The 56378-nt window shown below is 48.2% G+C and carries 62 protein-coding genes (2 of these 62 running past the window's edge); 12 read left to right on the forward strand and 50 right to left on the reverse strand.

All coding sequences use genetic code 11. The features are described 5' to 3' along the window. From treC to KNO95_RS14525, 6 genes are all read right to left on the reverse strand, one after another. Positions 1-1169 carry the 5' portion of an alpha,alpha-phosphotrehalase gene (treC, locus tag KNO95_RS07080; protein ID WP_214703383.1) on the reverse strand. 466 nt of this gene lie to the left of the window's left edge, so 1169 of the gene's 1635 nt are visible here — the first part of the coding sequence; it begins with the start codon at positions 1167-1169; its stop codon lies off the left edge, out of view. An 81-nt stretch (positions 1170-1250) separates the two neighbouring features. Continuing rightward, a complete protein-coding gene (treP, locus tag KNO95_RS07085; RefSeq protein ID WP_214703382.1) occupies positions 1251-2699 on the reverse strand; it encodes a PTS system trehalose-specific EIIBC component in 1449 nt (482 codons plus the stop codon). 201 nt (positions 2700-2900) lie between these two features. Next, the gene (treR, locus tag KNO95_RS07090) at positions 2901-3611 is read right to left on the reverse strand and encodes a trehalose operon repressor (RefSeq protein WP_026825377.1); all 711 of its coding nucleotides are present in this window, start codon (positions 3609-3611) and stop codon (positions 2901-2903) included. Between the two features lie 45 nt (positions 3612-3656). After that, a complete protein-coding gene (locus KNO95_RS07095; RefSeq protein ID WP_026825376.1) occupies positions 3657-4505 on the reverse strand; it encodes a DegV family protein in 849 nt (282 codons plus the stop codon). Between the two features lie 95 nt (positions 4506-4600). Then, positions 4601-5293 (reverse strand): response regulator transcription factor, encoded by a 693-nt coding sequence (locus KNO95_RS07100; protein WP_026825375.1) that lies wholly within the window; start codon positions 5291-5293, stop codon positions 4601-4603. Positions 5294-5315: 22 nt separating this feature from the next. Further along, positions 5316-6440: a sensor histidine kinase gene (locus tag KNO95_RS14525; protein ID WP_214699597.1), complete on the reverse strand. Its 1125-nt coding sequence runs from the start codon at positions 6438-6440 to the stop codon at positions 5316-5318. A 178-nt stretch (positions 6441-6618) separates the two neighbouring features. Between KNO95_RS14525 and KNO95_RS07110 the strand changes: the two genes are divergently transcribed. Both KNO95_RS07110 and KNO95_RS07115 read left to right on the forward strand, forming a co-directional pair. Beyond that, entirely contained in the window at positions 6619-7260 is a 642-nt protein-coding gene (locus KNO95_RS07110) for a YigZ family protein (protein ID WP_214878521.1), read from the forward strand. Positions 7261-7301: 41 nt separating this feature from the next. Beyond that, complete coding sequence (locus KNO95_RS07115) at positions 7302-8309, forward strand: LCP family protein (RefSeq protein ID WP_026825372.1); 1008 nt, start codon at positions 7302-7304, stop codon at positions 8307-8309. 41 nt (positions 8310-8350) lie between these two features. Here KNO95_RS07115 and KNO95_RS07120 read toward each other — a convergent pair whose 3' ends face one another. The 6 genes from KNO95_RS07120 to KNO95_RS07145 all read right to left on the reverse strand — a co-directional run bounded on the left by KNO95_RS07120 (position 8351) and on the right by KNO95_RS07145 (position 13057). Beyond that, positions 8351-9403, reverse strand: coding sequence for a glycosyltransferase family 4 protein (locus KNO95_RS07120; RefSeq protein WP_026825371.1), 1053 nt, complete (start codon positions 9401-9403; stop codon positions 8351-8353). A 123-nt stretch (positions 9404-9526) separates the two neighbouring features. After that, positions 9527-9934 carry a Rok-like winged helix domain-containing protein gene (locus KNO95_RS07125; protein ID WP_214703378.1) on the reverse strand — a complete coding sequence of 136 codons (408 nt, stop codon included), beginning with the start codon at positions 9932-9934 and terminating at the stop codon, positions 9527-9529. 217 nt (positions 9935-10151) lie between these two features. Continuing rightward, positions 10152-10817 carry a beta-phosphoglucomutase gene (gene pgmB / locus KNO95_RS07130; RefSeq protein ID WP_214703377.1) on the reverse strand — a complete coding sequence of 222 codons (666 nt, stop codon included), beginning with the start codon at positions 10815-10817 and terminating at the stop codon, positions 10152-10154. A gap of 200 nt (positions 10818-11017) precedes the next feature. Further along, a complete protein-coding gene (locus tag KNO95_RS07135; protein ID WP_026825368.1) occupies positions 11018-11353 on the reverse strand; it encodes an Asp23/Gls24 family envelope stress response protein in 336 nt (111 codons plus the stop codon). 75 nt (positions 11354-11428) lie between these two features. Beyond that, entirely contained in the window at positions 11429-12484 is a 1056-nt protein-coding gene (locus KNO95_RS07140) for an acyltransferase family protein (protein WP_214703376.1), read from the reverse strand. A gap of 18 nt (positions 12485-12502) precedes the next feature. Further along, positions 12503-13057 (reverse strand): hypothetical protein, encoded by a 555-nt coding sequence (locus KNO95_RS07145; RefSeq protein ID WP_214878524.1) that lies wholly within the window; start codon positions 13055-13057, stop codon positions 12503-12505. A 251-nt stretch (positions 13058-13308) separates the two neighbouring features. On the opposite strand from KNO95_RS07145, the gene KNO95_RS07150 reads away from it, so the two are divergent. Continuing rightward, positions 13309-13797 (forward strand): hypothetical protein, encoded by a 489-nt coding sequence (locus KNO95_RS07150; protein WP_214703374.1) that lies wholly within the window; start codon positions 13309-13311, stop codon positions 13795-13797. Between the two features lie 5 nt (positions 13798-13802). Here the strand turns inward: KNO95_RS07150 and KNO95_RS07155 are convergent, their stop codons facing one another. Together KNO95_RS07155 and KNO95_RS07160 are read right to left on the reverse strand one after the other, a co-directional pair. Then, positions 13803-14402: an alpha/beta hydrolase gene (locus tag KNO95_RS07155; RefSeq protein WP_214703373.1), complete on the reverse strand. Its 600-nt coding sequence runs from the start codon at positions 14400-14402 to the stop codon at positions 13803-13805. After that, on the reverse strand, positions 14399-15343 hold the full coding sequence (locus KNO95_RS07160) for a VOC family protein (RefSeq protein ID WP_214703372.1): 945 nt from the start codon (positions 15341-15343) through the stop codon (positions 14399-14401). Before KNO95_RS07160 ends, KNO95_RS07155 begins: the two co-directional genes overlap by 4 nt. A gap of 117 nt (positions 15344-15460) precedes the next feature. Between KNO95_RS07160 and KNO95_RS07165 the strand changes: the two genes are divergently transcribed. The 3 genes from KNO95_RS07165 to KNO95_RS07175 all read left to right on the forward strand — a co-directional run bounded on the left by KNO95_RS07165 (position 15461) and on the right by KNO95_RS07175 (position 18024). Further along, positions 15461-16351 carry an ABC transporter ATP-binding protein gene (locus KNO95_RS07165; protein ID WP_026825362.1) on the forward strand — a complete coding sequence of 297 codons (891 nt, stop codon included), beginning with the start codon at positions 15461-15463 and terminating at the stop codon, positions 16349-16351. Beyond that, complete coding sequence (locus KNO95_RS07170) at positions 16341-17534, forward strand: ABC transporter permease (protein ID WP_214699615.1); 1194 nt, start codon at positions 16341-16343, stop codon at positions 17532-17534. The genes KNO95_RS07165 and KNO95_RS07170 overlap by 11 nt, the downstream gene beginning before the upstream one ends. A gap of 64 nt (positions 17535-17598) precedes the next feature. Next, positions 17599-18024, forward strand: a complete 426-nt coding sequence (locus tag KNO95_RS07175; protein ID WP_026825360.1) for a hypothetical protein — start codon at positions 17599-17601, stop codon at positions 18022-18024. 69 nt (positions 18025-18093) lie between these two features. On the opposite strand, the gene KNO95_RS07180 is transcribed toward KNO95_RS07175, so the two are convergent. Together KNO95_RS07180 and KNO95_RS07185 are read right to left on the reverse strand one after the other, a co-directional pair. Further along, on the reverse strand, positions 18094-18693 hold the full coding sequence (locus tag KNO95_RS07180; protein ID WP_214878526.1) for a helix-turn-helix domain-containing protein: 600 nt from the start codon (positions 18691-18693) through the stop codon (positions 18094-18096). A gap of 91 nt (positions 18694-18784) precedes the next feature. Beyond that, positions 18785-19285 (reverse strand): PTS sugar transporter subunit IIA, encoded by a 501-nt coding sequence (locus KNO95_RS07185; protein ID WP_214703371.1) that lies wholly within the window; start codon positions 19283-19285, stop codon positions 18785-18787. A gap of 208 nt (positions 19286-19493) precedes the next feature. Between KNO95_RS07185 and KNO95_RS07190 the strand changes: the two genes are divergently transcribed. Next, complete coding sequence (locus KNO95_RS07190) at positions 19494-21188, forward strand: M3 family oligoendopeptidase (protein WP_214878528.1); 1695 nt, start codon at positions 19494-19496, stop codon at positions 21186-21188. Positions 21189-21221: 33 nt separating this feature from the next. On the opposite strand, the gene KNO95_RS07195 is transcribed toward KNO95_RS07190, so the two are convergent. The 3 genes from KNO95_RS07195 to KNO95_RS07205 all read right to left on the reverse strand — a co-directional run bounded on the left by KNO95_RS07195 (position 21222) and on the right by KNO95_RS07205 (position 23817). Next, positions 21222-22289: a DUF389 domain-containing protein gene (locus KNO95_RS07195; RefSeq protein WP_214878531.1), complete on the reverse strand. Its 1068-nt coding sequence runs from the start codon at positions 22287-22289 to the stop codon at positions 21222-21224. Between the two features lie 134 nt (positions 22290-22423). After that, positions 22424-23317 carry an aldo/keto reductase gene (locus KNO95_RS07200; protein WP_285801756.1) on the reverse strand — a complete coding sequence of 298 codons (894 nt, stop codon included), beginning with the start codon at positions 23315-23317 and terminating at the stop codon, positions 22424-22426. Further along, complete coding sequence (locus KNO95_RS07205; protein WP_214878533.1) at positions 23314-23817, reverse strand: cupin domain-containing protein; 504 nt, start codon at positions 23815-23817, stop codon at positions 23314-23316. The genes KNO95_RS07200 and KNO95_RS07205 overlap by 4 nt, the downstream gene beginning before the upstream one ends. A gap of 316 nt (positions 23818-24133) precedes the next feature. On the opposite strand from KNO95_RS07205, the gene KNO95_RS07210 reads away from it, so the two are divergent. Continuing rightward, positions 24134-25243 carry a low temperature requirement protein A gene (locus tag KNO95_RS07210; RefSeq protein WP_214878535.1) on the forward strand — a complete coding sequence of 370 codons (1110 nt, stop codon included), beginning with the start codon at positions 24134-24136 and terminating at the stop codon, positions 25241-25243. Positions 25244-25280: 37 nt separating this feature from the next. Here the strand turns inward: KNO95_RS07210 and KNO95_RS07215 are convergent, their stop codons facing one another. The 4 genes from KNO95_RS07215 to KNO95_RS07230 form a co-directional block, all read right to left on the reverse strand. Beyond that, entirely contained in the window at positions 25281-25709 is a 429-nt protein-coding gene (locus tag KNO95_RS07215) for a CBS domain-containing protein (RefSeq protein WP_012727014.1), read from the reverse strand. A 256-nt stretch (positions 25710-25965) separates the two neighbouring features. After that, entirely contained in the window at positions 25966-26769 is an 804-nt protein-coding gene (locus KNO95_RS07220; protein WP_214878537.1) for an alpha/beta fold hydrolase, read from the reverse strand. Between the two features lie 77 nt (positions 26770-26846). Then, positions 26847-27959: a M14 family metallopeptidase gene (locus KNO95_RS07225; RefSeq protein WP_214878539.1), complete on the reverse strand. Its 1113-nt coding sequence runs from the start codon at positions 27957-27959 to the stop codon at positions 26847-26849. Between the two features lie 86 nt (positions 27960-28045). Further along, the gene (locus KNO95_RS07230; protein ID WP_214878542.1) at positions 28046-28444 is read right to left on the reverse strand and encodes a hypothetical protein; all 399 of its coding nucleotides are present in this window, start codon (positions 28442-28444) and stop codon (positions 28046-28048) included. Positions 28445-28568: 124 nt separating this feature from the next. Here KNO95_RS07230 and KNO95_RS07235 point away from each other — a divergent pair, with 124 nt between their 5' ends. Then, the gene (locus tag KNO95_RS07235) at positions 28569-29666 is read left to right on the forward strand and encodes a type I restriction endonuclease (protein WP_214878545.1); all 1098 of its coding nucleotides are present in this window, start codon (positions 28569-28571) and stop codon (positions 29664-29666) included. 127 nt (positions 29667-29793) lie between these two features. Here the strand turns inward: KNO95_RS07235 and KNO95_RS07240 are convergent, their stop codons facing one another. From KNO95_RS07240 to KNO95_RS07270, 7 genes are all read right to left on the reverse strand, one after another. Continuing rightward, positions 29794-30261 carry a flavodoxin family protein gene (locus tag KNO95_RS07240; protein ID WP_026825350.1) on the reverse strand — a complete coding sequence of 156 codons (468 nt, stop codon included), beginning with the start codon at positions 30259-30261 and terminating at the stop codon, positions 29794-29796. Positions 30262-30317: 56 nt separating this feature from the next. Further along, entirely contained in the window at positions 30318-30758 is a 441-nt protein-coding gene (locus tag KNO95_RS07245) for a hypothetical protein (protein WP_214878547.1), read from the reverse strand. Then, positions 30755-31405 (reverse strand): SIMPL domain-containing protein, encoded by a 651-nt coding sequence (locus KNO95_RS07250; RefSeq protein ID WP_214878549.1) that lies wholly within the window; start codon positions 31403-31405, stop codon positions 30755-30757. The genes KNO95_RS07245 and KNO95_RS07250 overlap by 4 nt, the downstream gene beginning before the upstream one ends. Positions 31406-31478: 73 nt before the next feature. After that, on the reverse strand, positions 31479-31649 hold the full coding sequence (locus KNO95_RS07255; protein ID WP_161634147.1) for a hypothetical protein: 171 nt from the start codon (positions 31647-31649) through the stop codon (positions 31479-31481). Between the two features lie 225 nt (positions 31650-31874). Then, positions 31875-32510 (reverse strand): GNAT family N-acetyltransferase, encoded by a 636-nt coding sequence (locus tag KNO95_RS07260; protein ID WP_214878551.1) that lies wholly within the window; start codon positions 32508-32510, stop codon positions 31875-31877. A gap of 61 nt (positions 32511-32571) precedes the next feature. Further along, the gene (locus tag KNO95_RS07265) at positions 32572-33564 is read right to left on the reverse strand and encodes a tRNA dihydrouridine synthase (protein ID WP_483297734.1); all 993 of its coding nucleotides are present in this window, start codon (positions 33562-33564) and stop codon (positions 32572-32574) included. 84 nt (positions 33565-33648) lie between these two features. Next, positions 33649-34263, reverse strand: coding sequence for a TetR/AcrR family transcriptional regulator (locus tag KNO95_RS07270; RefSeq protein WP_026825345.1), 615 nt, complete (start codon positions 34261-34263; stop codon positions 33649-33651). Between the two features lie 201 nt (positions 34264-34464). Here KNO95_RS07270 and KNO95_RS07275 point away from each other — a divergent pair, with 201 nt between their 5' ends. Further along, positions 34465-35409 (forward strand): DUF5692 family protein, encoded by a 945-nt coding sequence (locus KNO95_RS07275; RefSeq protein ID WP_026825344.1) that lies wholly within the window; start codon positions 34465-34467, stop codon positions 35407-35409. 133 nt (positions 35410-35542) lie between these two features. On the opposite strand, the gene KNO95_RS07280 is transcribed toward KNO95_RS07275, so the two are convergent. The 12 genes from KNO95_RS07280 to gatC all read right to left on the reverse strand — a co-directional run bounded on the left by KNO95_RS07280 (position 35543) and on the right by gatC (position 46060). Then, a complete protein-coding gene (locus KNO95_RS07280) occupies positions 35543-35983 on the reverse strand; it encodes a hypothetical protein (protein ID WP_214878554.1) in 441 nt (146 codons plus the stop codon). Positions 35984-36022: 39 nt separating this feature from the next. Next, on the reverse strand, positions 36023-36835 hold the full coding sequence (locus KNO95_RS07285; protein WP_214878555.1) for a DUF4839 domain-containing protein: 813 nt from the start codon (positions 36833-36835) through the stop codon (positions 36023-36025). A gap of 100 nt (positions 36836-36935) precedes the next feature. Next, positions 36936-37547 carry a hypothetical protein gene (locus KNO95_RS07290; protein WP_214878556.1) on the reverse strand — a complete coding sequence of 204 codons (612 nt, stop codon included), beginning with the start codon at positions 37545-37547 and terminating at the stop codon, positions 36936-36938. 10 nt (positions 37548-37557) lie between these two features. Further along, a complete protein-coding gene (locus KNO95_RS07295; RefSeq protein ID WP_214878557.1) occupies positions 37558-38094 on the reverse strand; it encodes a GNAT family N-acetyltransferase in 537 nt (178 codons plus the stop codon). Between the two features lie 122 nt (positions 38095-38216). Further along, on the reverse strand, positions 38217-38624 hold the full coding sequence (locus KNO95_RS07300) for an ester cyclase (protein WP_214878558.1): 408 nt from the start codon (positions 38622-38624) through the stop codon (positions 38217-38219). 13 nt (positions 38625-38637) lie between these two features. Next, positions 38638-39531, reverse strand: coding sequence for an SDR family oxidoreductase (locus KNO95_RS07305; RefSeq protein ID WP_251129271.1), 894 nt, complete (start codon positions 39529-39531; stop codon positions 38638-38640). A 244-nt stretch (positions 39532-39775) separates the two neighbouring features. Beyond that, positions 39776-40195, reverse strand: a complete 420-nt coding sequence (locus KNO95_RS07310; protein ID WP_214703351.1) for a MarR family winged helix-turn-helix transcriptional regulator — start codon at positions 40193-40195, stop codon at positions 39776-39778. A gap of 198 nt (positions 40196-40393) precedes the next feature. Continuing rightward, positions 40394-41755: a 23S rRNA (uracil(1939)-C(5))-methyltransferase RlmD gene (gene rlmD / locus KNO95_RS07315; protein ID WP_214878561.1), complete on the reverse strand. Its 1362-nt coding sequence runs from the start codon at positions 41753-41755 to the stop codon at positions 40394-40396. A gap of 55 nt (positions 41756-41810) precedes the next feature. Then, a complete protein-coding gene (locus tag KNO95_RS07320) occupies positions 41811-42809 on the reverse strand; it encodes a diacylglycerol kinase (protein ID WP_026825339.1) in 999 nt (332 codons plus the stop codon). 63 nt (positions 42810-42872) lie between these two features. Continuing rightward, positions 42873-44303, reverse strand: a complete 1431-nt coding sequence (gene gatB, locus KNO95_RS07325) for an Asp-tRNA(Asn)/Glu-tRNA(Gln) amidotransferase subunit GatB (RefSeq protein WP_214703349.1) — start codon at positions 44301-44303, stop codon at positions 42873-42875. Positions 44304-44315: 12 nt separating this feature from the next. Next, positions 44316-45758 carry an Asp-tRNA(Asn)/Glu-tRNA(Gln) amidotransferase subunit GatA gene (gatA, locus tag KNO95_RS07330; RefSeq protein WP_214878563.1) on the reverse strand — a complete coding sequence of 481 codons (1443 nt, stop codon included), beginning with the start codon at positions 45756-45758 and terminating at the stop codon, positions 44316-44318. Between the two features lie 11 nt (positions 45759-45769). After that, positions 45770-46060, reverse strand: a complete 291-nt coding sequence (gene gatC / locus KNO95_RS07335; RefSeq protein WP_012727041.1) for an Asp-tRNA(Asn)/Glu-tRNA(Gln) amidotransferase subunit GatC — start codon at positions 46058-46060, stop codon at positions 45770-45772. 214 nt (positions 46061-46274) lie between these two features. On the opposite strand from gatC, the gene KNO95_RS07340 reads away from it, so the two are divergent. Further along, positions 46275-47978, forward strand: coding sequence for a methyl-accepting chemotaxis protein (locus tag KNO95_RS07340; RefSeq protein WP_214878565.1), 1704 nt, complete (start codon positions 46275-46277; stop codon positions 47976-47978). 37 nt (positions 47979-48015) lie between these two features. On the opposite strand, the gene KNO95_RS07345 is transcribed toward KNO95_RS07340, so the two are convergent. The 5 genes from KNO95_RS07345 to KNO95_RS07365 form a co-directional block, all read right to left on the reverse strand. Continuing rightward, complete coding sequence (locus tag KNO95_RS07345) at positions 48016-49377, reverse strand: alanine/glycine:cation symporter family protein (RefSeq protein WP_214878567.1); 1362 nt, start codon at positions 49375-49377, stop codon at positions 48016-48018. Positions 49378-49633: 256 nt separating this feature from the next. Continuing rightward, positions 49634-50215, reverse strand: coding sequence for a DUF2335 domain-containing protein (locus KNO95_RS07350; protein WP_214878569.1), 582 nt, complete (start codon positions 50213-50215; stop codon positions 49634-49636). Positions 50216-50246: 31 nt separating this feature from the next. Beyond that, a complete protein-coding gene (locus tag KNO95_RS07355) occupies positions 50247-50474 on the reverse strand; it encodes a hypothetical protein (protein ID WP_214703344.1) in 228 nt (75 codons plus the stop codon). A gap of 125 nt (positions 50475-50599) precedes the next feature. Then, the gene (gene bcp, locus KNO95_RS07360) at positions 50600-51034 is read right to left on the reverse strand and encodes a thioredoxin-dependent thiol peroxidase (protein ID WP_214703343.1); all 435 of its coding nucleotides are present in this window, start codon (positions 51032-51034) and stop codon (positions 50600-50602) included. 12 nt (positions 51035-51046) lie between these two features. After that, positions 51047-51850, reverse strand: coding sequence for a nuclear transport factor 2 family protein (locus KNO95_RS07365; RefSeq protein ID WP_214878571.1), 804 nt, complete (start codon positions 51848-51850; stop codon positions 51047-51049). Between the two features lie 171 nt (positions 51851-52021). Here KNO95_RS07365 and pruA point away from each other — a divergent pair, with 171 nt between their 5' ends. Beyond that, positions 52022-53566 (forward strand): L-glutamate gamma-semialdehyde dehydrogenase, encoded by a 1545-nt coding sequence (pruA, locus tag KNO95_RS07370; RefSeq protein ID WP_026825331.1) that lies wholly within the window; start codon positions 52022-52024, stop codon positions 53564-53566. A 39-nt stretch (positions 53567-53605) separates the two neighbouring features. Here pruA and KNO95_RS07375 read toward each other — a convergent pair whose 3' ends face one another. The 3 genes from KNO95_RS07375 to ribB form a co-directional block, all read right to left on the reverse strand. Then, positions 53606-54841, reverse strand: coding sequence for an HD domain-containing phosphohydrolase (locus tag KNO95_RS07375; RefSeq protein ID WP_214703341.1), 1236 nt, complete (start codon positions 54839-54841; stop codon positions 53606-53608). Between the two features lie 126 nt (positions 54842-54967). Continuing rightward, positions 54968-55432: a 6,7-dimethyl-8-ribityllumazine synthase gene (gene ribH / locus KNO95_RS07380; protein ID WP_214878573.1), complete on the reverse strand. Its 465-nt coding sequence runs from the start codon at positions 55430-55432 to the stop codon at positions 54968-54970. A gap of 5 nt (positions 55433-55437) precedes the next feature. After that, positions 55438-56378, reverse strand: the 3' portion of a protein-coding gene (ribB, locus tag KNO95_RS07385; protein WP_026825329.1) for a 3,4-dihydroxy-2-butanone-4-phosphate synthase. The gene runs 235 nt beyond the window's last position; 941 of the gene's 1176 nt are visible here — the last part of the coding sequence; its start codon lies beyond the right edge, outside the window; its stop codon occupies positions 55438-55440.

Here is a 56378-nt window from a genome sequence, read left to right on the forward strand (position 1 = left end):
TGTGACACGCCTTCCTCACGCTTCAATTTATAGTTATTGAGCGTCTCGATGTCCCGATACTCGTCAAGCGAGTCAAAGCCAGGATTCGTCATCCCGATTTCTTCTCCTTGATAGATGTATGGCGTCCCTTGGAGTCCGTGAAGTACCGTAGCGAGCATTTTGGCACTCTCGATACGGTGATTCGTGTCGTTCCCGAAACGGCTGACGACGCGTGGTTGGTCGTGGTTACACCAGAAGATGGCGTTCCACCCTTTTCCGTGCATCCCGCGTTGCCACGTCGACATGATGTCTTTCAACTGAATGAAATCAAACGGGGAGGCGACGAACTTCTCACCGTTCGGATAATCGACTTTCAAGTGGTGGAAGCTGAACGTCATGCTGAGCTCGTTCTCGTCCGGGTTTGAATACCGTACACAGTGATCGAGCGTCGTCGACGACATCTCCCCGACCGTGATGACGTCATGACCGTCAAACACTTCACGGTTCATCTCTTTCAAATATTCATGGATGCGTGGACCGTCCGTATAGAACTTCCGCCCATCCGACTCGTCTTCCGGGAAGTCCTGCTCTTTTGAAATCAGGTTGATGACGTCGAGACGGAATCCTTTGATTCCTTTTTCGCGCCAAAAACGCATCATCTCATAGACGTCCTCGCGCATCTGTTCGTTCTCCCAATTTAAGTCGGCTTGTGTCACATCGAACAAGTGGAGATAGTATTGTCCGCTCTTTTCATCATATTCCCACGCGTTCCCACCGAACTTCGACTCCCAGTTCGTCGGTTCATCGCGCCAAATATAATAGTCTCGGTACCGTTCGTCTCCCGACAATGATTTTTGGAACCAAACATGTTCGGTCGACGAGTGATTGACGACGATGTCCATCATGAGGCCGATGCCCCGCGCCTCCGCCTCACGGATCAGTTCGTCGAGGTCTTCCATCGTTCCGTACGACGGGTCAACGGCATAGTAATCACTTACGTCATAGCCGTTATCGTGTTGAGGTGACTGATAGACAGGCGTCATCCAAATGTATTCGATGCCGAGCTCTGCCAAGTAATCTAGCTTTGCCGTCACCCCTTTAATCGATCCGGTCGCATTCCCTTCCGGACTGTAAAAGCTTTTCGGGTAAATTTGATAGACGACTGATTTGCGCCAATTTTTCTGTGTCATAGACGACATCTCCTTTTGTAAGAGTTTTCATTTCAATAAGAAAGAGGGAAGAACTGCCGTCCCTCCCTCCCGAATCATTTCTTATGCGACTTTGTTTTCTTCGATTTCACCCTTCTTCATGTAGCGTTTCGACAAGACGAATGTGAGCGCGAACGGTACGATGATCGCGATGAACATGCCGACGATGAAGAGAAGGATTTTATCTGTGAAGATCGAGAGGAATCCTGGGAGTCCCCCAACACCGATGGCGATTGCTTGAACGTCATTCAATGTGATGAAGATTGCCGCGATTGCCGACCCGATCATCGCTGAGTAGAACGGGAATTTATGCGGCAAGTTGACCCCGAACATGGCCGGCTCTGTGATACCGAAGTATGCAGAGATCGCTGAAGTCGATGCCATACTCTTTTGTTTCGCATTGTGCTTGTAAACGAAGAACATAGCGAGTGCGGCAGAACCTTGCGCGATGTTTGAGAGGGCGATCATCGGCCAGATGAATGTACCGCCTGTATCCGCGATCAACTGAAGGTCGATGGCGATGAATAAGTGGTGCATCCCTGTGACAACGAGCGGTGCGTAGAACAACCCGAAGAGGAGTGCCCCGACGACCGGTACGGCTTCAAACGTGTTGACAAGTCCTGTTGCGATCAAGTTACCGATTCCACGAGTGATCGGTCCAACGATTGCGAGTGCGAGGAATCCAGTGACGACGATTGTCGTGATCGGAACGACCAAGAGCTGAATCGCGTTCGGCACACGTTTTTTCAAGAACATCTCGATTTGACTCAAAATATATGCAGCGGCGAGGACCGGCAAGATTTGACCTTGATAGCCGACTTTCTCAATTTCGAAAAGTCCTAGGATATCAAACGTTGGTACTTCGCCTTCAAGTGCTGCTGTCCCGTAGCCCCATGCGTTCAAGAGGTCCGGGTGAACGAGCAAGAGACCCATGACGATCCCGAGTACTTCGCTACCACCGAATCGTTTCGTCGCCGACCATCCGACGAGTGCCGGTAAGAAGACGAATGACGTGTTCGCCATCATGTTGATGAGATCCCAAAGTCCTTGTAAGTTCGGATATGCCTCGATGAGCGTCTGTCCGTCGATGAAGAGACCTTCTGAAGCGAGTAGGTTGTTGATCCCCATGAGGAGACCGGCTACGATGATGGCTGGAATGATTGGCATAAAGACGTCAGAGAAGACTTTGACGAGTTTTTGAAGCGGATTCATTTTTTTGCCACCTGCAGATTTGACCTCGGCGACCGTTGCCGCCTCAAGACCGGCGAGCTTGATAAATTCAGCATAGACGCGATCGACATCACCGGCTCCGATGACGATTTGATACACGCCAGAGTTCTCGAACGCCCCTTTGACGAGATCGATTTCTTTCACACGTCCCTCATCGACTTTCGACTGGTCTTTGAGGGAGAGACGAAGACGTGTCACACAGTGAGCTGCCTTGTCTACATTATCTTTGCCACCGATTGCTTCTAAAATGTCAGCGGCAATTTGACGATAGTCTGCCTTCATGTTCATAGTCCTCCTTTGTTTGAAAACTGCTTATGAAAACGGTTACTTATGATTACAAACAAAGTATAACTTATCTATATAAGTTAAGTCAACAACTTATCTATATAAGTTTTGATGAACGTCATTCGACAAATATTCATGTGAAAAATTCCCTTGCTCACACTCGTTCAAACAAAAAACCTCCTTCTATTCGAAAGAGGTTTACCGACGGGCGACGTCACTGAACTGGAACTTGTCCAATCGGTGGCGCGACTCCGTATATTCAAATTGTTGCCCTTCATATAAGAACGTATCGTTCGTGATGACGATGACGTATTCATAGTCATGCAAGTCGAGTCGCTCCCGGTCAAGTTCCGTCACGTCCTCGGCCGCAATCTTCCGTTTGGCATAACTGATTTGTTGATCGAGTTCCCGTTCGATGTATCCATAAATGGAACGGGCTGCAATCTCTTCTGTCAATCCCGGAACGAGGTCTTTGACAAAATAATTGATGTCTAAGATCACGTTCTCCCCATCAAAGTTTCGGACCCGTTCAATGCGAAACACGTGAGTCCCCGGTGTCAGGTTCATTCGTTCGGCGAGCCAGGGCGGGGCCTCCATCTCTTCGAACGAGGCGACGTGGGTTTGGATGGAACGACCTAGCATACTTGCATATATTTCCGAGAAACTGACGATACCGTTGAATTGAAACTCGATTTGATCCCGCTTCAACACGAATACGCCTTTCCCGTGATGCTTCCTTACGTACCCGTTCTCCTGCAACAGATCGAGTGCCTTACGGACTGTCCCCCGACTGGCTTCGAATTGATACATCAACTCTGTCTCAGATGGGAGTTTTGAGTCTGCCGGTCTCGTGCCGTTACGCATTTCTTCTGCCAGACGCTCAAATATTTGGCGATATTTCGCCATCACATTCCCTCCTCCATTGAAAAAGACGACCTTAGACGGTCGTCTCTATTACCATTCGCGACGATACCAAGTGATGCCGATTGCACCAGGTCCAAGGTGCGTCCCGATGACAGGACCGAAATGGCTTCCCGAGATGTGTGCTTTTGGAAACTTCTGCTTCATCGAAGCGATTTCGTCCGCCTGACGTTCCGGACAATTGGCATGGATGATTCCGATGCAATATCCTTCGCCATCTCCGACAATCGACTCATCCATCATTTCTTCGATTCGTCGTACTGCTTTCTTATACGTCCGAATCTTTTCAAACGGGACGATTGATTTATCTTGAAAGTGAAGAACCGGTTTGATTTGTAAGAACGAACCGACGAGTGCTTGCGCCGCGCTCAACCGTCCACCACGCTGTAAATGATCGAGGTCATCTACGACAAAGTATGCGCGAATCGAATCACGAACCGTCTCGAGTCGCGCGATGATTTCTTCCGGTGTCGCACCATTGTCACGGAGGTGCAATGCCTCTTCGACAAGAAACGCTTGCGGCATACATGAGATCTCCGAATCAAACGCATGAACGGTTACATCTACCATATTATTTATCGCAATCATCGCCTGGTATGTTCCGCTAATGCCACTCGAGAGTGTGATGGCGATCACGTCCGTCACATCATCCGACAAGTTCTCGATCAACTCGACCGTCTCACCGATGACCGGCTGCGACGTCGTCGGTAAATTGCCCGCCTCGATACGCTCATAAAACGCCTCGGTCGACATATCGATCGACTCACGGTACGACGCGCCATCGAAGATGACACTGAGTGGTGCGACATGGACGTCATGCCGCGCCAAAAAATCATCCGACAAGTAGGCGGTACTGTCGGTTAAAATCGCAATGTTTCCCATACTATATCCTCACTTTACGTCGTTTCATTTTTCCAATTATGTTAGGATTCCATTCCATATTGTAACACAAAAACGAAGTAAAGCATCGGTGACGCTCAAATCTCGACCCAACCCCGACGAATCGCATCCACGACGGCTTGTGTACGGTCGTTCACGTCCATTTTACGAAGGACGGAGGAGACGTGGTTTTTGACCGTCTTCTCACTAATAAAGAGCATGTCACTGATATCCCGGTTCGATCGGCCATCAGCGAGAAGGTGTAATACCTCGACCTCACGACGTGACAACAGTTGATACACAGGGTCATCTGTTCGACTCTCGACCCCACGACCCGCTTGTTCTCCTTTGAATTGTAAGAGACGACGGTACTCTTTTAAAACGTTCGTCGTCACTTTCGGATGAAGATAAGCCCCATCCCGAGCGACGGCACGAACCGCTGAAATCAGCTCTGTCGATGCCACTTCTTTTAGTAAGAACCCAGAGGCCCCCGCTTCGAGCGCATGCGTGATATATGACTCATCATCGTGAATCGAGAGGATGAGGACACGTGTCTCCGGCGAAAGGAGTGAGAGTTGCTTCGTCGCCTCAATCCCATTCATGTCCGGCATGTTGATATCCATAATCAGAATCTCCGGTTTCTGCTCACCTGCAATGCGAACTGCTTCGCGACCCGTCCGCCCTTCTGCGACAACCTCAAATTCATCCTCTAAATCAAAAATCCGCTTCAATCCCTCGCGGAACAGTTCGTGATCATCCACGATTGCTATGCGTGTCTGTGTCAAATCCATGTTTGTCTTCCCCCTTGTTCTCTCACGGAATCGGAATCGACATTCGGACAACTGTCCCCTTGCCGACTTCCGAGTCGATGGTGATACTCCCGTTCACCAATTCAATTCGTTCGCGCATCCCGACAATCCCAAATGATTCTTCGCCAATCGTGCTCGGTTCAAACCCGATACCATAGTCACGGACATGAAGATGGATCACATCGTTCCCCTGTTCGACATTGACGATAATCTCTGACGTCTTAGCATGCTTAATCGCATTTTGTACCGCTTCTTGCACGAGACGGAATACGTTGATTTCTAGCTTCTCAGGCAAACGTGCGCGTGACCCACGATAGTTAAGACGCGTCTTAATGGCCGTATACTCCTCTGTTTGATGGAGATAGCGCTCGAGCGTCGGCAAAAAACCTAAATCATCAAGTGACATCGGACGTAAATCATAAATCAAGCGACGGACATCGACGAGTGCGCCACGAATCAACTTTTTAAGTTCATGTAATTCGGCAAATGCCTCGTCTTTCCCTCGTTTGTCAAACGTCTTTTCGATCAAATCGGCACGAATCAAAATATGGGCAAGCGATTGCGCTGGGCCGTCGTGCATCTCGCGGGCAAGATGGCGCCGTTCGCGCTCGGCTGCTTCGAATACACCGAGGGCCATCTCTTGTTTTTTCATCATGTCCGAATACTCTTGCTGCAGGTCGTCTCGTAAAAAGTTCAAGACGACGCTAACACGACCGATCAATTTTTCGGCACGTTCAATCGTGTCCTCTAAGATGAGTAAACGGCGCTCTAAATCGTTACGACGCTGCTGGGCCGCCATTTCTTCTTTTTGGACGAGAAACCGTTCAAGTTGCATTTGATTCGCTCGTTCGTACGCATCGCGTATTTCTTGCTCACTATGTATATGAAACTTCTTGCTGACTTGAACGAGCTTTGACTTTGCAGCTTTTACGAGTCTGTCGAGTCGATCGGACTCCTCGATGTAGAACTCGATTTTATCCGTCAATTCTTTCAACTCATTTTGAATTGCTGAATATTCAGTTGCTGAACTTTCGGTTATACGGACGATTTCCTCTTTACTTTCCGTCACCGTTTCAATCATATTTGTTATGATATGTTCTAAAGCTGTCCGATCGGTAATATGATTCACGATGCCATCCCCTAATAGTTCGGTAGTTAATCCTCATCTATCCTTATATATCGTCGTTTGAAATCAGGTTTACAGCGGTAATGATAGATCTTCTATAAACCCATTCGCTATGTAAAGCGTATGTGCCTACTTGAATTCTAAAAAAAATATTTAAAAATAGAAAGGAGAATTTTCAGAAATGTCTACTGAGTCAAATTATACTATAAAACAAAGTGGAACATACGAAGTCCTTATTCAAAAATCAAAATTTATCGCTCACTTCAAACGTGTCGAATCCGAAGAAGAGGCCCAAGCGTTCATTCAAAGCATCAAAAAAGAGCATTGGAATGCGAACCACAATTGTTCAGCTTACATCATCGGTGAAAGGAACGAGCATCAAAAAGCAAATGATGATGGTGAACCGAGCGGTACAGCGGGCTTGCCGATGCTCGAAGTATTGCGTAAACGACATCTAAAAGACACAGTCGTCATCGTCACACGATACTTTGGCGGAATAAAGTTAGGCGGTGGCGGTCTCATTCGGGCGTATGGTGGGACCGTTAGCGAAGGGTTAGACGTGATCGGAATCGTCGAGCGCTTGCAGATGCAACAATTGACACTCACTGTCGACTATACATGGATCGGCAAAGTCGAACATGAGTTGAGACAGTCCACATACTTGCTCGATGACATCGTCTACGCCGACCTGGTCACGTTTCATGTCTCAGTACCCGTGGAAGAGACAGATAAGGCGCTCGCTTGGATGACGGATATAACAAATGGTCAAGGTAAGCTACAAACCAACGATAAACGCATCATCGAACGTGATTTCAAACGCTGAAACACCTATACTAAAAGAAACAACTGAAATGAGGAAACAACATGGACACACCCCCACGCAAGAAAAAATCACCTTGGAAAGTCGTCCTCATCGTGTTGGGTGTCGTATTGTTAATCGGTGGTTCCGCTTTCGGGTATTTTGTCTTCAAAGCGAATGAAACCGCCGAAAATACGAACAAGGAGTTGGAGCGCGGCGACAAGTCAGAGCGTCGCGAAGAAACCATCGACTTGACGAAAGACCACTTCTCCGTCCTACTAGCAGGGGTCGATGGCGGCGCCTCGCTCGAGGAAGGACGAAGTGACTCCTTGATGGTGGCGACGTTCAACAAAGAGTCGCGCCAAGTGACGCTCGTCAGTATCCCTCGCGACTCGTACGTCGATATCATCATCGACGACAATGACCCTTTTAAAGACAAGATTAACCACGCTTACGCTTACGGTGGTATCGACGCGACGATTTCGACCGTCGAGAACTTGCTCGACATCCCAATCGACTACTATGCGACCATCAACTTCGATGGCATCGAAGATTTGGTCGATGCGGTCGGCGGTGTTGAAATCGACGTACTCATACCGATTTCAGGACAAGCGACCGGAAACGTCGAGTTAGAACCGGGCGTCCAAGTCCTAAACGGAAAAGAGGCACTCGCATACGCTCGTATGCGAAAACAAGATCCTGCCGGTGACATCGGCCGAGCAGGTCGACAGCAACAAGTGATTGAGGCCATCATCAACGAGGCGACGACAATCAACTCTTTCACGAAGTTGAACCGGATCATGAACGCAGTCGGCGAGAACATCCGAACGAATATGTCATTATCGGAAGCCTCGCAACTCCAACCTTATGTAAAATCTCTCAAGTCTTTCAATCGTGAAACGCTTGAAGGGACCGACTTGACGTTGAACGGTGTCTATTATTATGAACTCGACCCCACCGACCTTCGTGATGCACAAGCCCTCCTCCAAACCGAACTGGGGATGCCTGTCACCGCAGACGAACCGGAAACAGATGAAACAGACGACTCCATGACTGAGACAACGACGTACTAAAAACAACCATGAGTATCGCTAAGCGACCACTCATGGTTGTTTTATGTTCTCGAGCGACCAAGTAGTCGCCGTGACGTGCGGATAATCGGTTTATAATTGGGATGAATTAATTCTGTCGATTCAACAATCAATTCGATGACAATCAAGACTACGATAAATGTGATGACGGCGCCAAGCATCGTTGTCTTGGCAAACAAGATTGACGAGATTCCAAAGAATAAGGTCATTCCGTACATGAGCAAGACAGCTTGACGTGTCGTGAAGCCCATGTCGATCAACTGGTGGTGCATATGTGATTTATCCGGTGACATCGGCGGTCGACCTTGGACGAGTCGACGTACAATCGCAAAAATCGTATCCGAGATGGGTAACCCAAGTAACAAGACCGGGACGACGAGTGAGAACAAGGTTACGTTCTTAAAACCGATGAGTGAGAAGACAGCAAGCATATATCCGAGAAATAAGGCTCCCGTATCTCCCATAAAAATCTTTGCCGGATAAAAGTTGTGGACGAGAAAACCGAGCGTACTTGCAAGTAGCAGCAATGCCATCATCGTCAAGTAGACGTTCCCTTGAATGATTGCCAATACAGCAATCGTTCCGAGGGCGATGCTCGACACACCTGCGGCGAGCCCATCGAGCCCATCGATCAAGTTGATCGCATTGGTGATCCCAATCAACCAAAGGACCGTGACCGGAATACTCCATGACCCGAGATATAGTTGCTGATCAAACGGAAGATTGACGAGTTCGATGCGCATCCCCGAGTTCAAGACGATGACCGTCGCAATCATTTGCCCCATCAGCTTCACGCGAGCCGACAACTGGAACCGGTCATCAATCAGTCCTGTAAGGAGAATGACAACGGCCCCGATCAAGATGGCGTCGTTATAGCGGCTTGTCGGAAGTAACAAGGCATAGCCGATGAAGAATGCGATAAAAATCGCGAGACCACCGATACGTGGCATCGTCCGTAAATGTACTTTTCGTGCGTTCGGATGATCGACCGCACCTATAAAAAATGCGAATCGGCGAACGAGCGGTGTAATCAAGATGGCCATCACAAAACTGACCAACATGGCAATCCATAACATGGGCCGACAGTTCCTCTCTCAAAAAAATAAGACTCTGGCGAATTATATCATATTTTGAATCGATGGTTTGATATCAGTCCGTTTACAACAAAAGCCGATGGGGCGTGCCCCATCGGCTGTACATTATGAAAGTGTCGCGGCAACTTCTTCTTTTGGTTCGTATGTATAAAGACCGCGTCCGATTTTTTTGATCTCTGGATTCACGCCTTCAATTTTCACCATCAATTGGTAAATATTGCTGATGTGATGACGGTAGCGAAGTTCAAGCTCCATCTGAATATCACGCACGCTCATCGTTTGACGTTCCTTTAAAAGGTCGGTTACTTGATGAACATATACTTCAAGAGGATATCGTTGATTGACACGTCGTGGTCGTAGGCGTTTAGACGCATCAGCCGTTGAGTCTTTTTCTTCTCGTTCTCGACTCAATTCTGCAATCAAATATTCAGCACGTCGCTGTAACTGACGATATGATTCTTCGATTTCCATCAATTCTCGATAAATATGCTCGTTGACATTCGTAGATTCCATACACAAATCCCCTTCTACATCCAATTATAATGAGAAATTCCCTATTTTAAATCAAGAATTCCTAATAATCCCTCTATATCTTCTATAAAAGTGTAACGGATTTGTAATGTGTTTGTCATCACTTTTTGGGCAAAATTGTCTATTTAGGACTTTTGGCTCAAAAAAGACGGCGACTGTTCGGGGCAGTCGCCGTCTCACGGAAGATGATTGTAGTCATTTACACGTGAACACGTTCGAGAATGCGTTCGAGTGAAAGTTCGTCAGTAGAGGCCACGATGAGGTCTGCATGACCAAGCATCGATTCTTCTCCAACGGCGACAGCAAACATATTTGCCGCTTTGATTGCAGTTACGCCGGCAGCCGCATCTTCAACGCCAATGGCGAGTTCGGGTTTCACGCCAAGGGCAGAAGCGGCCTTCAAAAACACTTCGGGGTGTGGTTTCGACTGGGCGACAGTTGCTGCATCGACAATATGATCGAAGTAATGACGGACACCTAGTGCGTCAACGACCGCAAATGCGTTCTTTGAAGCTGAAGCCATTCCGATTTTAAGTCCCGCCTCTTTAATTTCATCGAGGAATGAAACAATGCCAGGAAGAAGATCGTCTGATGAGATATGTTGAATGAGTTCAACGTAATGCTCGTTTTTCTTTTGTGCGAGTCCGTCCTTCTCTTCCGGTGTAAAATCGTCCTGTTTCCCGCCGAGCGTAAGAATCCGCTCAAGCGACTCGGTCCGACTCACTCCTTTGAGTGTTTCGTTGAATTCGCGGTCAAAAGGAATTCCGAGCTCTTCTCCGAGTTGCTTCCAAGCGAGGTAATGGTACTCTGCCGTGTCAGTAATGACACCATCTAAATCGAAAATCACTGCTTCAATCGTTGACATACTTGCTTTCCGCCTTTCCTTCAAATGCTTGTGTCGTCAGACTACATTTAGGGAACTTGACAAGTACCCGTTGCACGTTTGGTCAATGATGCAAACGGTTGCACTTGTTCGATTTCTATTATAAATGAAAACGTTCTCTTGATGCAACCGATTTCGCAAAAATCAAAAAAGAGGAGAGCTTCAAGGCTCCCCTCTCCTGATTACAGCTGAATCCCGACGACTTTCACGTTGACGGAACGTGGTGTCATCGCAAGCATCGTGTCCATGTCCTGTGTGATGCGCTCTTGAACCGATGTCACCGTCTTAATGATCGATTGCCCGTAGGCGATGTAAAGCGACAAGTTGATGGTGATACCTTCTTCTGACTCGTCCACTTTCACATGCTTCATGAGCGAACGCTCTGACAACTTCGTATCTTCTTGTGTGAAAGACACGTGTTTCGTTTCTTTAACTGCGACTGCGGCAATCATTTCAACGACGTGACGCGATACGTTCACGTCGCCTTCTGTGCTGTGCATTCCATTTTCATACGGCATAAGGGTCACTTCCTTAACTCTAATTTCGTTTCTTCTCTATAAAGTGTAGCGGAAATGAAGCATTTAGAAAAGACTTTACCCTTTTACACCTTTTGTATTCTGTATCCGCTTCACGTCGATTTCGACGAGGGGACGCAAGAGACGGACCATCGGCGGACTGATAATTACAAGGACCATCACGAAAGCGACTCCAAACAAGACGAGTAATTGTTGCCAAGATGTCGGCATGAACCCTGCAGGTACGAACGCTTTCCAAGCGACAACAAAGAACACGTGAACGAGATACACATACAAGCTATATCGTCCGGCACGCGAGAAAATCGGGAGTCTTCGACCAGGAATGATGAGTGCGAAACTGATTGACATGAGTAACGATACCGTGTAGACGATCAAAAAGGCGAACGGTCCACCCCACATCGCTTCAGGCACGGCCGTGTCATAAGCGAAACGGAACTTGAACAAATTCCCGATATGATAGAACGTATCGGATTGTTGGACACGCATTGAGATCAAGAGCCCGACCGTAAGCATGAAAAATATGATTGCCCCACCAATCCGGTAACGGTTCCGTTGCTCTGCCCGTTTCGGCAATTCAAAGAAGTTGAGCGTATTTCGTTCGGACATCCAGTTGCCGATTAAAAAGAACGGATAGAACATGATGACTTTCCTTAATGCGAAGTAGCCCGTCGCCTCGGCTTGAAACCCGAAAAGAAGCGCAAACAAGAGTGCGTATAACACGTATCCTTTCAATTGTGTAACGTACGGAGTAATAATGTACCAGAAGACAATTGCCATCAAATACCAGAGCGCCCAGTACGGTTTCAAGAGATTCAGTCCTGGATTCTCGAGCGAGAATATGGAAATCCCTTCTGTGAAGGCGAACCATGACCCTAGAATGACTTGCCAAATGACATAGACGACAAACAACTGGATTACACGCAAATAACGGTTCTCTCGATAAAAGTAACCGCTGAGCATGATGAATAGCGGCATGTGGAACGTATATAAGAACAGATATACCCACTTTGGAAGGATGTCATCGTAAACACCGCGAACATCGGTCAATAAGTGGCCGAACACGACGAGCAGGACGAGCACACCTTTAATATTGTCATACCAATAATTTCTCATAACATTCCCTCTAGTTCTCTAATCGATATTTTCTTTTGTCCATGCTTTTTGACGCTCCCAAAATGCAAGGATTTGTTCACGTTCATGAATCGGGATCTCATTGAGCAACTCGTCAACTTGATCTTTTATTAAATAGAGCGTATAAGGATCTTCCTTCATTCGCTTAAGTAGCTTATCAAACTCTTTGAAATAGACTTCGAGCTCTTTCGGGGCACTCACCTCTAGCAACTCACCCATCTGTTCAACGTAAGGGCTAAAATAAATCAAATAAAAAATCCGTACGCCTTCCGTGAAGGCTGGTTCCTTGAAATATTCTGCCTGTTTGACGATGGCAGCCCCTTTCTTTAGGAGTGTCAAATTGTTTGAACCGTATGAGGCACGTTCTCCTAAACTTACGATGTCACGTCTGAGCTGATTCATGACATCCCCTTCAAATTCTTCAATGAAATAACCATTCAACGTCGTCTTCACCTCGGCATGTTGTTTATAAAGACTGACGACGAGTTCAATCAGTTCCTCTTGAGTAAATGATTTCAACTCATTTCTCAGTTCTCCGACCTTCATCTTCTTCACTTCATATCACCTCATCAAAATTTCCCTTACCTATCATAATCGATTCCTACGCAGAGTGAAATTACGTTTCAACAAAATTTTCATGTCTTCACTGTCATCATTCCCACAATTCGCTGAATGCAAGCCGAAACGTCAAAAAATCCTCAAGATTCAACATGTTGTATGCGTATTCAAATAGACGGGATTGGGTACAGTATAGTATAGTGGTGTTACTAAATATTCAGAATATTCTAATAAAGGAGGTGGAGAGAATGGCTTCGATCATCCGGAATCGACATCATATGGTACACGATCCGAAACGTTCATTCTCTAATTTCGGGTTCTGGTGGTTCGTCAGCATCTTTTCCGTCGGCTTACTCATTGTCGCCTTTGAATCGGTCCGTAATGGGTTCTCTGCCATTCATCCTGTATTGTCTAGCATGGCTTTCCTCGGTCTCACGTTCGTGCTCGGTGTCTGTGCCAAATTGGTCCGTGACGTCTGGTGGCTCAATTATTTGCTTGAGCGCACTCAAAACCGCTACTTATACATCGGCGGTGACACACTCCAAACTTGGCAGTATACGCTCGACTCGATTTGGCTACTCACGCGCACCTCACAAAAAAAGCTCGGCCGATTGTATATCCAAATCGACCGAACCGTACGTGCTGAGGAAGCGAAACGTTTATTCGCCGCCTATTTGATTGACCGAGGTGTCCTCGTCGTCTACTCTCGTCCGAACAAACCGAAAAAAATGGCTTGAACGACTTAGTCGAGGTAAGTGGCAATCCACGTCCGTGCCGCCTCGACTTCTTCCATGCGAAGTTCATGTCCACCCGAGTGATAGAAGAGCTCGACGTCTGCTCCCGCGCTACGGAGCGTCGTTGTCAGCTCTTCTGTTTCTGCCTTCGGACAAATCGGATCACGCTCTCCCGCTGAGATGAATACGTTCCTCCCTGTCAAGTCAGGGAGCGTCAACGAGCGGTCCGGTACCATCGGATGGAACAAAAGAGATGCGGTAAACGCCGGGGCGCGGTAAAGTGCCGAGCCAATCAAGTTCGCTCCATTTGAATAGCCGATTGGAATCATCTTGTCCCGGTCAATCCCATATTTTGTCGCCGCCTCGTTCAAAAAGCTTAAGAAGCGCTCTGTTTGCTTCTTTAAATCTTCTAAGTCGAGCACCCCTTCTGCGTGACGACGGAAGAAACGGGACATCCCGTTTTCAATGACATCTCCTCGAAGTGTCAAGATGTTCGCCTCTGTCGACAATTCTTTCGCGAGTGGGATCAAATCTTGCTCGCTTCCTCCTGTTCCGTGCAACAAGACGAGCGTCGTCTCTTTCGTTCCTTGAATGAATTGATGAATCATATTCGTTCTCCTTTCGGTAGTTTAATGGTTGGCAATGTACGAGAGATGTGGTCCCGTTTTTCTTCTAGCCATGATGGCAAACGAAGCGTCTCACCGAGTGAATCGATCGACTCGTCCACAGTGAATCCAGGTACGTCCGTCGCAAGTTCGTGCAGGATGCGTCCGGCATCATGGAAATAGACGGAGCGGAAATAGTTACGTTCCTTCACCTCGGTCGGTCTTAGCCCAACGTCAAAGATCGCATCTTGCCATGTCGGATACTGTTCACCGTCCGCAACGCGCCAAGCGATGTGGTGAACCGTTCCCGTGCCTGGGACCCCGTTCGATAAAATCGTCTTCTTCACATCGATGACGTTCGCGTAATCGGCTGACCCGATCAGACGGACCCATTCCCCATCTTCTGCGACCCGTTCAAAACCTAACAGTTCGATCAACAGACGAACGGTCTCGTCCGGATCCTTTGACAATAACGTCGCGCCGGCGAATCCGACGATCGCCTCATCCTTTGTGATTCCTTCGACGACCCAACGTGTCTGTTTCGAGCTTGGTCTCGCGACGAGCTCGACGACGAGTCCATCCGGGTCCTCGAACAACAGAGACGCCTCATCAAACCGTTCTGTGGCGACGGTCGCAATCCCGTGCTGTTGTAGTCTTTCTTCCCAGAACGGTAAACTTCCTGCCGGCACGAGATAGGCCGTCACACCGACCTGTCCGCTCCCGACCTGCCCTTTCCCTAACCCTGAGATTGGGAAGAACGTGATGACCGTACCAGGCATGCCGACCTCATCCCCAAAATAGAGATGATACGTGCCTGGGTCATCAAAGTTGACGGTCTGTTTCACGAAGCGGAGACCGAGGACTTCTCCATAAAAATCAAGCGTGCGTTGCGGATCTTGTACCATCGATGAGATGTGATGGATCCCTGTAGACTGCGTGTTCATTGTCATCCTCCTTTTATTATCTTGATTTCAAGATAAATCATTGACCAGAAAAAGTGAAACTTTTTGCTCATAGTGGCGTACGATAAGAGAAGAGACATCTTAAGGAGGTAGATGAACATGGCATTACATATCGAACGAGTCACGAAAGAGTTCGGTGACTATACAGCAGTCGACGATCTCACCTTTCGTGTCCCACAAGGTGAAATGTTTGGATTGCTTGGTGCGAACGGTGCCGGCAAGACGACGACGTTCCGCATGATTCTCGACATCTTGAAGCCGACCGATGGAAATATCACGTGGAACGGCAAAGCGGTCGACCACCGCATCGTCGGCTATTTGCCCGAAGAACGAGGATTATATCCGAAGTCACAGGTGCGCGAACAGCTCGTCTTTCTCGCTAGCTTAAAAGGGATGCGTGGAAGTGAGGCCAAACGTGCGGTCAAGTCGTGGCTTGAACGCCTCGAGATTCCCCAGTATGAGACGATGCGCGTTGAACAACTCTCAAAAGGGAATCAGCAGAAGATTCAGCTCGTGGCCGCCCTGCTCCATAACCCTGAACTCGTCATCTTAGACGAACCGTTCAGCGGACTTGACCCGGTCAACGTCGAGATTCTGAAGCGTGAGGTGCTCGCATTGCGTGACGCCGGGACGACCATCGTCTTCTCGAGCCATCGAATGGAGCATGTCGAAGAACTGTGTCAACATGTCGGCATCTTAAAAGGCGGACGTGCCGTCGTGAGCGGCGACGTTCCGACCATCAAGTCGCGCTACGCTGAGCCGGCCCTTTTCATCGAGACAGACCAGATTCAAGTACTTGAATCGCTTCCTGTCGTCGAAGCGATCGAACCATACAAGTCCGGTCACTTAGTTCGTCTGCATTCATTCGAAGACAGCGATGCCGTCCTGTCGACACTCGTCCGCCATCAAGCGAATGTGAAGACGTTCATGCGTCAGCCCGTATCGCTCAATGACATCTTTATTAAGGAGGTCGGACAGCATGTTTCATAATTTTGGACCGCTCTATGCGTTCACACTCAAATCTAGAGTCCGTTCGAAGGCATTCCTCATCTCGACGGCTTTGACGATCCTGTTCATTTTCGCGTTCACGAACATCGACCGCATCATGTCTACGTTTGAGGACTCCGAGCAGGCGAGCGCTCTCGTCGTTTCGGAGAACACGGAACTCGTCGATACGATGCAGTCCCTCGGTTATGAAGATGTTGCCACGAGTGACATCACCGAGGAAGAGGCTCGTGCCGGTATTAATGACGGAGAATACGGTGTCGTCGCCTTTGTTGACGGATACGATGCCCGCGTCATCTCTGAACGTCCGGAGCAGGAATTCACCGCCCTCTTGCAAACGTCGTTGCAACAGTTGCGAAATGCGGAGCTAATTGAGTCATCCGATGTCGATCCGGCGGTCATCGCTTCTCTCAGCGAACCGATCCAACTCGACGAATCGTACCTCGGACGCGGTGGAGAAAACTCGGATGAGCTCCTCTCGTCCTCTGCACTCGTCTACGTCATGTTGATGCTCCTTTATATTTCCATCATCACGTATGGGTCGATGATTGCGACAGAGGTGACGACAGAGAAGTCGTCACGTGTCATGGAGCTCATCATCTCGACGACCCATCCGGTCACGCATATGCTTGCGAAAGTGACGGCCATCGGGACGCTCGCCCTCATCCAAATCGGGATCTTCCTCGGATTCGGTTATGTGAGTGCGAGTGGCAGTGAGCTGGCATCAACCGTCATCGAAAACGCCGGGAACGCACGGGCCGTCATCTATTTACTCGTCTTCTTCTTGCTCGGGTACTTGTTATACGCATCGCTTTTCGCCGTCCTCGGTTCACTCGTCAGTCGAGTCGAAGAGTCACAACAGATGGTCATGCCGGTCATCATGCTCCTCGTCGCAGCATTCCTCGTCGCAATGTTTGGGTTGAACAATCCGGATGCGACGATCGTGACAATCCTCTCGTTCGTCCCATTCTTCACACCGATGCTCATGTTCCTTCGGGTCATGCTCGTCGATGTGGCGGTTTGGGAAGTGGCGCTTTCCATCGGATTACTGGTTGGAACAATCGGCGTCACATTGTGGATCGGCTCGAAATTCTATCGTGGCGGTGTCTTGTTCTACGGTACGAACGCCATTAAACAATGGAGACAAATATTACAAAACCGTCAATAACGTTTACAGCAAATTCGTTTTCGTTTACTCTAAAGAATGTGCAAAATGAGGAGGAAAACGAACTATGCGATCACGATTACTCGCAGCCTTAATCTTTACGTTTATGACGACGCTCACGACGTTCATCTGTTACACCGTTTTCTTAGACGCGGATGCGTTATGGCAAATCCTGCTTGCGTATGCAGGCAGTACGTTCATCGGTACGCTCGCGTTTTGGTATCCGGTCAGCAGACGTTCACAGACGTCCCGCTTCGGTGGCGCATGGATCGGCATCATGATTACTGCAACGACACTCATTGGCTTCACCGTCATCCGCTTCACATTCCGCGGGGACGCAGCAGCATTGCTCGACTGGCAGACGATGCTGGCGAGTCTTGCCTACACATTCGGTTACGTCGGATGGGTGCTCACAATCTTGAATATCGTGCTCGGTTTCTTACTAGCCGGCACACGTCCGAAAGTACGCTACGAAGCGCGTCCGATGCGCTGATGCATAAAAGTGACCAGGAATGTCCTGGTCACTTTTTTAGTTGCCACAAAAATTGTAGATATCCTACGATCATTGCAATTTATAGGATTTGTCCACGACACCGTACTCTGCGTATTGGAACGAGTTGTCCGAGAATTGTTCGGGAACGAGTCGCTCTACATATCTGGCGAATGGGACGATGTGGCGCATCGAATCATGAGAACGTCCAAGGTCGAGTACCGCATTGACTAGTGCCTCAAGCGCATGGTGAGACGTCGGCTCTTCGTCTTCTTCGAAGAGCCGCTGCAACTCTTCTTCATGCATCAAGTCAAAGATGCGCATCCGCTCCTCGATCTGCCGTTGCATCTCTTCGACGGACTTGCCGTGCATCGCCTCTTCATAGGCGAGCTTCATCTGTTCAAGTTCCGGCACTTTTCCCCGCATTAACACTTTGAGCGACTCGCCCGTCCAAATGTGACGAGCTAAATAATTCGAATCAATCTGTAAAGTTTCTGCGAGCGCCTCTATGTAAGGCATGGTCGGATACACTTCACTCAGTTCAGTGCGACGAATAAAGTAAGGTGCCACGCCGATTCGTTCCGCAAGCGTTTCAATCGACAACCCGGCCCGCTCTCGCAATATTCGAATCCGGTCCCCATATCCTCGGTACGGTGCATTTTTTCCATCCATCTCATTTCCCCCTCTCCTCTCTTTTATTATAATTCCCGTATTCACAAAAAAATACTCGGAAGCATGAGCTCCCGAGTGATCAATCGTTTTCTTATTTCTTCGTCAATTCTACGACTTCTGAAGATCCAGCTGTCACTGTATCGCCTTCTGCGACAAGTTTGTTCACGCCGAAGCTGTCATGGTTCGTGATGATGACCGGAGTAATTGTTGATGGAGCGTTCGCTTTGATGAAGTCGAGGTCGAACGTGACGAGCGGGTCACCTGCTTTGACAGCTTGTCCTTCTGTGACGTGCGTCTCGAAGCCTTCGCCTTTAAGGTTTACCGTATCAAGACCGATGTGAATCAAGTACTCCGCACCGTTGTCCGCATTGATACCGATTGCGTGTTTCGTCGGAAATACTGTTGCGATTGTTCCGCTGACCGGTGAGACGACTTTACCTTCTGTCGGCTCGATTGCGATTCCGTCACCCATCATTTTTTGCGAGAATACTTGGTCCGGTACGTTCGTGATGTCGATGACCTTTCCTGTAAGCGGTGAAACCGCGTTGAGTTGTTCTTCTTTACCACCAAATAGTTTTTTAAAGAATCCCATAGCTTAATCCCTCCAACATGTTCTATTGAATCGAAGTCTTACCTTTTATACCCGAAAAGCTAAAACTTCAATCCCTACCTTATAAACGGTATAGTGGTAATAAGGTAGTGCGAAATCGTTTTACACATCGTAAGAATACGAGTGTGCAATCGCTTTTGCAAGCCCTTTTTACACTTTGTAAAAATTTCACACGATGGAGGCGCTTACAATGACGACTTTCACAAAATTGTCATATGAACGACCCGACTTGGACGCTCTGAACAGCAGATTGTCGGACTATTCTGCCGAATTACAGCAAGCGAGTACACTCGAAGAAGCGAACGAACTCATTCGCCAAATCAACAAGGAACGTAATGACTTTGAAACACAAAGTCAACTCGTCGCGATCCGACACTCGGTCGATACACGCGATACTTTTTATGAGGAAGAACAATCTTTCTTTGACGATGCACTTCCCGTCTACGAGAAAGAAATCCAAGTGTACTACCGTGTCTTGACGAACCACGAGCTTCGCACTGAACTCGAAGCCGAATGGGGCAGTCAATTATTTTCTCTCGCCGAGCGTGCGCTCGAGACGTTCGAGGAGTCGCTCATCCCGAAACTGCAAGAAGAGAACCGTCTCGCGACGACCTATCAAAAAGTCATGTCAGCGGCACAGATCGAATTTGACGGCAAGACGCTCAACCTGTCACAGTTCGGTCCGTATCTTCAGTCACCAGACCGCGATGTCCGAAAAGCAGCATCCGTCGCCCGCTATACATACCTCTCAGACAACGGCGACGAGCTCGACCGCATTTACGGCGAACTCGTACGTGTGCGTACAGAAATCGCTCACGCGCTTGGCTTCCCGTCGTTCGTTGAGCTAGGCTATGCGCGTATGCAACGTGTCGGATATGACGAGTCGATGGTCGACAACTTCCGCAAGCAAGTTCGTGATGTCATCGTACCGCTCGCTTCCGCTTTGAAAGAAAAACAGGCGAAACGAATCGGTGTCGACCACCTCTATTACTACGATGAGTCGTTCGTCTTCCCGGACGGTAACGCGACACCGCAAGGGGACGAGTCGTTCATCATCGAAGGTGGGAACAAGATGTACCGTGAGCTCTCAAATGAGACAGACGAGTTCTTCCAATACATGCAGGAACGCGGCGCCCTCGATTTGACGGCGAAACCAGGTAAATCTGGCGGTGGCTATTGCACGTACTTACCGTCTGAAGGACTTCCGTTCATCTTCTCAAACTTTAATGGAACTGCCGGGGATATCGACGTCCTCACGCATGAAGTCGGTCACGCCTTCCAAGTGTATGAGAGCCGTCATTTGACGACTCCGGAATACGCCTTCCCGACGTACGAGGCGTGCGAGATTCACTCGATGTCGATGGAGTTCTTCTGTTGGCCATGGATGGAGCTCTTCTTCGGCGACCAAGTCGACAAGTATAAGTTCAATCACTTGGCCGGTAGCATGACGTTCCTTCCATATGGCGTGCTCGTCGATGAGTTCCAACACGTCGTCTATCGCAACCCAGAGATGACAGCAGCTGAGCGTCGTCAAGCATGGCGCGATTTAGAGAAGGTCTATCTCCCGCACCGCGATTATGAGACGAACGACTATCTTGAGTCTGGCGCATGGTGGCACCAACAAGGCCACATCTTCCAAAGCCCGTTCTACTATATCGACTACACGCTCGCACAAGTGTGTGCGTTCCAGTTCTGGGTGCGCATGCATGAAGACCGCGAAGCGGCATGGAGCGATTACCTCACGCTCTGTCAGGCAGGCGGAAGCCGCTCGTTCCTCGAACTCGTTGAACTGGCGGGTCTCAAGTCTCCGTTCGCAGACGGCGTGTTGAAAGAAACGATTGATCAAATCGAAGACTATCTCTTGAAACATCCGCTCGCGAACTAACGAGCAAGACCATCGAAAAAAATCGATGGTCTTTTAGTTTGGATTGATTTCGTTCTGCAGTTCGAACGGCAAGTCCTCCAAATCGATTTGACGGCTGTCGAACAAGTTGAATTGTTGCAGGCGGCTTTCTAAATATTTTTGAAGCAGCTCGGCTACCCTCTCTCCGGACAACCCGTTCAAATCTGGCACTTGCGTCACGGAGAGTTCAATAGTGCGAAGCCCGTAGTCCGGCAGGCGCGATTCGATTTCGGCAAGCTCCTCTTCGGTCAACCGTTTCCCCGTCGTCGTCACGAGAAGCAAATCATCATCTTCCTGGTAGTCCTGACTGATGATAATGGCGTCTGAGAACTCGTTCTCGACAAAATTGTTGATCCCGGTCCGGATGATGCTGTCTTGTACGAGTGTGGTCGCGGAAGCAATACTCGGCAGGACGATTAGAACAGACAGTCCGATCAAAAGACGATTAACCTTTTTATGGTTCACATCCTGCTTGGTCAATTCCTGTGAAATGCCCATGAACTTGACCCCGATGAACGTGGCGATCGCGATAAACGAACAGTTGATGATAAAGAGATAGCTCGAACCAATCAAATAATCAAGGTTACGTGTCGCAATCGAATACCCGACTGTACAGAGCGGGGGCATAAGCGCTGTTGCAATGGCGACACCCGGGACGATATTGTTGCTCATTTTCTTTTGCGCCCCGATAATCCCTGCAGTCCCTCCGGCAAATGCGATGATGACATCCCAAATCGTCGGTTCGGTCCGTGCGATGATTTCATTACTCGCATACGTGATGGGAGAAATCGCGAAATAGATTGTAGCGACCGTCAGACTGACCGCGACTTGAACGAGAAGCAGACGTATCCCTGCCCGTAGCAGTTTCATATCATAAAGTGAGAGGGCAAGACCGATACTTAAAATCGGCGTCATGAGAGGTGAAATCAACATCGCCCCGATAATGATGGGGATCGAGTTCATGTTTAATCCGATAGACGCGATAAAAATCGAGCACATCAAAATAACCGAATCACTCGGCCGCACTTTCAAATTCGAGTACATCTTCTCTTTGAACTCTTCCGCGGTAAACGTCTGTTCCATTCTGTTTTCAGCTCCCTTGTCGTATCAGTCTCCTCTACACAAGCAAGTCCTTCCTTTATTTACCCGCAACATGTGCGTGACAATCGATTTCGACAAAAGAAAAACTGGACCATTGATCGGTCCAGTTCACATCATTAAATGACATCTAACGGTTGTTTTGTCGTCGGTGGTGGGAACGCCTCGTCGAGTGCGGCAAAATCTTCCTCATTCAAATTGAGCAAGAGCGCTGCGGCATTCTCCTCGACGTGCTCGGCCTGTCCGGCTTTCGGAATGGCGATGACATGCCCACTCCGAATCGTCCAGGCAAGTAAAATTTGCGCGACCGAGGCACTATACGCCTCCGCGATTCGATTGACCGTCTCGTTTTCGAAGACGTCTTTTTTCACGTCACTTCCTTCGGCGAGCGGGGCGTACGCCATGACCGGGATGCCTTGTTCCTTCATGTAAGGAAGCAGGTCATATTCAATACCGCGACTGCCGAGGTGATAGAGTACTTGGTTGACCGCACAATGGTCACCGTTCGGCAATGCGAGAAGCTCTTTCATATCCTCGACGTCAAAGTTCGAGACACCCCACGCCCGAATCTTGCCCTCTGCCTTGAGCTGCTCCATCCCGGCAATCGTTTCCTCAAGCGGGGCGTCGCCTCGCCAGTGAAGTAAGTAAAGATCGAGATAATCCGTCCCGAGTCGTTCGAGTGACGCATCGCATGCTTTGACGAGTTTGTCGCCATACGCATTGTACGGATACACCTTCGAGACGAGGAAGACGTCCTCGCGTCGGTCTTGAATGGCTTCACCGACTAACTGCTCGGATTCACCTTCTCCGTACATCTCTGCCGTGTCGATGACATGGAGCCCACAGTCGAGCCCCGTTCGAAGCGCTTCGACCTCAGCGTCGTGCTTCGATCCCTCTTCCCCCATACGCCACGTGCCTTGTCCAAGTGTACGCATCTCCCGTCCGTCTTTCAATTCGACGACGTTTTGCTTTAATGCTGCAAGTAATAAAGAGTGTGGAAGTCGTTGATTCATGATATTTCCTCCTTTGTCCATGCTTCATGTAACGGACCCGTCGTCCCGAAGACAGGGTCAAATGTCGGTTTCTCAACTCGTTCGATTCGCTTCAAGCTGTCCGGTCGTTCTTCCGTCTTCCCGGTCAGCGTGTCATAGTCGCAACCGTCCGGATATGCCCCGACGACTTGGAAGTCTGTGCTCGCCTCGATTCGGCGGTGTCCCGTCCCTGCTGGCAAGATGAGGACATCACCCGTACTGACGCGGACGAGGTCCCCGTTCGTTCCTCCGAGTTGAAGGGTCGCTTCACCGTGTACCACGCCTAGCACTTCATGCGAGTTGCTGTGATAGTGATGATAGTCGAACACCCCGTTTACCCAACTGTTCGTCCATTCGTTATGGGCGAACGTCTCTCGCATGCCGCTCGGGTCATCAAAGACACCGCGATACAAGAGCGCCGGATAATCCGGATGATTCGGAATGGAACCGTCATCTGTAAACATAAAGGTCACTAAGTCCATCCTAACTCCCTCCTTGTCTCTGTCCATTTACCCGACTTCTCCATACAAAAAACGGTTACCTGTAGTGGATGACCGTGATTGCTGTTCAAGTGCACATGATGAAACTTGCTACCTACAACCAATGATCTAGCGTTACTTCAACCGGATTGTTTTTAAGTCCCTTTGTTTTTTCATGGACACTTTTAGTCCCTACCATTCTAATCAACATGTGAATTCTCATTATTGGATTGATTTCCACCTTCATTTTAAAAACGAAGGGTGTTTTCGGGAAGCAGACGGGTAAATAACAATGAATCTATGAAAAAGGAGTTCTCCTATGCCCCCTCATCATGAAAAGGTAGAAAAAATTGAACTGTTTTTTGATTTAGTTTTTGTTTTTACGTTCATACAACTCACCTTAAAACTTGAACGTCATCTCACTATTCATACGTTTTTAGAGGTTCTCGTTCTCATGGCTCTCATTTGGTATATCTTTGAAGGGTATATTTGGTTGACGAATACGACCAAACTGACCAGAAGAAATCATCAAATCTTCATGACGCTCGGAATGATTGGCTTCATGTTGATTTCCGTTGCGATCCCAAATGCATACAATCAAGATGGATTTATTTTTGGACTTGGTTTTTTAGTGATCGTCGCAGTACATTCAACATTGTTCTTGCTTCACAGTAATGACGATACGAAAAAGGCTATGCTCGCCATCGTTCCATATAATATCTCGTTTAGCATCATCATCCTTGTCGCTTCGCTGTTCGAGGGCAATGTGCGCCTGATTGTATGGGGAATTGTCGCGATTGTGGCGGTATTGGGACCCCTCGTACAAAAAAACAGAGGTCAATTCGAAGTGTCATCCTGGCACTTCCTTGAGCGTCATTATCTCATCTTGGTCATTGCCCTTGGTGAAACAATTGCTTCTACCGGCCGAGCCGCGATTGATGAGGATTTAACGTCCGATGTCGTCTTGACGATGGTCCTAGCACTCACCCTAACCGTTCTACTCTGGTACTCCTATGTGAAAGACGATGAAAAACGAGAAAATCGATTCTATGACATGCACACGGATAAACGAGATCAGACAGCTAAGGCCGGATTCTATTGGTCACACCTCTCGATGTTTCTCGGCATCATTTTACTCGCTGTCGTGAAGATTGCGATCATACACGATCCGATGCAGACACTCGATTTGGCACATCGTATCACGCTGTATGTCGCGATCGTCCTGTTTGGATACGGTGTCATTTACTTCAATCGGCTATTTTTCAATCTATCTTGGAAGCGACTCGCGTTTCTTGCGGTCCTGCTCGTCATCCCACTCATCGCACCATATTTACCAGCGATCATTCTCTTGCTCGTCATCACGTTTATTTACTACATTTCAATCATCGCCCCACTCCCGTTCTTAAAAACAAAGCGGGAAGAAACGTAAAACAAGCCAGAACCGCGAGTCGGTTCTGGCTTGTTTATTATCGGACTTCATTCTCGAGTTGCTTCAACTTTGTCGAGTAATACTCGATGATGTCACGGCGTCGGATGATGCCGATGAAATATTTTCCGTCATCGACGACAGGCACGAAGTTTTGGTCCGTGATCGCATCGACGAGTTCTTCAATTTGCGCCGTAATCGAGACCGGCTTATAACGAACGCGTTGTTTGATATCTTTTAGACGTGTCCGGAGCACTTTTTCATAGTCTTCTTCCCCGCGAAGTTGTTCTGCAAGTGCCCAAAGTAAATCCCCCTCTGTCATCGTCCCGGCATAAAAACCGTTCTCCGAAACGAGTGGGACAGACGTGAATCGATGATGTTTCATCTTTTCAAGCGCTTGTCGTACCGTTGATTCGGGGTCCAAATATTTGACGTCTTCTTTCGGATATAAAAAGAAAGCGATGTTCATTTAAATCTCTCCTCAATCTGTTAATCCACCCCGTTATTGTACCATGAATGGTAGGACAGGTTGAACTAATCGAACAATCCCGTCGTATTTTTATCCCCCTTTCTCCATAACGACGCAAAAAAACATCGTGATTCTTGTCACAGCGATATCTCGGTGATTCAAAAGAATTGGAAAGGAACTCCAATTGATTTATACCCTTTTTAGTTGCTTCTTATCCATCGAAACATACAAAAGGCCCCCATTAGGAGGCCAAAAATTATTGAACAAACTGTAGTAGCGTATCGTTAAATTTCTCTCGTTCGTCGAGCACGGTACCATGTCCGCTCTCTTCGAAACGTTCGATTCGTGCGTTCGGAATGCCTTGTTCCATCTGTTCAGCGAACGCGAACGGACAGATTTTGTCATGTACCCCATGGATAATCAACGTTTCGACATCAATCTTCGGCAGGGCATCGCGTAGATCTTCGTCACGTAACGCCTGTGCCGAGGCGATTGTACCATGGCTCGACGCGACGAGCGCAAGGTGGTGGAACCAGTTTTGCGTCGGTTTCGAATGTTCTTTCTCGAAGAAGATTTCCCCGAATCCTTCAAGCATCTTCGGTCGGTCCGCTCGAGTATCCTCAATCAAGGCATCGACTTCATCGGTCGTCATTCCATATGGATAGTCTGAACGTTGTGTGAAAATTGGCGCCGCGGCTCCAGCTAATACTAACTTTTTGAGACCGTCCTCTTTATAATCTGCCGCATATCGGACCGCAATCGCCCCGCCCATCGAGAACCCGACGAGCGTGAAATCTTTCAGGCCAAGTCCGTAAACAACCATGTGCACGTCCGACGCCATCGTTTCATAATCATATCCCGTTGCCGGGGCATCGGACTTCCCATATCCTCTGAAGTCAATCCCGATATAGCGATATCCTGCCTCCACGAGTGCATTTTTCTGATACTCGAACATATTATTGTTCGCCGGCCAACCGTGTAAGAAAACAATCGGTTCCCCAGAACCGACGTCTTCGACATATAAATTCGTGCCATCGTGTGCTGTAATGTATCCCATCATCAACCCTCCACTATTTCAATGTTAAGCGTAAACACTCACAACCTTCTTGTTCCCGTTTCCGACTCCAAAAAACCCTACTATGCGTCACGCCAAAGTGACTCTCCTTTTAAACAGCCTTCGATAGCTGTCGCACCTTCCCGCAACACGGCTTCCCGCCAGATCGGATCATCCGGATAAAACATTGCCATGAACTCATTTTGAATCCCGTTACGTGCTTCAGGGTCTTTCGTCCCTTCAAAGTACAGCCGATTCTCTAAGATAATCGTGAGAAATTCACGAATGGAGGCTTTCGTTGAAGTCCCGAACGTACCGAATTCAAACAATGCGGAGACGAGTCCCTTGTCCGGATATTCCGTGTCGCGTACGTAGTAAAAATGATTCGTCGAGTCCCCGAGCACTTCATCTGGGTCATACACGTTGACGTTATCGAGGCCGTACGCTTGTTTCAACTCATCTTCGGTTCGACCGTCGCGCTTACTGATGACCATCGTCACCTCGTTTGTCGGACCGAGCGCCGTATGCCAGTCCATATGCACCACTTTCCCGTAGCGCTCGAGCAAATCGTGTTGAATCCCTTTTAAGAAGATAGCTGACGGTTCGTCTTCTTCTCCCCCATAGTACACACCTTTCGGGAATTGATACTGCCCCATCCCTTTTGCTCCACTCATCGCTTTGAAGCCATCAAGCTTAATTCCAGAGCCGAGGAATGAATAGATCTGTTCCCTTGCTTCATGATAGTCGTCAATCACTCCGTCTGGTACGAAGAGATGGCGCATCAGCTCATATTCACGGTTCACGTTATATGGGACCGACTCACGATCAATGACGTAATTTCGGTTCAAATCGACATTGTGCTCATTGACCCGCCGAAAGTGTTTCATTCCCCACGGATTGACGGCATGGATGAGACAAATGCCGGTCGTCTCATGTCGTACATGTGAGAGTTGCGTCCGAACGAATTGGTGAGTCACCGCAGCACCCGCATATCCTTCAATCCCATGTTCTCCAATCGTCATGAGGAGCATTGTTTTACAATCCCGTTTCGGCTCCCCTAAAATGACGTCGATACTTTCGTCCCCAATCGAATGCGTCAACAGCTCTGCCTTCGGATAAAATCGTTTCACCTCAGACAGTAAATTTATAAATTTCTCTCGTGATTCTTCATAAGATGATGAAAAATATTGGCTCATCACACTCTCCTCCAATCTATACTCTCTACACCCATTCCCATCCTACGGCAATCTAAAAACGCTTCCTTCAGAAGGAAGCGCTACTGTCAAGGTGTCTGGATCCGTTTCGTATGTTGGCGGCGGAATGCCATCAGATAGAAAATAGGAGCAATCAGGACGGCACCGAACAACCAATACAGACCGGCATACGCATACAATCCTTCAAATGAACGGAACACCCAAGCGAGAACGGTAAAAGCGACAATCAACTCAATGGTCCATAGCAATCCCCGACGAACCGCTAACATCATCGTGTTCGTTTTTTGAAAAAAAGCTGCAACGAAGGTAATCAAAAATGCTGGAAAACTCGAGAGCCACATCATTCGATTCAACGAACTCTCGGCAAAGTACGAATTCCCGAGAGAGATGGTGATGAGGAAATGCACCAAAATGACTAACAAGACGACAATCCAACCGACGAATACATCACGTTCCATTTTTTTCATCACTCTCACCCTTTCTATAATGACAATTTTCTTAACAATTCCAAAACTGTATAAAGACAAATTTACTATCATAATAATAAAAGGTAGTATTAACTTATAAATGAAAATATTGGAGGTTATTATGATGGAAAAGTTTTCTTCAGATATTCGTACAGTTTCTCAACGCATCAAGCAACTTAAGCACTCAATTTCGACAGAAGAAGCCACGAAGACCGCCCTGATTATGCCATTTTTCCAAACACTCGGATATGACGTTTTCAATCCGGCAGAGTTTACTCCTGAATATATTGCCGATGTAGGAATTAAAAAAGGAGAAAAGGTTGATTATGCTATTATGGAAGAGGGCAAACCAACAATTCTCATTGAAGCAAAATCTATTAATGAACGATTAACGAAGCATGATTCTCAATTATTTAGATATTTCGGAACGACACAAGCAAAATTTGCAATCTTGACAAATGGTGACATGTATCGTTTTTATACAGATTTAGAATCACCTAATGTAATGGATAGCACTCCTTTCTTTGAAATTGTGTTATCTAATATAAAGGACAGTGAGATCAGAGAACTTTACAAGTTTAAAAAACAAGAATTTAATGTGAATACAATTCTTTCAACGGCCGAAGAGCTTAAATACCTTAGTGCAATAAAAGATCAGCTAAAGACTCTATCTCAATCACCTAGCGACGAACTAATTAAACTACTTATTCAAGAATGCTACCAAGGTATAAAAACACAAACAGTCGTCGATAAGTTCCGACCAATCGTTTCCAAAGCGTTTAATCAATTCATTAATGAAAACTTAAATGAACGAATCAAGCACGCAATTTCAGGTGAGTCAGAACCAGCTGTAACACCAAACATAGATGACCCTGTCTCAAATGAAATTGAGGAAGAAGTAACGGTCGATATTCCTGCACAACCAATCATTGAAACAACTCAAGAAGAAATTGAAGGTTATGCGACAGTGAAGGTATTGTTAGGATCGGTAATTGGCAAAGACCGCATTTTTTATAGAGATAATGCGAGTTATTTTAATATCTTAATCGATGACAGTAATCGAAAATGGGTTTGTCGTCTGCATTTAAATTCACTAACGAACAAATATATCACATTCCGAGATGAGCCCAACGTTCGACACAAAATTAATCATGTCTATGAAATCGAAGAATACACCGAAAGACTTCGAACAATTGTAAAAGATATCATTGAAGTTAATTAATCATCTGGACAGGCATAGAGAATAATTATCGTTCTTTATGCCTTATTTAATATTTACCCGCTTTCCAAAATCTTTTGTCCGATTCCATCAAAAAAACGCATCCCGATAATGGAATGCGTATCACTAATTAATTCACCAACTCTCGCGCCCACGCTTTCGCGCGTTCGAGTTCGCCTTCTTTCAACATCTCCGTCTCCCCATCAACCAAGAACGATTCTTTTTGAACGTTCGTTGCGCCTTTTTCAATCATTTCCCCTTCGACGCGGTTTACCGCATGACCGAACCAGTCGATGATTTTACCGAGAATCGGATTTTGTTTTTCTTTGACGACACTCGTATCAAACGCAGCCGTCTGCTTCCCTCGTAAGGCATTGTCTGAGATTCCGTCTAAAAACACTTTAATGTCCTCGGTTTCATACCCTCCATGCGTCGGTGAACCGATCACAACGAGATCAATGTGCGCGAGATCTCCCAATCCGATATTCAATACGTGTTCCATACGTGCCTCATGCCCCTTTGACAGTTCTTCCTGCATCGCATGGGCAATCTTCTCTGTATGACCATATAGTGAGTCAAAAATAATCAAAATGTTCATGGTGAATCCCCCTTTGCCGAACTTCTCTTTATCACCCTTCCCATTTCCACGTTCGTTCATTCTTCTTTTTTGTACAGCGAACTTCGCTTGAAGAGCGTCGCACTTATCATGATGATGCCCATCCCAAGTAGGCTGTAACCGAAGAATTGGATAAAGTCACGTGAATGGTACGGTGCTTCGAATCGATACTCCGCCCGTTTCCATTCTGAGCCGTCCTCGACTGCGATGACGTCCTCCACGGACTCCCCGTCGACTTCACGGTACACTGTCCCGATTGGATATCCGTTCGAGGCATTCCCGTAGTATCGTCCCGTCTCGTCGTTGACCGTTGTTCCCACTTCACCGATCACGTCACCGAGTGCATCCTCATCGATTATTGTGTCGAGCACTTCATATGCGTTTCGGTCGAACACGACAAACGTGTAGGCCCAGGAAAGGGCAGATACGGGCACCGCAATCGAGAGTGAAAGGAGAATCAAGAAAATCAGTCGCCTCATTTCAAACTCCAGACGAATGTCGCCGAATCACTGACATCAATGTCATCTGGCTCAAGTTCAGGCATCCGTGATTCCGAATAGACGATGTCCTGGCTATAAAGGACGTTCGTAGGCGAGAACAGATGAATCTCCCCCCACGTATAGTCAATTTGAAGCAAGTCCCCGAGTTCGGCGCCTGCTCCTTTCGCAAGGAGTTCTGCTCGTTTCAATGCATTCTCCGCAGCGTTCACCAATAACTGATCTTCAATCGCATTCGGATCTTTCATCGTGAAGCGAATCGAGAGTGTCGGATTTGCCCGAGATTGACTGATTTGTTCGATGACGTCCGATAGTTTGGACGTGTCGAGCGCAAATTCGAGCTTTGTTTTCTGCTTACAGACGTATCCGACAAACCGCGACCGATAATTCTCATCTCGATCGCGATACCGTTCGTATTCCGTATCGATAGAAAAGTCACTCGTTTTGAGTTCCGTCTTGTCAAACCCCGCACGCGTGATGGCTTTTTGAAGATGGGACACCGCACTTGCTGCCTCGGTCATCGTATCTTCGTATCGTGGCGCTTTCGAGACGAGGTCCATGTGAATCACAATCAAATCCGGTCGAGATGAGACGTTCCCTGTCCCTTTAACGGTAATCTTCCGTTCCATATTGATCCGCTCCTCTGTCGTTTGTTATACAGAAATTCGGTACACACTTCAGATTTCCCTTTTTACAAAATAGTCATTTTTTCCAAATCGATGCAACAAGCCCTCCGACATATCCTAGCATCGCTCCGCTCGCGATCCCGTACGTCAACTGAACACCGAAGAAGAACGAGAGGATTACACCGAGTGTCGTCCCCGCAATCAATCCAAAACAAATGATACAGTCTTTCCATTCTGGTGAATCCATCTTGCTCCTCCTTACCTATGCGCTCAATCTGACGACTTCATCTCTCCAATCGCGTTCAATTCACACTCGTTCTTTAAGTCGAATCATTTTTCTAAAAAAATATCTATTTCCGACTACCTTTTCTTCTATGTTTCTCCTATGTATCAATATCCAATACATCCAAGGTATCCTTTATTTAGGTAAGAAACAAGAAAAAATGCCAAAGATCATATCTTTGGCATCGCTTTAGGATTCATCTAATTCACTCGAAGCCAATTCATATTCTCGTTGACTCGGGAGCACTTCTTTTTTCTTCGTCGGAAACGTAGCGTCGAACGTCTCTACTTCAGCTTCTTCTACTTCCAAGCCTTCTGTAAATACTGCGACACCTTGAACCTCATCTAGCGCCCCATCATATAAAGGTAATACGAGCAGTCCTTTGTAGTACTGTCCGTCCGGCATCGCAATGCCATATTTCTTTCCACCTACAAATCCATACGGCTCATAGTGATATGGATAGCCGAGGGTTAGGATTGCACGATAACCGAGCGAACGTGCATGTTCAATCGAATGCGTTATGAGATGTCTACCTACTCCTTGTCGATGGTACTTCGGGTCGATGAAAACTGGACCGAACGTGATCGTATCCACCGATTTCTCTCCATCTACAACTTTCGACTTCGAGTAAAAGATTCCACCAGCAAGCTCTCCATCCACTTCGATGACCCATGACAATTCGCGCAAGTAATCTTCATGTTTTCGCAGTTGATGAATCGCATAATGCTCATGACATCCCGGGAAATATAAGTTCCAAAACGCTTCCCGAGCAATTTCTTCAACGCGACGTTCATCTTCTGGCCTTTCTTTTCGTATGTTGATCATCTGCCTCACTCCTTTCTATTCATTATACGAAAAAGGTCCAGCTTTCGCTGAACCTCATCGTTTATTCAGCAGCGAGCGCTGCCTCTTCTTCATGATATTTCTCGACAAAGGCATCAAGTAGCGCCCGTACCTCATCCGTCGATTTCGTTTCCATCAAGTGATGGCGAAGTTCGCTCGCCCCACGGAATCCTTTGACATAAATCTTGAAGAAACGGTGCAAGTTCGAAATCGAACGTGGCACGTCTTCTTGGAATTTATCTTGAAGGTCCAGTTGCAGACGCAACAAATCGAGATGTTCTTCCATCGAGTGCTCGCGTGGCTCTTTCTCGAATGCGAACGGGTTCTTGAAAATCCCGCGACCGATCATGACGCCATCGACCCCGTATTTCTCAACGAGCTCGAGTCCCATTTGACGGTCGAGGATGTCCCCGTTGATCGTGATGAGCGTATCCGGTGCGATCTCGTCTCGTAGCTTCACGATGTCCGGGATCATTTCCCAGTGCGCGTCGACTTTACTCATCTCCGAACGTGTCCGTAGGTGAATGGACAAGTTGGCGATGTCTTGTTTCAAGATATGCGTCAACCAGTCACGCCACTCATCGAGCTTCGAGTAGCCGAGTCGCGTCTTGACGCTGACCGGGAGTCCGCCGGCTTTCGCTGCTTGAATGAGTTCGGCTGCCACTTCCGGACGGAGAATGAGGCCGCTCCCTTTTCCGCGTTTCGCGACGTTCGGTACCGGGCAACCCATGTTGATATCGAGTCCTTTATAGCCCATCTCAGCCATCCCGATACTCATTTGACGGAAGTATTCCGGATTGTCTCCCCAGATGTGGGCGACCATCGGCTGCTCGTCCTCGGTGAACGTCAAACGGCCACGAAGGCTGCCTTTCCCTTCAGGATGGCAATAGCTATCCGAGTTCGCAAATTCCGTAAAGAAGACGTCCGGGCGTCCGGCATGGGCGACGACATGACGGAAGACGACATCGGTCACATCTTCCATCGGGGCAAGTATAAAGAACGGACGCGGAAGGTCGCGCCAAAAGTTTTCTTTCATCGTAAAATCAGTTCCTTTCATCCATACAGTCCAACAAAATCACTCATCTATTCTATTATGTCCGTCGGATTGTATCAACTGACATTACTCATAATCCGTTTCTTTCGAACGAATGAGTTGAAAAAAGTGCGGGAACCCTTCGGTCAATAAATAATGAAGCACACGATTCGTATATTCCGGTTCAATTGTTCCCGTCCGAAGTAGGGTCTGGAGGACCATCCCATCGATCCCGGCCATCGTCCACGTGGCGACCGCCCGGGTCATCGGTCCTTGTTTGACACCGTAAGCCCGTACAAAAATGGCCTCAATCCGTGTGATCCAATCTTCATACTTCACTTTGAACTTCTGTTGAATATCTTCATTTCCAATCATCGCTTCATGAGCGAGATAAAACTGGAGTCGGCTCTCCGCATCCTTTTGAAACCGTTCCTGCATGCCTTCATAAATTTCTTGGATGATTACCGCCGCTTCCTTCTGATCATCCTGAGAAACGGTCTCGATTCGTTTGACCTCACCGAGGCCCTCGTCCATCACGTCATAAAGGATTGCCTCTTTTGACGTGTAGTAATGATAGATCGCGCCCGTACTGAATCCGGCCCGCTCCGCAATTCCTCTAAGCGTCGTGCCTTTGATGCCCTGTTCGACAATGATTTCACGCGCAGCTTGTAAGATTTTTAACTTCCCTTCGTTCATCATCATCCAACACCTTCCTCTATTCTCATCGCTCATTATATCATAATGATGTGGCGAACTTTCGACACTTCCGTGTGAGCCCACGACTTCTATTGACAGCGCTTACAATATATTGTTACACTTTTCACATAAACATAACGAACGTTCGGTATGTTTATCCATTGCATTTATTTCATATCATCTCATTTTCGAAAGGAGTGTCGTTTTATGTTTTTCTTTGAGTCGATTCCTTGGCATAACGTCGTCATGTGGTTCGTCGTACTTGGGCTTTTGATTGGGTTGAATGAGTTCGTCCGTTCCGGTAAACGAGCGAGTCAACTCCTATTCATCGCGCTTCCAATCGCCTTGACTCCGATTTGGCTGTTCGTCGTCGAATCAGAAATCACGTCTTGGTTCCATTGGGTGAAAGTGTATTCCGCATTGACCGGCGCACTAATTTATATGGTCATCCGCTTCACGAACTACCATAAGAAGCACCCTTGGTATTTAGTACTCGTTCCAGCCATTCTCGCTATCAATATCATCGAGGCGGTCATCCGGGAATTTCAAGTCGGATTCATGGGATTTGAAGGGGTCGTCGATGGCATGTACTATATCTCCGGTGGTTGGAACTACGTGAACGCCGTCGCCGGTATTTTGAACGTCCTCCTGATCTGTGGATGGTTCGGCATCTTTGCGACGTCCGGTAAGAAAGTGGACATGATTTGGCCGGACCAGACGAAGTTGTGGATCATCGCATACGGGATTTGGAACATCTCCTATGTTTACTCTTGCGCACCCGGTAACGCGTTCTATTCCGGATTCGCGTTGAATATCGCCGCAACGATTCCGGCCCTTCTTTGGGCGAAGGGGACGTGGATGCAAAACAGAGCCCAGACACTCACAATTTGGATGATGTGGGTCATGACGTTCCCTTACTTCTTTGCGGTCGGTAGTACGTTTAACGTGAGCGTCTCGTATAATCCAGCAGCGAACTGGACGCTCGCAATCATCAGTCTCGCCCTAAACGTCGTCCTCGCCGTCATGCAGGTGTCACGCATCGTCAAACGACGTCTCAATCCGTTGAAAGATGAGATGTGGACCGATACCGAAGAATATAAACAAGTCGATGCATTGCGCGAAACAGAATCACCTAATCCAAAGACAGCATGAAAACACCCCATAGCAGTGGAAACTAAATTCCACTTGCTATGGGGTGTTTTAAGCAGAAGAAATGATAACGGATTATCGATCAAAACAAGACGTCGCGAGAGCAGTCGCCCAACATGTAGGACTTACGATTTCTTCAAAATGATTCAGATCCATACATTTCTTCGACCGGCTCGTCTTCCCATCGGATGACGAGCTCACTTGAATGGGAGAGACTCAGCTCCACCGTCTCACATGTCGTATCGGTCAACCACATGCAACGGAATAACAGCTGGCGATAACCATACAACTCATCTACGATTTCGAAGCGTCCCGTTTTGACGAACTGACTGAGTTGCTCGATTGGACACATCAAATAGGTCGTTTCACCAAAGCGTGTAAGTGACGAAGAATCCCGGTTCACGTTCGAAATCGTCACGGTAGCGCGGCCTGTCCACACATGTTCTTTCTTGAACAAATCACGGATTCCATCCGCAAATACGAGACGTATCATCGAACCGGTCACTGCCGCTTCTGTGATGACCGCGTCATGTAAGGAAAGCGGGACGCTTCGGTTTCGAATCGTGTATTGTTTCATCGAATTCCTCCTAAATTTACATTTTTGGACGAATCACACTTATCTCATTTGGATAGAAATAGGATCAATTAAAAATAATTCAGATGCCGTTTCATACTCCACCACTTCAGCAGTGATACGTATATTGTGACCAATTCCAAAAGGGTCTGGAATATTTTCGCCCGTTAAATTTAAGCCAGAGTAGTTTACATTACGGAGCTGAAAATTGGGGCCTGGTGTTTCGCCTTCGGTGTAGTCACCCACAAGTATCAAATAATCGAAGCGAGTATCATAACTTCCATGTTTATTTACATATGCAGTATGTGCATCGAATTCAATTACGCTACCTTCATATTCTTTTGCAAAATCTTGAAGCAATGGGTCAGACTCGAAATCCACACTTAATACGGCATTTAATTCTTTACTATTATCTCTTGTCAGCGTTTCTGGTTCTTCTTCAGTTACCTCTTCAACTTCTTCATCATTTTTCGAACTATCTTTTTCGTCTTCAGAGCTATTGCTCTCACTTGATTCATCATTTTCAAATGTGTGATATGTGATGATAATTTCTTCATCTTCTGAAGCCCATTGTCCTTCAGAGTAATCAGTTTTCCCACCTATAGAAACTTCTTCAATTTCTCCATCTTTTGTAATCCAACCAGTAACTAAGTCCTCAATTGCTTTTGTTTTGATATCTTTGAATCCACTTTTTTCAAGGTCAGCAATCACTTCTTTATAGTTTTCGCCTTCATAATAGCTAGCAGATGTAGAAATCTTTATTTGACCCTCGTGATCACTTGCCTCATCCCCACATCCAACTAGAATTGAAGTCAGACTAAAAATCATTATGCCATTTAAAATTTTTCTGTTCATAAGTCATCATCCTCCTGAAAATCGAATCATCCATTAATAAAGTATGGCAATAAAAAGATTAGATTTCCACAAGAAGATTATATTTTAACTTATTTCCATTTTATACTTTCTGAAACACATAGTTCTCCACTTGTTTCGTATATCGAGGACCTTTCATCGACTTCTTCACTTCTGTGGTATCGACGTCCTTCCCTTTCGGTAAATGGAAATACTCGTCGAGCCCCGTCTGAACGAGTTCATTTGTTCTTCCCATGACCCCAATCAATTCGAACGCCTTATCGAACCGCGCCAACGTCGCGTCTCCGTGACTATCGTTACAGAGCAAGATGCCACCCGGCTTCAAATACTGTTTCGTCGCCTGCCCGACAAATCCCGCATATTGCGAGATGATCAAATCGACCGGTCCGATGTCGAGCGGCTGCGTATAGTCCTGACCAAAGAATTCAATGGTACACGGCCCATCATATTCCTTTCGTTGATCAATCAGTTCCTGTACCGTTTCGAGTTTCTTGAAAAAGCGAATCGCCCCTTTGAAACTGTCGACATAGATGACGTGCGGGATGACGAAGGACGGGGCGATATCGACGTGACTTCCGGGATAGAGCACCCGCTTCACGTCAAATATGTTCGCAATCGTTTCATACATGCGCTTCCGGTCCCCGATCTTTTGTGCATACGCCTCATATGTTTCTGTCACTTGTTCATAGTTCATCGGTATCCTCCTAATATAAGTATCCGAGCAAGTCGAGTGTCCCTTCCGTCCATTGCATTTCTCCTACCGGCTTCACCATCAATTCGTCAAATGGTGCCTCCCCAATCCCTCGTGTCGTCTGGTTTTGGTCATCGATTTGAAGCCACATGCATGTGTTCGATACCGTATGAAACCCGATCCGTTCGTAAAGGTCCGATCGGTCAGCGAATAACAGGAGAAAGTCGATCCGATGCTCGTCACCGAGAGCAATCACCCGTTCCATCAGCGCTCCTCCGATCCCGCGTCCTTGCCATTCTTCTTGAACGCATAAGTCGATAATCCCGAGCACTCGAATCGGGTCCCCGTTCAAATTCATCACGCGAAAGTCTAAACCGACTTGCCCGATGACGTGCTGCTGTTCATCAAATGCAATCAATCGAAGATGCGGCAACTGCTTGAAGTAGCTTCGTTCATGATAAAGTGGATCAAAAGACTTCATGAGCAACTCGGTCAACTGTTTGTCGAGTGCCTCCCCGATCTCGAACTCCATCATCTGTTGAATATTCATGTCATTCCCCCGACTATACGTTTTCGATCATACATTCATCATATCAGACATACTCTTTGTTTCTTTGGCGACGAACAAAAAAACACTTATGTTTGAGTCATAAGTACTTTCCCATTTCACCATCACTTTGTTTTAGGTCGTTTCACCAATAACTCGCCCATCAGTTCAGAGACGACCCACTCCTCAACAATCAACCCTTTTTGGAAACGGGAGACGACCATGTCCACCCATTCGATCTGTTTCCCGCTCGCAGGGATGCCCATCATGTTTTCTTGATGTGTCCCGACAAGCGTACGCTGCCACGTGACAGTATCTTCTGTCTGAACGAGTACCTCGACCTTCTTCACCTTGACGTCAGGAAGCGCAGTCTTCATCTGTTTTGAGAAACGTCGAATGAATGCATGGCCTTTATACGTCCGTTCCCCTGCATGCGCGACGTATTCTGTAGCGAACACTTCAGGGACGACTTCCATCTTTCCGAGCTCCATCACTTGATACGCCGCAAAACGAATCTGTTCCTCTCGATTCATACGTTCGCCTCCTTCAGGTCAAATGGATCATTTGTTGATCTCCATCGTCTTTTCGCTCGAACTCATGAAGGTGAGCTTTGGCGAACTCGAAAAACGTCCGTGGTTCGTCCCCTGTCAATTCCTTGAACGTATGTGTGACAGCCTTTGCCGTGCCAAGGCGCGTCATCAAATAAAGCGCCATCGTTACGTTTACGTACTCTGGGCTAAGTCCCCGTTCATTGATATAGCGTGAACGGTAGTGAAGCATACTCGGCTTGGCATAGGTGATTTTTTCCCCAGTCAATAAGGTCAATTGATTGGCGATGTCCACGTAATCGAGTGCTTCAGGACCCGTCAACGTATAAGCTACATGTTGATGAGCGTCAGGATGCAGGAGAACATGAGCGATCGCTTTGCCGATATCTTCAGCATCGATAAAACTCACCTTACTTTTACCGGCAGGAATAAATATCTCACGATCCTTCCTAATCTCTTCGGCATGGACACCGGTTAAGTTTTGCATAAAGAAACCTGGACGAATGTGCGCGTAAGGAATCGATGCCTCCTCAATCATTTTTTCGATTTTATGGTGAGGGGGGAATGGATTTCGTTCAACCCCCATCAACGATAAAAACGAGACGAGACGCACGGATTGTGCCTTCATCGCTTCTACGAACGGTCGAAAGACTTCAGCGTCCCCAATCTGAGGCGGTCGCATCAAGAATACGCGGTCGACGCCATGTAATGCTTCTTCAAACGTACTCGGATCCTCGAAATCCAATCTGACCGCTTTCATCCCCGGATAGCTCTTTTCTAGTTCTTTTATGCGATGCCCTGCCACCACAACGTCTGAATCTCGACCGTTCAAATAGTTGACGACATGTTTCCCTACATTACCCGTCGCTCCAGTCACGAGAATTGAACCCATCAATCTCTCACTCCTTGTCATCCATATTTTTTTACGCTTAGTATCCGATGAACGTGTCCTTGATGATATTTTTCTTTCGTATGCCTCTGTCTTTCAAACGTGTTGAAATCGATTTTGTCATCGTTGGTGAGCTGACAACAAAGTAATTTGCATCATTGTGATATGTCTGAACGTATATCTCGAAGGACACGTGAAAATATTTTCTTCCGGTCATGAGAATAGAACGATTTCTCTTTGCATCGAATCACATGTCGTCAAAGTGTTTCATCAGTTTGACTAAATACGCTTTCATGTTAGCCACTTCCTCTTCAGTGAAAGCTTCAAATACCGTTTCATTCACTTCATCAGAAACACGTCTCAGCTCGTCTACGAGTTTCAAAGTCTGCTCGTTCAGCTTGAGGTACGCAGATCGCTTGTCGTGTGGATTTTGCACTTTTTCAACGAAGCCGTCCCTTTCGAGCCTATTGATGATTGCAGAGATGGTCGGTCGGTCGGACTCTAATCGCTGCGCAACTTCTGCTGACGTGATGTTCCCATTGTGAGCCGTGATTTGATTCAGTACCGAGAATTGCGTAGCTGTCAGATTATACTCTTGCAATCGTTTGTCTAACGCTCCTTTTAAAAATCGTGAGGACTTAATCAACAAATAAGACAAATTTTCCAAATAATCACCTTCTTCATTTCGTTCTCGACATTCTTTGGACCCGTTCCCAAAAAAGCGACACTTCTCACATCATATAGTTAGTTTACTTATTATAAGTATACTAACTATATGGGTGTATATCAAATCAAAATGTATCTTCTGAAAAAGAGGGCCTGTCATTTCGCAATAAGCAACGTGACTAAGCCCCCCTCGAATCTCTTATTCTACTTTCTCCAACCACGCCACCGTCTCCACATGCGCCGTATGCGGGAACATGTCGACCGGTGTCACTTCCATCAAGCGATAGCCACGGTCGGCGAGGTAACGCATATCACGCGCTTGTGTCGCGACGTTACATGAGACGTACACAATCCTTTTCGGTGCCATCTCGACCATCGTCTCAAGAAACGACTCGGCACATCCTTTTCGTGGTGGATCGACGACGATCACGTCCGGATTCACGCCATCTTTCTTCCACTGTGGGAGCACATCTTCCGCCGCACCACATGCGTACGTCACGTTGTCAATCTCATTGACGAGTGCATTTTGTTTCGCGTCCTCAATCGCTTCCGGGACGACTTCGACACCGTAGACGTGTGCCGCTTTACGCGCGAGGAAGAGACTGATCGTCCCGATACCGCAATAGGCGTCGACGACTTGCTCCGTACCTGACAGTTGTGCGTACTCGAGTGCTTTCCCGTATAACTTCTCCGTTTGGACCGGATTGACCTGAAAGAACGAGTGCGGAGAAATCGTGAACGTGAGTCCTGCGATTTTATCCTCAATCGTCTCATGGCCGTAAAGCAATTTGTTCGTCGGCCCGAGGATGACGTTCGTCTTGTCCGGGTTGACGTTTTGCATGATCGACGTCACGTTCGGGAGACGCTCGACGATGTCGGCGACAATCTCATTCACGCCTTTTAACTTCGTCGTCTTCGTGATGAGGACGATCATCAGTTCACCCGAATGGTACCCGTAACGGGCCATGACGTGACGGATGACACCGCGTCCTGTATTCTCGTCATACGCCGGCACACCGCGAGCATCCAATACGTCACGGACGACTTGGATCGCCTTGTCATTGCGCTCATCTTGAATCAAACATTCGCTCATCTCGACGATGTCATGCGAACGAGGGCGATAAAAGCCTGAGACGAGACGGTCCCCTTCTTGTTTGAACGGGACTTGTGCCTTGTTGCGGTAGCGCCAAGGTTCCGGCATCCCAATCGTGTCATGGACCGGTACGTCGAACTGACCGAGACGCTTGAGCGCATCGACGACGCGTTCCCGTTTTTGGCGAAGTTGACCTTCATAACTGAAGTGTTGCAGCTGGCAGCCGCCACACTGATAAAAGATCGGGCACGGCGGCTCGACCCGGTCGGCACTCGCTTCTTTCACGTTCAACAATCGGGCGAACCCGTACTGCTTGTTCGTCTTCGTCACGACGATTTCGACCGTCTCTCCCGGCAACGCGTTCGGGACGAACAGCGTATAGCCGTCGACACGCGCCACACCCGCCCCTTCATGGGTCAGGTCGTGGACATGCACATCGAGACGGTCATTCTTTTTCACTGGTAGCATACGAATGCTCCTTCCATTGCAAATAGGAATGACTGATGTCGTCATTCCTATCTTTTCACTCTGCTTTATCGAGCGAAACATTGAACAATTGCTTGATCATCTGTTCGCGTTCATATTGTGCATTCAACTCTTCCATCTCGCGGATCCGGGCGTTCGGCGCGAGCACCGTCAAATGACGGAATAAGTTCCGCATCTCCCCTGTACACTCCCCGCCGTACTCGCCGTCGATGTTCAAACTCATCGGCTCTGTCGTCTTCATCTTGACGCGACTCGTCTTCACATGTTCGACGAGTGAGCTCGATAAATGCTCTCCACGGAGGAGTAAGCGGACGACATGGATGAATTCGAACAAGTTACATTTCCGCAAAATGAACAAGTCGAATAACCCGTCATTCAACGATGCGTGCGGTGAGATCTTTTCAAATCCACCGACCGAGTTCGAGTTCGATGTGAGAAAGATCATGACTTCCCCTTGGAACGTTCCTTCGTCGTGTTCGAGCTCGATGTACGTCGGTTTGATGAGTGGTAGCTTCTCCATCCCTTTCACGTAATACGCGAGCTGACCGAGCGCCGTCTTCAACTTCGATGGCACCTCATACGAGAGCTCGGTCATAATCCCACCGCCAGCGATATTGATGAAATAGTGGATGTCACCTGTCTCTCCTTCGATTTCCCCGAGGTCGACCGGCATCTCAAATCCGTCACAAATGACGTCGAGTGCACCGACGACGCTCAGTGGAATCCGCATCGCCCGAGCGAAGTCGTTCGTCGTCCCGACCGGAATGAGACCGATTGTCGGACGATTTTCAAGCGGCGCGAGCCCTGAGATGACTTCGTTCAATGTCCCGTCTCCACCTGCGGCGATGATGAGGTCGAACTCGGCCGCCGAGGCCCGTTTTGCTTCGAGCGTGGCATCACCAATCGCTTTCGTCGCATACGTCGACGTCTCATAACCCGCATCCTCGAGGCGGTTCAAAATGTACGGGAGTTCCCGTTTGATCACTTCTTTACCAGATGTCGGGTTATAAATGACCCGCGCACGTTTCCGTTGCATATTGATTCTCTCCCCTATGCTCAACTCGAGCGAAAAGCGAGACACAAGTGTCTCGCCGCCTGCTTAGCGTTTCGCGATCTCTTCGTGGAACAAGCCATCGAGGAGTGCCGGGTTCGCCATCCCTTTCGTCTGTTTCATGATTTGGCCGATGATGAAGCCTTTCGCACGGTCTTTCCCGTTCTTGAAGTCTTCGATCATTTGCGGATGCGCCTCGAACAATTCGAGGATGTAGCCACGTAACAAGTTCTCGTCCGAGATTTGGGCGAGTCCGTTCGCTTCCACATACGCTTTCGGCTCAGCCGCCTCTTCCATCATCGCCGTGAAGACACGCTTCGCGATTTTCGATGAAATCGTCCCTTCCGCGATCAAGCGGATGAGCTCTGCGAGTGATTCCGGCGTCAACTTCATCGTCTCAACCGTTTCATTTGACTTGTTCAAGTGACCGAGTACTTCACCCATGAGCCAGTTCGCTGCCGCTTTAGGCTCGGCTCCAGCTGCTGTCGTCGCTTCGAAGAAGTCCGAGAACTCACGCGTCGACGTGAGGGCTTTCGCGTCGTATGCCGAGAGACCATATTGGCTCATGTAGCGTTCACGACGTGTTGCCGGCAACTCTGGAATCGTCGCGCGGATGCGCTCTTTCCATGCCTCATCGATTTCGAGACGGACGAGGTCCGGCTCCGGGAAGTAGCGGTAGTCCGCTGCCCCTTCTTTGACACGCATGAGAATCGTCTTTTTCGCAGCTTCGTCGTAACGGAGCGTCTCTTGACGCATGACGCCACCTGAGAGAAGCAATTTGCGATGACGCGTCTCTTCATAGTCGAGCGCCTTCAAGACGTTTGAGAACGAGTTCAAGTTTTTGAGCTCCGTCTTCGTCCCGAACTTCTCCTGCCCGTATGGACGGACCGAGATGTTACAGTCACAGCGAAGCGACCCCTCTTCCATCTTGACGTCCGAGACGCCAGCGAACGAGAGGACTTCTTTCAAACGTTCGAGGTACGCGACCGCGTCTTTCGGTGAGCGCATATCCGCTTCACTGACAATCTCGATGAGTGGTGAACCGGTCCGGTTGAAGTCGACGACCGAGTGCTTCTCGCCCGTATGGTTCATCTTCCCGGCATCTTCTTCTAAGTGTACACGCTCGATGCGGAATCGTTTCATCTCTCCGTCGACTTCGACGTCGACGTGACCGTTCGAGCCGATCGGCTTATCGAACTGGGAGATTTGATACGCTTTCGGCGTGTCCGGATAGAAGTAGTTCTTCCGGTCGAACTTCGTATCTGTCGCAATCTCACAGTTGAGTGCCATTGCCGCCTTGATGGCGAGGTTGACCGCTTCTTCGTTCAATTTAGGCAAGACGCCCGGGTGTCCGAGACAAATCGGACACGTCTGTGTATTCGTTTCGGCACCGTAAGTGCGTGAGCAGCCACACCAAATCTTCGACTTCGTGCTCAGCTCGGCGTGCACCTCGATCCCGATGATCGTTTCAAAGTTCATCGTAAGTCCTCCTTAGAGCTGTGGCATCTTGAAACCGCCGTTTGCTTGTTCAAAAGCATGGGCCACGCGGTAAAGTGTTGATTCATCAAAGTAGTTCCCGATAATTTGAAGACCGACCGGAAGTCCTTCTGAAAGACCTGCCGGGACCGAGATGGCCGGGATACCGACCAAGTTGACCGGAATCGTCATAATATCGTTCGCGTACATCGTGAGCGGATCGTCGAGCTGTTCGCCGAGTTTGAACGCTGTCGTCGGAGCAGTTGGGCCAACGATCGCATCATACGCTTCGAACACTTTCGCGAAGTCCTGCTTCATGAGGGTACGGACTTGCTGGGCCTTCTTGTAGAACGCATCGTAGTAACCAGAGCTGAGCGCATATGTCCCGAGCATGATCCGGCGCTTCACCTCGTCACCGAAACCTTGTTCACGCGAATACGTGAATACTTCGTCGAGCGTGTCTGCTTCAGCGCGGCGTCCGTAACGGATGCCGTCGAAACGAGCCAAGTTTGAAGAGGCTTCTGACGAGGCGAGCAAGTAGTAAGCCGAGAGGGCATACTTTACGGACGGAATTGAGACCGTCTCGATTGTCGCACCGAGAGACTTGAGCGTCTCAATCGCTTTTTCAATCTGTTCACGGACGCCAGGCGCGACACCTTCTGCCATGAACTCTTCTGGGAGAGCGAACTTCATCCCCGTCAAATCTTGGTTGAGCGCTGCCGTATAATCCGGCACCTCAACCTCGGCTGACGTGGAGTCCATATCGCAGTGTCCCGCAATCGTATTCAATAAGTAAGCATTGTCTTCAACGGTACGCGTGAGCGGACCGATTTGGTCAAGTGAAGACGCGAAGGCAACGAGACCGAAGCGTGAGACGAGACCGTATGTCGGTTTCATACCGACGACACCGCAATAAGCGGCCGGTTGACGAATCGAACCACCTGTATCCGAACCGAGGCTAAAAAGGACTTGCCCAGCTGCGACCGATGCCGCTGAACCGCCTGAAGAACCTCCTGGTACACGTGTCGGGTCCCATGGGTTTTTTACTGGTTTGAACGCGGAATTCTCGTTTGAAGAACCCATCGCGAACTCGTCCATGTTCAACTTCCCGATTGTGACGGTACCGGCGTCATGAAGACGCTCGACGACTGTCGCATCGTGTGCCGGGACGAAGTTCTCAAGGAACGTCGAGGCACATGTCGTGCGCATCCCTTTCGTGACGATGTTGTCTTTCACGCCGATCGGCATGCCGAAGAGTGGATTGTCTGACGTTTTCGCGAGCTCATCCATACGTTTCGCCTGTTCGAACGCCTCTTCGTTCAGTGTCAAAAATGAACCGATTTGATCATCTGTCGCTTCGATTCGGTCGAACGACTCTTTGACGAGGTCCGTGACCGTGACTTCGCCTTCTTTTAATAGCGTGTGCAGTTTCGCTACACCGTGGTCAAATAAACTCATGAAAGGCCTCCTTACTCAAAGACCGCAGGGACACGGACTTGACCGTTCTCCCAGTCGGGTGCCATCCGTTCGACTTCCTCACGTGGAAGCGATGGACGAACCTCGTCTTTGCGTAGTACGTTTTTCAAATCTAGGGCATGGGTCGTCGGTTCGACGCCCGTTGTATCCAGCTCATCGAGTTGCTCGGCGAACTCGAGAATTTTTGTCAATTGCTCCGTGAAGTGCGTCACTTCTTCATCCGTGATCGCAAGTCGGGCAAGTCCGGCGACGTGCCGAACTTCAGCTTCTGTAATGCGAGCCAAAATTCCCACCTCCAACAGTTTTCAATACATCGTTCATTATCATACCACTTTTTCATGAGACAAAAAAGAAAATCTATCTCGTTTCAAATTGTGTCATTTTTAATAAAGTAGGGGAATCTCGTCTGAATATTGACCCGCTTTCGAAATTAGCTATACGGTCGATGACAGATTCTGATTATGCTAAAGGTAGAACAGATTCGTAAGGAGGAATCGTATGTCGATTCGGAATAAACTGATCACTGCTTTTAGCATCATGTTTGTGTTGCTTCTCGGTGTAAGCGGTTACTCGTGGTATGCCCTGAACGTATCAAAAGCAGCGCAAGAAGACATGACCGTCTCCTGGGTACCTGGGATGGACCAAATTCATCAAGTTGATAAACAGCTGCTCGAAATACGTCGTCACTTGGTTCGTCACGTCCTCGTCGATGACGCGGTGACGAAACAAAACATTGAGCGGGACATTCAAACGTCCGTCGCGATTTTAGAACAGCGGATGGATAGCTACGACGATACGATTATCGCGGACGAGGATCAACAACTTTTCGATCAAACAAGTGCGAATTGGACCGACTATCAGAACGTGATGAGTGAACTTCTTCGTATCTCAAACGAAGAAGGTACAGCTGCCGCTGAAACATATATCCGTGATACAGCCGATGCAAGCGCAGATACACTCTCGAACTCCCTTGGCCTCCTCGTCAACTTGAATCGCGAGGAAATCCAGACAGACACAGCCGCCGCCGCTGAGCTGTTCGACCAAGTTCAACTCACACTATTTATCGTCCTTGGAATCGCTGCCGTCATGACAATCCTCATGATGCTCTTCATCTTCCGATCAATCTTTGAACCACTAAAAGAGTTCAAAACGAAGATGCATGAGCTCGCCACGAGTGATGGGGATTTGACGACGTCGATTCCTGTGAAGCGCCGTGACGAGTTCGCCGGACTCGCACGTGACTTTAATCAGTTCATCGCCAACCTGCGTCAGTTAATTCTTCAAGTGAACGACGTGACGACAGGGGTGACGAAACAATCGACACATATGTACGAAGAGTTGAAAGAACTCGACACATATATGACGACGACCGCTGCGACGACAGAAGACTTGACCGCCGGTATGCAACAAACGGCGGCGAGCGCACAAGAGATGAACGCTTCCGCCTCAGATATGGAGCGGACGATTCACCACATCGTGACGATGGCCGATGAACGAAAAACGGAAGCGAGACAAATCGATGAACGCGCCCTCTCCCTCAAGTCGCACGCAGTGGAGGCGAAAGAGAACGCGATCAGCGTCCTTCAGTCGACGCGTGCAAACTTGGAGAAAGCGATGCAAGATGCGAAAGCCGTCCGTGAAATTGCGACGCTCACAAACGACATCCTCGACATCGCCGCTCAGACGAACCTATTGTCGCTCAATGCATCGATCGAAGCGGCACGTGCTGGTGAGGCCGGACGTGGATTCGCCGTCGTCGCCGACGAGATCCGAAAACTCGCCGAGACGAGCCGGGCGACCGTCGAACGCATTCAAGTCATCTCAACAACCGTCCTTCATTCGGTCGATCATTTGAACGAGAGCTCCGGACAGATGCTCAACTTCCTCGACACGAACGTCTTGAAAGACTATGATCAACTGGAAGTGGCGGCCGGACAATATAGCTCGGACGCAGGACGTTTTGAGACGACCGCGACCGAATTCGCCACTGCTGCTGGAGAACTCGAGCAGTTGACTTCGAACATGATCGGCGTCATTCAAGATGTAGCGACGACCGTCAACAACGGGGCACTCGGCACGCAGGAGATTGCTGAAAAAGTGACGATGTCCGTCGAACGTTTCACCGAACTGAACCACGCGACTGAACAATCGCAACAAAAGATGGAAGAACTCGACTCACTGATTCGCCAATTCAAGGTATGAAAAGAACCCGCCGACATATGTCAGGCGGGTTTTCTTATCAGGCGACAGATTGCGCCGTTTCTTTTTTACGTTCGAGTTCGAATCGTTTCGTCTCGGCGACAACCACGCCTGAGAGGAACAGTAGTCCAATCAAGTTCGGAATCGCCATGAGACCGTTGAACACATCCGAGATGGACCAAATCAAATTCAAGTTCGTCGTCATCGCACCGAGTCCTGCGACTAAAATATAGAGGACACGATACGGGACGATCACTTTCTCCCCAAGTAGATAATACGCCGAACGCTCCCCATAATAGCACCAGCCAAGGACGGTCGAATAGGCGAAGAAGACGAGTGAGACCGTCACGATGATTTCCCCGATCGGTCCTAAGAAATACGCGAATGACGCTTGTGTCAAGGCAATCCCTTCAAGCCCTTCCGTATATTGACCACCTATGACAATCGTGAGCCCCGTGATTGAACAGACGATGAGCGTGTCAATCAAAACTTGTGTCATCGAAACGAGTGCTTGTCGTCCCGGGAAGTCGGTCTTCGCTGCCGCGGCCGCGATCGGTGCAGATCCAAGCCCTGCCTCGTTAGAGAACACACCGCGCGCGACCCCGTAGCGAATCGCTGCACCTAATGCACCACCGCCGATGGCTTCGGCACTGAATGTGCTCGAGAACATCGTCGATAAGGCACCTGGTACCAATTCAAGGTTCATAATGAGAATCACGAGCCCACTTCCGACATACGCTAAGATCATGAACGGTACGAATATGCCGACAACTTTCCCAATCGATTTGACGCCACCTAAGATGACGAACGCTGTGACGGCCATCATGACGATTCCCGTCACAATCATCGGGACGTCAAATGAGTTGTTCAGGGCGAGACTGATCGAGTTTGTCTGTACCCCATTCCCGATACCAAAGGCTGCGACCGATGCGAATAACGCAAACAACATACCGAGCCACTTTTTCTTCAATCCGTGTTCTAAGTAATACATCGGTCCCCCGGCAATCTCACCGCGTTCATCGACGACACGATATTTGACGGCAAGGATCGCCTCCGCATATTTCGTCGCCATTCCGACGAAACCAGATAACCACATCCACACGACGGCACCCGGTCCCCCGAGGACGATCGCCGTCGCGACACCGACCATGTTTCCGGTACCGACCGTTGCCGCCAATGCCGTCATGAGTGCCTGGAAATGCGAGATGTCCCCTCGTTGCTTCTTCTTCGGTTTATCATTCTTCGGAATAAATGCCTCTTTCAAGCCGACACCTAGCCTCGTCACCTGAATAAAGCCAAGACGAATCGTCAGGAAGACTCCCGTCCCGACGAGTAAGATTAATAAATGTGGCCCCCATACGAGATTTGACAAACTCGCCAGCCAACTTTCAATTTGATTCACCGTGTTGCTCTCCTCCTACGTTCTTGATTTGAGCGCTCTCCCTATATTTTTCAGAACATTCGCAATCGAGTCAAGGCAAGGTATTGTAAGTAAGCGGTTTCAACTCGTTATATAATTGTTACATTTCCCTTTCGACCTTGTTGTTATAAGCTTTCTGAAATTATTTTCGAAATATGATTGTAATATTTTCAATATGAGTTTAAATAAAAAAGAACTCGATTAAAAAATATTAATCGAATTCATAAAACAAATTATTCTATTTGCTCTCTTGTTTATCGTCATCAGATTCATTTTCGTCTTCACTCGAATCTTTTTCACCTATTTTTCTAATCGTAACAATGCTTACTAAGCTTACAATAACACCTGCAATGACGGTAAAACCATAACCTGCTTTGTCTATTGCAATTAAAGTAAGACCTCCAATAACAAATGTAAGCGCTAAAATAAAGCCAAGTATAACACCTAAATTATTGTTAAATGAACTTTTGTTAACAATTGATTTCCGTAAATCAGATTCCCTTATTTCAATTTCATGCCTATGTTCCATCTGTTTCCGTACCATTTCAAAGATTTCTTTCGGGGCATCTTCATAAACCTCAGCATATTGTCTTAGATGTTCTGGATGTGGCAAAGGACCTGAGAATCGCATTCTTCTCTCTACTGTCTTTGTAAAAGTACGCTCTAAAGAAAGACGCTCCTCTTCGTTCAGTTTATTGTAAACATCTTGATTATCATGCTTAATCATATCTAGAATTTCTTCTTCATGATTTTCAATATCCTGTGTATTTTCTACGACATCAATTTCATCATTAACATTGTGATCATCAGGACTCTGCATCAAGATTTCCTCACATTTTCATTTTTTGAAATCACAAATTATATTTTTTCTCAAATTCTTCAATAGCAGATTCAAAATCTTTTTTGATTTCTAGCCAATCTCGTTGGAAGGATTCATAGTCATTTGTAGGATTTGTGTGTTGAATATGAAAAACTTCCGTCTTTTTCTTCGATTTCATTCTAGATAAATTAAATGCGTTCGCATATTCATATAAAGTGAAAGATGTTTTATTTTTCTTAGGAGTCATTAACTTATTCATTTTTTATTCCTCCTGTTTAAAAAAACATACGCTATTTTATTAATGATCTTTTTAAAATTATACTATTTTTACGTTAGCAAGTAAAATAACTATATAGTGTGCTAAGTAACACTAAGTAATCATGATTACTTTAAAGCAGCCACAACTTCCTCGACGTGCCCTTTCACTTTAACGTTGCGCCACTCTTCTTCAATATAGCCGTCCTCATTGATGAGAAAGGTCGAACGGACGATGCCGTAGTACTCTTTGCCGTAATTTTTCTTCAGCTGCCATGCGCCATAAAGTTCCGACACCTCATGGTCCGCGTCAACGAGCAAATCAAACGGCAGGTCATTCTTCGTAATGAAGTTCTGATGTTTCTTTTGACTGTCCGCCGAAATCCCGAGGACGACCGCCCCTTCCATTTTCGGCATCGCATCACGGAAGTCGCACGCCTCTGTCGTGCAACCCGGCGTCGAGTCGCGGGGATAAAAGTACAAGACGACCTTTTTACCTCGATAATCTTCAAGCGAAATGATGTCTCCGTTTTGATTCAGTAATGAGAATGTTGGTGCGAGCATCTGTTTTCCTCCTTAGCCAAACGACGGGTCGACGAGTTGTTCGTCGTAACCATCGACTGCTTCTTCTAGTTTAGTTTTTAGCGGGTCCAGCACTTCGATATACTGAATCGGATTTTCCGTCGCAGCCGCTTCTCGAAGTGTCTCCTCGTTGTCCGTATACCATTTCGCATACGCTTTAAAATAATCGGTCATGATCGTTTGGTTCTCCTCGACTGTCAACGTCTCTGCCATGAGCAGGAAGACGTTATTGTCTGCCTCGAGCGCCATATAGTCGGTCTGGGCATTGACTTGATCATAAATGGGACCAGCCTCATCCTCCGGAATCTCAGCAAGACGGGCGTTCGCCTCGGCATTGACCCCGTATTCATTCGCATCCACCCCGATGAGGAGCTCGCTGACATCGGCGATCACATCCTTTGGCAATGCAGCCGGTGTGATGACGAGTGACCAGTCCTCCCCTTCCTTCACAGCGACCTTGCTGAGTCGGTTCGGAAGCGGATTTCCGTCTTGGTCGACCATTTCGTGGACAAGAAATGCCACATCTTCGTCCTCGTTGACCCAACTCTCATAGATGTCACCTGGGGCAATTTGGCGGGTGACGGCACCGGTTGCCGGAAGATCGGTTAACCGTCCGGCATAATCGATGCTCGCGAGCGTTTCAGCATCGCCCGACTCGAGCGCCGCTTGATAGTTCGCATACACTTCCGTCACGGCATCCGGCAATGGCCGTTCCGTTTCTTCTACCGTCGATTCTTCATCGTTGCCACATGCCCCGAGTGCAAAGACAAGGAGTAGCGGAATGAACCATTTTTTCATGTTGTTCGTCCTTTCTAAAGCTGCCTTCTCCCCCATCCTATCATGTCTCGATTTAACGCTCCAATGTCATGTGTTTCTGGAAAATTGTTTCACTAGGATTTCGGTCATAATTTCGATACAATACAGACGTAAGCGCTTTATCGCTCAACATCACTTTAAGGGGGAACGAGAATGATTCCATACAAACATGAACCATTCACAGACTTTACACAAAAAGAGAATGCCGATGCTATCCAAGCGGCAATCGAGAAAGTGAACGGTGAGCTCGGGAAAGACTATCCGCTCGTAATCGGTGGGGAAAAGGTTACGACGGAAGGTAAAATCACGTCTTACAACCCGGCTAACAAAGAAGAAGTGATCGGTCGCGTCTCAAAGGCGAACCAAGAGCTCGCAGAACGCGCGATGCAAGAAGCACTCACAGCGTTTGACTCATGGCGCCATGTCGACCCGTCCGTCCGTGCAGACGTCTTGTTCAAAGCAGCGAACATCGTCCGCAAACGTAAACATGAGTTCTCGGCTTACCTCGTCAAAGAAGCAGGTAAACCATGGAACGAAGCAGATGCGGATACGGCGGAAGCGATTGACTTTATGGAATACTATGCACGTCAAATGCTCGAACTCAAACCAGGTAAGAAAGTCGAGAGTCGTCCAGGCGAATACAACCGTTATGACTACATCCCACTCGGGGTCGGGATCGTCATCAGCCCATGGAACTTCCCATTCGCGATTATGGCCGGTACAGCAGTCGCGGCGATCGTGGCCGGTAACACGATTCTCTTGAAGCCAGCTTCAACGACACCGATCATCGCTGCGAAATTCGTCGAAGTGATGGAAGAGGCAGGTCTTCCAAAAGGCGTGCTCAACTTCATCCCTGGACCGGGCGCAGAAGTCGGTGACTACCTCGTCGACCATCCGAAGACGCGCTTCATCAGTTTCACAGGATCACGTGATGTGGGCCTTCGCATCAACGAACGTGCTTCTAAATTGAGCGAAGGGCAAATCTGGCTCAAACGCGTCATCGCAGAGATGGGCGGAAAAGACACGATCGTCGTCGACGAATCAGCCGACCTCGAACTCGCTGCACAATCAATCGTCAAGTCGGCTTTCGGTTTCTCAGGTCAGAAATGCTCTGCTTGCTCACGTGCCGTCATCGTCGACAGTGTGTATGACACAGTGCTCGATCGTGTCGTCGAACTTACGAACGAACTCTCTGTCGGGAACACAGAGAAGAACGAACACTTTATGGGACCAGTCATCGACGCAGCAGCCTTCAAGAAAATCACATCGTACTTCGATGTCGCAAAAGAAGAAGGACGCATCGTCGCAGGTGGAAACGCTGATGACTCGACAGGATACTTTGTCGAGCCGACCGTTGTCGCAGACGTTGACCCGAAAGCGCGCCTCATGCAAGAAGAGATCTTCGGACCAGTCGTCGCGTTCACAAAAGCAACAGACTTCAAAGAAGCAATCGAGATTGCGAACAACACCGAGTACGGTTTGACGGGTGCGGTGCTCACGCGCGACCGTGTAAATCAAGAGTTTGCTCGCCAAAACTTCCATGTCGGTAACTTGTACTTCAACCGTGGTTGTACAGGCGCAATCGTCGGCTATCAGCCGTTCGGTGGATTCAACATGTCCGGAACGGATTCAAAAGCAGGTGGCCCGGATTATATCCATCTCCACATGCAAGCGAAGACAACATCTGAAACGTTCTAATTGATAAAGAGACGGTCCCTTAGGGTCGTCTCTTTTGATTCAGTGTGCTTTAAATGTCTGATCAAACATAATCGCAATCTCTTCTTGAAGAAGGAGGAACAGTTCGAACAAGTTCGGATCGAACGTCCCGTGCATGTCTCGCATTGTTGCAATCGCGTCTTCGTGTGAAAAGGCAGATTTATAAGGCCGGACGGTCCTGAGTGCATCATACACGTCGATAATCGTGACAATCCGCGCTTCAAGTGGAATCTCTTCACCTTTCAACCCTTTAATATACCCAGTCCCATCCCAGCGTTCATGATGATAGAGCGCGATATGATAGGCCATTTGGATGAAGTAATTTTGAGGGAACTGAGCCTGCAAATCTTTTAATACTTCGCCTCCGACATACACGTGGTCACGCATAAGGACCCATTCCTCATCGGATAATGTATTCGCCTTCAGTAGGATTGAGTCCGGGACCGAAATTTTGCCGATGTCATGGAGCGGTGCCGCTAGTCGAATCCCTTCGATGAATAGCAGTGAGACATCTGGATGATGGTGTTCATATAAAATCGACGCAAATAACGTCGATAAATCCTGCACCCGTTCGATATGGTTCCCCGTCTCATTGTTACGGAGAGCCGATAGGCGTAAAAGCGTCCGAACGAGTCCTTCTTGATAATCGATCAATTCTTTCTCACGCTGCGCGAGAACACGCTGCGCTTCTTCCCGGCTCGCCTCGATCCGATGGCGTTCAACGGCTCCAAGAAGGGCGCTACTAAAGTCTTGTAACGCTTGTTGTTCATATTCCGTGTACGTTCGCTCTGTTACAACGGAATCGAATCCGACAAATCCCTGACACATTTCCCCTTGCATCATCGGGACCGCGAGCAGACTTTGAATCGACTGTGGTTCGAGGATTGCGCGGACTGCATTGTCTTCTGGCAAGTCAACTACACGAGGAATATACATTGTCTCGCCCGCCACGTGCGTGTTGACCCACTCCGGCAATACGTCGATTGGCACGTCTTGAAGATTGGCGATCTCGGCTGTGATCCCTTCGGCGCACCATTCGAACGTGTTATGACAGACTTGATTCGTGAAATCGTAATCAAACACATAGACGCGGTCGACCGCAAAGTAATGTCCGAGTTCGGCTAGCGACTGGTCAACCCGCTTTTTAAAATCCGCAATCTCTGTCGTCAAAAAGCGATTGAGGAGTGACGAAAGCAGGTGATGAAGTCGCTCTTGTTGTTGTAACTGTAACGTCAATGATTCATGCGAAGTTGCCACGTGCCAAACCTCCCCTATCAACTAAAATGAAATCAATCGTTCCATGCACTTCTTTTACCCAATTTTCAGTCTTTTTATCCTAGTTTATCCATTTGAAAAGCCAGGTGGTGACCACCCGGCTTTTGATTATACTTGTTTCAATAAATTGGTCATCTCGATGGCGGAAGTCGCCGCTTCCCATCCTTTATTGCCTGCTTTTGTTCCCGCACGCTCAATCGCCTGTTCAATCGTCTCCGTCGTCAACACGCCGAAGATGACCGGGACTTCGGATTGATAGCTCGCCTGTGCGATCCCTTTTGCCGCTTCGTTACAGACGTAATCAAAGTGTGGGGTCGCACCACGGATGACGGCACCGAGCGTGATGACCGCATCATAGTTTTGACTCATCGCCATCTTTTTCGCGACGAGGGGAAGTTCGAACGCACCCGGGACGAACGCGAGCGATACATCCTCTTCTTTCACCCCATGACGCTTCAAAGCATCCTTCGCCCCGTCAAGCAGACGCATCGTAATCAAGTCGTTGAACCGGCCGACGACGATTCCAATCTTTAACCCTTCTCCAACTAAGTTTCCTTCAAATGTATAGGTCATGTCCTTCATCCTCCAATATGATTCATTTTGAGTTGTTTCGTCATTCGATACGATTCGTTCGCCTCGTGCGCTCCGACATGAATCGGAACGCGTTCGACGACCATGATGCCACACGATTCCAAGGCATCGACTTTCTCAGGGTTGTTTGTCATGAGCCGGACACGCTTCACTCCGAGGTCACGGAGCATCGCCGCGCTCACCCGGTAGTCCCGAATGTCCGGATGAAACCCGAGTACCACGTTCGCCTCGACCGTATCCAATCCTTTCTCTTGAAGTGCATACGCCTTCAGTTTGTTCAACAGCCCGATGCCCCGCCCTTCCTGACGCATATAAAGCACGATGCCTGACTCCTGCTCGATTCGTGCCATCGCGGCATCGAGTTGCGGACCACAATCACACCGGAACGACCCGAAAACATCACCCGTCAAACATTCCGAATGAATGCGTACGAGCGGGATGTCCGTGAGCGTCTCGGTGACGAGGGCTACGTGCTCCTGCCCGTCAAACCGATTCTCGTAGCCAATCACTCGAAACGTCCCTTTCGATGAGGGTAGCGCTACGTCTGCTTCGCGCGTGACGAGGTTTGTCTCCATATACCGGACTAGCGCTTCGATTGTGATGAACGCCAACCCATGACGTTCAGCGACTTGAACCAAATCGGGTACGCGCGCCATCTCCCCGTCCTCTCGAATGATTTCACAAATGACTGCTACCGGCTCACTTCCCGCGAGACGCGCCAAATCAACTGAAGCTTCGGTGTGACCTCGGCGAACCGAGACGCCTCCTTTTTTCGCAATCAGCGGGAATAGATGCCCCGGTCGCTGGAAGTCGGAAGGACGGGAAGACGGGTTCGCCAGTTCACGAACAGTGTGAGACCGTTCCCTCGCCGAGATCCCGGTCGTCGAATCGATATGGTCGACACTGACCGTAAACGCTGTACCGTGCG

Origin of the sequence: Exiguobacterium sp. ERU653, from assembly GCF_018617775.1 — a bacterium.
GTDB lineage: Bacteria > Bacillota > Bacilli > Exiguobacteriales > Exiguobacteriaceae > Exiguobacterium > Exiguobacterium marinum.

What these genes read in the sequence shown, in the direction of transcription:
- KNO95_RS07140 (WP_214703376.1), bottom strand. Translation starts at nt 12,484, where the DNA reads ATGAGAAATTATTGGTATGACAATATTAAAGGTGTGCTCGTCCTGCTC.
- gatA (WP_214878563.1), bottom strand. Translation starts at nt 45,758, where the DNA reads ATGAGTTTATTTGACCACGGTGTAGCGAAACTGCACACGCTATTAAAA.
- KNO95_RS07340 (WP_214878565.1), top strand. Translation starts at nt 46,275, where the DNA reads ATGTCGATTCGGAATAAACTGATCACTGCTTTTAGCATCATGTTTGTG.
- KNO95_RS07170 (WP_214699615.1), top strand. Translation starts at nt 16,341, where the DNA reads ATGTTTCATAATTTTGGACCGCTCTATGCGTTCACACTCAAATCTAGA.
- KNO95_RS07260 (WP_214878551.1), bottom strand. Translation starts at nt 32,510, where the DNA reads ATGATCAACATACGAAAAGAAAGGCCAGAAGATGAACGTCGCGTTGAA.
- KNO95_RS07265 (WP_483297734.1), bottom strand. Translation starts at nt 33,564, where the DNA reads ATGAAAGAAAACTTTTGGCGCGACCTTCCGCGTCCGTTCTTTATACTT.
- KNO95_RS07125 (WP_214703378.1), bottom strand. Translation starts at nt 9,934, where the DNA reads ATGGAATCTACGAATGTCAACGAGCATATTTATCGAGAATTGATGGAA.
- KNO95_RS07245 (WP_214878547.1), bottom strand. Translation starts at nt 30,758, where the DNA reads ATGAGGCGACTGATTTTCTTGATTCTCCTTTCACTCTCGATTGCGGTG.
- KNO95_RS07290 (WP_214878556.1), bottom strand. Translation starts at nt 37,547, where the DNA reads ATGAACTATGAACAAGTGACAGAAACATATGAGGCGTATGCACAAAAG.
- KNO95_RS07285 (WP_214878555.1), bottom strand. Translation starts at nt 36,835, where the DNA reads ATGAACAGAAAAATTTTAAATGGCATAATGATTTTTAGTCTGACTTCA.
- ribH (WP_214878573.1), bottom strand. Translation starts at nt 55,432, where the DNA reads ATGACCTATACATTTGAAGGAAACTTAGTTGGAGAAGGGTTAAAGATT.
- KNO95_RS07165 (WP_026825362.1), top strand. Translation starts at nt 15,461, where the DNA reads ATGGCATTACATATCGAACGAGTCACGAAAGAGTTCGGTGACTATACA.
- pgmB (WP_214703377.1), bottom strand. Translation starts at nt 10,817, where the DNA reads ATGTCAACGATTGAAGCAGTGATTTTCGATTTAGATGGTGTCATTACT.
- KNO95_RS07230 (WP_214878542.1), bottom strand. Translation starts at nt 28,444, where the DNA reads ATGAAAAAAATGGAACGTGATGTATTCGTCGGTTGGATTGTCGTCTTG.
- KNO95_RS07280 (WP_214878554.1), bottom strand. Translation starts at nt 35,983, where the DNA reads ATGAAACAATACACGATTCGAAACCGAAGCGTCCCGCTTTCCTTACAT.
- KNO95_RS07185 (WP_214703371.1), bottom strand. Translation starts at nt 19,285, where the DNA reads ATGGGATTCTTTAAAAAACTATTTGGTGGTAAAGAAGAACAACTCAAC.
- KNO95_RS07195 (WP_214878531.1), bottom strand. Translation starts at nt 22,289, where the DNA reads ATGGAACAGACGTTTACCGCGGAAGAGTTCAAAGAGAAGATGTACTCG.
- pruA (WP_026825331.1), top strand. Translation starts at nt 52,022, where the DNA reads ATGATTCCATACAAACATGAACCATTCACAGACTTTACACAAAAAGAG.
- KNO95_RS07155 (WP_214703373.1), bottom strand. Translation starts at nt 14,402, where the DNA reads ATGATTCATCAATTCATTCAAGGAACGAAAGAGACGACGCTCGTCTTG.
- KNO95_RS07180 (WP_214878526.1), bottom strand. Translation starts at nt 18,693, where the DNA reads ATGGATGGAAAAAATGCACCGTACCGAGGATATGGGGACCGGATTCGA.
- KNO95_RS07365 (WP_214878571.1), bottom strand. Translation starts at nt 51,850, where the DNA reads ATGAAAAAATGGTTCATTCCGCTACTCCTTGTCTTTGCACTCGGGGCA.
- KNO95_RS07210 (WP_214878535.1), top strand. Translation starts at nt 24,134, where the DNA reads ATGCCCCCTCATCATGAAAAGGTAGAAAAAATTGAACTGTTTTTTGAT.
- KNO95_RS07350 (WP_214878569.1), bottom strand. Translation starts at nt 50,215, where the DNA reads ATGCAGAGTCCTGATGATCACAATGTTAATGATGAAATTGATGTCGTA.
- rlmD (WP_214878561.1), bottom strand. Translation starts at nt 41,755, where the DNA reads ATGCTACCAGTGAAAAAGAATGACCGTCTCGATGTGCATGTCCACGAC.
- KNO95_RS07150 (WP_214703374.1), top strand. Translation starts at nt 13,309, where the DNA reads ATGGCTTCGATCATCCGGAATCGACATCATATGGTACACGATCCGAAA.
- KNO95_RS07190 (WP_214878528.1), top strand. Translation starts at nt 19,494, where the DNA reads ATGACGACTTTCACAAAATTGTCATATGAACGACCCGACTTGGACGCT.
- KNO95_RS07120 (WP_026825371.1), bottom strand. Translation starts at nt 9,403, where the DNA reads ATGTTATGGATTGCCATGTTGGTCAGTTTTGTGATGGCCATCTTGATT.
- KNO95_RS07270 (WP_026825345.1), bottom strand. Translation starts at nt 34,263, where the DNA reads ATGATGATGAACGAAGGGAAGTTAAAAATCTTACAAGCTGCGCGTGAA.
- KNO95_RS07215 (WP_012727014.1), bottom strand. Translation starts at nt 25,709, where the DNA reads ATGAACATCGCTTTCTTTTTATATCCGAAAGAAGACGTCAAATATTTG.
- KNO95_RS07235 (WP_214878545.1), top strand. Translation starts at nt 28,569, where the DNA reads ATGGAAAAGTTTTCTTCAGATATTCGTACAGTTTCTCAACGCATCAAG.
- KNO95_RS07110 (WP_214878521.1), top strand. Translation starts at nt 6,619, where the DNA reads ATGTCTACTGAGTCAAATTATACTATAAAACAAAGTGGAACATACGAA.
- KNO95_RS07240 (WP_026825350.1), bottom strand. Translation starts at nt 30,261, where the DNA reads ATGAACATTTTGATTATTTTTGACTCACTATATGGTCATACAGAGAAG.
- KNO95_RS07255 (WP_161634147.1), bottom strand. Translation starts at nt 31,649, where the DNA reads ATGGATTCACCAGAATGGAAAGACTGTATCATTTGTTTTGGATTGATT.
- KNO95_RS07115 (WP_026825372.1), top strand. Translation starts at nt 7,302, where the DNA reads ATGGACACACCCCCACGCAAGAAAAAATCACCTTGGAAAGTCGTCCTC.
- KNO95_RS07225 (WP_214878539.1), bottom strand. Translation starts at nt 27,959, where the DNA reads ATGAGCCAATATTTTTCATCATCTTATGAAGAATCACGAGAGAAATTT.
- KNO95_RS07320 (WP_026825339.1), bottom strand. Translation starts at nt 42,809, where the DNA reads ATGCAACGGAAACGTGCGCGGGTCATTTATAACCCGACATCTGGTAAA.
- KNO95_RS07250 (WP_214878549.1), bottom strand. Translation starts at nt 31,405, where the DNA reads ATGGAACGGAAGATTACCGTTAAAGGGACAGGGAACGTCTCATCTCGA.
- KNO95_RS07135 (WP_026825368.1), bottom strand. Translation starts at nt 11,353, where the DNA reads ATGCCGTATGAAAATGGAATGCACAGCACAGAAGGCGACGTGAACGTA.
- KNO95_RS07200 (WP_285801756.1), bottom strand. Translation starts at nt 23,317, where the DNA reads ATGAATCAACGACTTCCACACTCTTTATTACTTGCAGCATTAAAGCAA.
- KNO95_RS07220 (WP_214878537.1), bottom strand. Translation starts at nt 26,769, where the DNA reads ATGATGGGATACATTACAGCACACGATGGCACGAATTTATATGTCGAA.
- gatB (WP_214703349.1), bottom strand. Translation starts at nt 44,303, where the DNA reads ATGAACTTTGAAACGATCATCGGGATCGAGGTGCACGCCGAGCTGAGC.
- KNO95_RS07355 (WP_214703344.1), bottom strand. Translation starts at nt 50,474, where the DNA reads ATGAATAAGTTAATGACTCCTAAGAAAAATAAAACATCTTTCACTTTA.
- KNO95_RS07275 (WP_026825344.1), top strand. Translation starts at nt 34,465, where the DNA reads ATGTTTTTCTTTGAGTCGATTCCTTGGCATAACGTCGTCATGTGGTTC.
- KNO95_RS07095 (WP_026825376.1), bottom strand. Translation starts at nt 4,505, where the DNA reads ATGGGAAACATTGCGATTTTAACCGACAGTACCGCCTACTTGTCGGAT.
- KNO95_RS07175 (WP_026825360.1), top strand. Translation starts at nt 17,599, where the DNA reads ATGCGATCACGATTACTCGCAGCCTTAATCTTTACGTTTATGACGACG.
- bcp (WP_214703343.1), bottom strand. Translation starts at nt 51,034, where the DNA reads ATGCTCGCACCAACATTCTCATTACTGAATCAAAACGGAGACATCATT.
- KNO95_RS07160 (WP_214703372.1), bottom strand. Translation starts at nt 15,343, where the DNA reads ATGAACACGCAGTCTACAGGGATCCATCACATCTCATCGATGGTACAA.
- KNO95_RS07295 (WP_214878557.1), bottom strand. Translation starts at nt 38,094, where the DNA reads ATGAATATTCAACAGATGATGGAGTTCGAGATCGGGGAGGCACTCGAC.
- KNO95_RS07205 (WP_214878533.1), bottom strand. Translation starts at nt 23,817, where the DNA reads ATGGACTTAGTGACCTTTATGTTTACAGATGACGGTTCCATTCCGAAT.
- KNO95_RS07305 (WP_251129271.1), bottom strand. Translation starts at nt 39,531, where the DNA reads ATGGGTTCAATTCTCGTGACTGGAGCGACGGGTAATGTAGGGAAACAT.
- treP (WP_214703382.1), bottom strand. Translation starts at nt 2,699, where the DNA reads ATGAAGGCAGACTATCGTCAAATTGCCGCTGACATTTTAGAAGCAATC.
- KNO95_RS07300 (WP_214878558.1), bottom strand. Translation starts at nt 38,624, where the DNA reads ATGAATCGAGAGGAACAGATTCGTTTTGCGGCGTATCAAGTGATGGAG.
- KNO95_RS07100 (WP_026825375.1), bottom strand. Translation starts at nt 5,293, where the DNA reads ATGGATTTGACACAGACACGCATAGCAATCGTGGATGATCACGAACTG.